Here is a 57671-nt window from a genome sequence, read left to right as displayed (position 1 = left end):
TTGTTGCCTGGTGCAGCGGCGCCACCCTTGGCCAGTGCCTTGCTGATGGCCCTGTCTGGCATGGCGTGGGGTGTTTACACATTGCTAGGCAAAGGTTCGCCCAGGCCACTGGCGGATACCGCCGGTAATTTTGCCCGCAGCCTGCCTTGCCTGGTGCTGCTGTTACCGATGCTGATGCTGGGTACTGGCCCACACCTTACCTCGCTTGGCGTGTTGTATGCCTTGGGGTCCGGCGTGCTGGCTTCGGGCGCGGGTTACGCAGTGTGGTATGGCGTGGTCAGGCAAGTCAGCGCGCAGCAGGCTGCGACCATGCAGCTCAGTGTGCCGGTGATTGCCGCACTGGGCGGTGTGGCCTTGATTGGTGAGCCTTTGTCGTTGCGCTTGCTGATCGCCTGCGTGGTGGTGCTCGGCGGTATCGCCCTGGCGCTGGTACCACGGCGTTAGAAAAAGCTGCGCTGTGCCTTGAGCGTGACCACGCTGTCGCAATAGGTGTTGAAGCCCGAATACGCATCGCAACCGCCGCCACTGAGGTTGGAGTTGCTGTAAATCAGGTTCAGGTCGATGCCAAGCCAGGGCCGCGACAGTTCCAGCGACCAATCGGAAAAGGCATTCACCTGGCTGCCATCGCCAATGGTGAACGGCGTGCCCAGCTTGTGATGGGCAAGCTTTACGGTCAGGTCGACATCGAACAGCGGCAGCTGGCCAAAGTCGGCGAACAGGGTGCTGGTGCGGTTGTCGGGGTTATCGCGTAACGCGCCGCCGAAGCGGCTGCCCAGCACCGAGATGCCCCCGTACAGGGCATAACTGTCGGGGCCTGCGATATTCGGCTGACTGTAATGGATCAAACCCACCTCGTAGCCCAGGCTGCTGTCGAAATGGTGCTTGTAGCCCAGGTAGCTGTCCAGGCGCAGGGTCGAGTTGGGGGTAACACCCATGCTGGGCGCGTACTGGCCCAGATACCAGCCACTGGGGTGGCTGAAGTCCAACCCACCATGGAAGGCGCCGACGGCACTGGGCGAGATAAGGCCTTGGGCCATGGTGCGCGAGGGCGTGGTGCCGAGCGTGAAGTCGAAGCTGCCCAGTTCGCGTTTGATCTGCTGGGCCAGTAGCACAGGGCTGAACAGCAGTGCAGCGCTCAGCAACAGAAGGGGCCTGGTCAAGGTGTGCGTCCTGCAAGGCTTGCGGTTGAGCGGTAGAGCATACCCGTGTGGGTAGAGCGAGGGAACCGCTGCCTGCGCCACTCAGCCTTTGGTCGAGCGGTCTGCGTCGGCGGCTTCGGTGACCACTGGCAGGTTGCCTGCACGCTGGATCACCCGCTGTTGCTGCTCGTAGTCGTCGAGGGAAAGGCCGCGGCGCTGCAACGCTTCCAGCTGCAGCTGACGGGTTTCCTCGGCGGTGTATGGGCGCAGTTCAGGGTGGCTGGCACAGCCGCTGATGACAGCGATGGCGAAAACGGCAAAGGTGGCGGTAAGCAGGCGGGCCAGGGTGTTCATCGGGGTTGCTCCAGGGGCCAGGGTCTTGGGCGGCGAGTTGATGGAGCTAGGTTATTCGGCCAGGGCGTCCGGCAGAAATTGCCTGCTTCGATAGTGACTATCGATGAACCGGGCAGGCTTTCGGAATCTGGCCAAAACCACCGCCATGGCTACGCTTAACCCACGCGATCTGACCTCGTGGGGACAAGCGATGCGTATGCCATTGTTTGCTTTTCTGTCGGCGCTTGTGTGCCTGCACACAGCACCCGGCCTGGCGCTGGCGCAAGACGTACCGGCGCCCGATGCCGCCCCGCCAAGCGAAGCAGCCGCGGCCAAGGATCCGGTTTTCACCCAGGAGCAATTGGACCAGATGGTGGCGCCGATTGCCTTGTATCCCGATGCGCTGCTGGCCCAGGTACTGATGGCGGCCACCTACCCGGGGCAGGTGAATGAAGCCGTGACGTGGTCCAAGGCCAACCCCAAGGCCTCGGGCGATGACGCGGTCAAACAGGTGGCGAAGCAGCCGTGGGACCCGAGCGTGCAAGCGTTGGTGGCTTTCCCGCAGCTGCTGGCGACCCTGGGCCAGGACCCGGTGTGGGTGCAGCGCCTGGGCGACGCCTTTCTGGCACAGCCCGACGATGTCATGGGCGCCGTGCAGCGCTTGCGCCACCAGGCACAGGCTGCCGGCAACCTGCAAAGCAACCAGTACCAGCACGTGACCGTGCAGGCTGCCCCGGCGACTCAGGCTGCCAGCAGCCCGCCATCCACCATCATCATCCAGCCGGCCGACCCGCAAGTGGTGTACGTGCCCAGCTATAACCCGACCACCATCTACGGTACCTGGGCCTACCCGGCCTCGCCGCCGGTTTACTATCCGCCTCCGCCAATGTACTCCGCAGGTTCCGCACTGGTGGCCGGCCTGGCCTTCGGTACCGGCGTGGCGGTCGTCGCCTCGTTGTGGGGCGACTGTGACTGGGGCCACAATGACATCGACATCGACGTCAACCGCTACAACAACATCAACGTCAACAACCGCATCACCAACAACCAGAACAAATGGCAGCACAACGCCGCCAACCGCGAAGGCGTGCCTTACCGTGATGCTCGCAGCCGCCAGCAGTATGGTCGCCAGCTGGACGGTGCCACCCAGCGCACTGCCTTCCGGGGTGACGACGCCCAGCGGGCGCAAGCACGGGACAAGGCCCGGGCCTCGATGGACCGCGCCGGTATGGAGCGGCCGGCCACCGACAACCGCCAGGCACGCCAGCAAATGCGCGAGGCACAGGCGGGCAATTCGCTGGGTAACCGCATGCAACACCGTGGCGACAGTACGGGCGCACCCGACCGTCGCCAGGAAACACGCAATGCCCAAGCCCGCCAGGTGGCCCAGAACCGCCCGGCCAACAGCGCCGGCCGGGCGCGTAACAATGCCTTCGACGGCGTGGGTTCGCCGTCGCGCACCAGCCTGCAGGCGAACCGTGGTCGTACCAGCCAGGCCTTTGCCCAGCGGCCCAATGCATCACGTGCCGCCGGGCACCAGATCTCCCGACCCAGTGCCCCAATGCGCCGGGGTGGAGGAGGCCGCCGATGAAACGTCCAGTATTTGCAGCATCGCTGTTTGCCGCAGGCTTGGCATGGACTTGCCTGGCAGCTGCCCAGGAAGCCTTCCAAACGCCAGATAAGGCCGTGGAGTCATTCGTTGCGGCGCTGGGCACGGAGAAGGCTGATGAAGCCCGCCTGGCCCAGTTGTTGGGTGATGACTGGCGCACCTACATTCCGCGTGGCGGTGTGCAACGCAGCGACGTGGACACGTTCCTGGCGCAGTACCGCGCGCAGCACAGTATCGACATGGCAGGTGAGGGCAAGGCCATCCTGGCTGTGGGTGGTGATCACTGGACCTTGCCCATACCGTTGACCAAAAGCAGCAACGGCTGGCGCTTCGACCTCAAGGCCGGCAGCGCCGAGATTCGCGCCCGGCGCATCGGCCGCGACGAACTGGGGGCCATGCAGGCATTGTTGGCCTACCACGACGCGCAGATGGACTATGCCACCCAGGACCGCAACGGCAACGGTGCGCTGGAGTATGCGCAGAAGATTTTCAGCGAGCCGGGCAAGCACGACGGCCTGTATTGGGACGATGACGGCGACGGCCAGGTCAGCCCATTGGGGCCGCTGTTCGGCCAGGATGTGGTTGGCGATGACTGGTATGGCTACCACTTCCGCATCCTCGAGGCCCAAGGCCCTTCCGCCCCTGGTGGCGCCTACAGCTACCTGATCGGCAACCAGATGAGCCGCGGTTTTGCCATGGTCGCCTGGCCGGCCAGGTATGACGACACCGGGGTAATGAGCTTCATGATCAGCCATGACGGCCAGGTGTTCGAGAAAGACCTTGGGCCGCACGGGGACAAGGCGGCCAAAGCGATGAAGCGCTTTGACCCGGATGACAGCTGGCAGGTGGTGGATGTGGCGGCGGGGGATTGAGCCCGATGAATCAACCCGGCCACAGCTTCATTGTCAGCAACTGAGTTGCACCATCTCTCAAACTACGTCAATCCCTGCAAGAACAGCTGTACTGCGAAAAGGTCGGTTGGGCTAATGACTCTTCGATAAGGTCGCCCAACATGTGCTGAAAAAGCACGTCATTCAACCCTTCCCTCACGGAAAAGAGTTCTGTGAGCTCGCGGCCGAGGCCTAGATTGATCCAGCGTTGAGGCTACGCATGAACATGCCCAAGCGCTGGGCAACATCGACAACTGGTATGCCTTTCTCACAAGGTGTAATGCTGCAAAGCAGGAAGTAGGGCGGGCAAGCGTAGCCCTATTGCCCCAACATCTGTGCCACCAACCACTGCCCCGCCGGCCCCAACGCCCGCCGGCTCGACCAGGCCACATCCATATCCACCCGGCGCGGGTAACCCGGTATCTGCAACTCCACTAGCTCGTGCCCAAACCGTGCCACCAGGGCCCTGGGCAACTCGGCCCAGCCAAACCCGCGCACGGCGAACTCCAGCAGGGTGAGGTAGTCCGGCGCCGACCAGGCCTGGCCGCGGCCCTGGTGCAGGCTGGGGGCATAGGTCTTGATGTACAGCTGCCGCGCGTTTTCCAGGTGTTGCGCTTGCACCTTTTCAAGGCCCGCCAGTGGGTGCGCGATGGCCACGTACACACCAAACTCCGCCTGTTCGGGCAAGCGCGCCACTGCAACGTCGGCGGGGTAGCGCGGCTGAGTCGCAAGAATGCCGATATGTGCCAGGCCCTGCTGGATCAACTCGATCACATCGGCATCTTCCGAAGGGCCGCAGCGCAATTCGGTATGCGGGTAGTGCTGGTCGAACCGGGCCATCACCGCGCCCTGGAAGGTGACGCTGTAGCTGTCCGACATCACTACCGAGACCAGCGGCTCGACATGTTCAGCCAGCCGAACCGCCAGGGCATCGAGCTGGGCGCTGGCCTCGAGAATTGCCTCGACATGGCTCAGTACCTGGCGGCCAGCCTCGTTCAGCGTGGGGTGGCGGCCGCCACGGTCGAACAGCGGGCAGCCTATGTCAGCCTCGAAGTTGGCGATGGCGATGCTGACAGTGGACTGGCTTTTGCGCAATTTGCGCGCCGCAGCAGAGAACGAACCCAGCGATGCGGCTTCGACAAAGGCAACCAGAGCTTCAGGTGAGTAGCGCATGTTATTGATAAAACCGATGAGGGCTATGTGGTGAGTATCGGTTTCGTCAAAGAAAACAGGAAGCACGACTTACGCAACGAATGGAATTTACAATGAAAACGGTCCGGCTGATGAAGGGACGATGGAACATCGGAAAAGCGGGTTGGCGGCATTGATCGGGTGATGCTGCCGGAGCCCGCTAAACGATAGGCTAGGAATCAGCTCTGGCTGGTTGTCTGGCGTGCGCATCTGAAGCACTGCTGGTATACCTCGAAAGGTCAAAACCTTGCGTGCGGATCGCAGAGGCCTTGCCTGCCAGCAAGTCTGCCAGCAGTCGGCCAGACCCACAGGACATGGTCCAGCCCAATGTGCCATGCCCGATGTTGAGGAAGAGGTTCTTGTACCGTGTGGCGCCGATGATGGGGGTACCGTCAGGCGTGGCCGGCCTCAGACCGGTCCAGAATGTGGCGTGCTCAAGGTCTCCACCACCAGCGAAGAGATCGTTTGTGACCATTTCCAGGGTTTCTCGGCGTAACGGGTTCAGCGATAGGTCGTGGCCCATCAGTTCAGCCATACCACCGACACGAATGCGCTTGTCGAAGCGGGTAATGGCCACTTTGAAAGTTTCGTCGAGGATGGTCGAGTTGGGCGCGCGCTCCGGCTCGATGATCGGGATGGTCAGCGAGTAGCCTTTGAGTGGGTAGATGGGCGCCTGGACGCCTAGCGGTTTGAGCATCTGCGGGCTGTAGCTGCCCAGTGCCACGACATACTTGTCCGCCGTCTCGAGCTTGCCGTTGATACGTACACCGATAATGCTGTCACCGGCGAACTCGATACACTCTATCTGCTGATTGAAGCGGAACTCGACGCCGAGGCCTTCGGCAAGCCTGGCCAGCTTGGTGGTGAACATCTGGCAATCGCCAGTCTGATCATTGGGCAAGCGCAATGCACCGCTGAGCTTATGCTTGACGTGCTCCAGTGCCGGCTCAGCCTGACCGATGCTGTCGCGGTCTAGCAGTTCATAAGGGACTCCGGAGCGTTCCAGTACCGCGATGTCCTTGGCAGCGTTATCGAACTGCGCCTGTGTACGGAACAGTTGCATGGTCCCCAGTTGACGGGATTCGTAATCGATCCCGGTGTCGATGCGCAGTTCATCCAGGCAATCGCGGCTGTATTCGGAGAGGCGAACCATGCGTTCCTTGTTAACCGCGTACCGTGCCTTCAAACCCTTCTCGGGCCAGATAGTAAGCACTGATAGTGCCGATGACGCCGCTTCCCAGAATAAGTACTCGCATTGCATTTCTCCTGCAGCTTTAAAGCTTCACCCCTGGAACGCGCTGGCGTGGCCTTCGCGCCCAGGGTTCATCCGATGGATCAGTTGGCTTCGCGCACGGCACTCAGGAATGCGCGGGTGCGCTCCTGCTGAGGGTGGGTGAACAGCTCTTCCGGAGTACCCTGTTCGTGAATCCTGCCCTGGTGGAAGAAGCAGACACGATCGGCGAACTCGCGTGCGAAGCCCATCTGGTGAGTCACCATCAACATGGTCAGGTTGTGTTCTTCCCCCAGTTCGCGAATGACGTTGAGTACTTCGCCGCACAACTCGGGGTCGAGGGCAGAGGTCACTTCGTCGAACAGCATGACCTTTGGCCGCATGGCCAATGCGCGGGCCATTGCAACCCGCTGCTGTTGGCCACCGCTGAGCTGGGAAGGGTAGTTATCCATCTTGTTACCCAGACCGACTTTTTCCAGCAGGGTGGCGGCGCGCTCCCGTGCTTCGGCTTTGGGGATGGCCAGTACCTGCACCTGCGCTTCGATTACGTTCTGGAGCGCAGACATGTGCGGAAACAGGTTGAAGCTCTGGAACACCATGCCGATCTTGCCGCGCACTTTGCGAATGTGGGCGCTGCTGGGAGCAATACGCTCGCCCCGCTTGTTGAGCATGTAGTTGAGCGGGTCTCCTTCGATGATGATCTCGCCCTCGTCAATGGTTTCGAGGGTCATCAACGCACGCAGCAAGGTCGACTTGCCTGAGCCGCTCGGCCCGATGATCGCTACTTTCTCGGCCGGCTTGACCGCCAGGTTGAGGTCATTCAGAACGGTAATATTGCCGTAGCGTTTGGTCACATTGCGCATCTCGACGATGGCTGTGGCTGGCGTGCTGACTGGTACACCACGCAGTTGCTCGCTCTGTGTCATGGCGCCGTTGCTCTTGAGGGCTGCTGAAAAATCCGACTGCTGGGAAGTCGAGCGGGAAAGATTCATTGTCATTTTTGGCTCTCCAGACGGGATTCAACGTTACGAACGCCCACCGCGAGTACGATGGAAATGATCAGGAAAAATGCGCCGACCATGGTGATGGGTTCCAGGAAACGGAAGCTTTCGGACCCCAGGTTCTTGGCTTTGAGCATGATTTCCACAACAGTGATTGCAGAGAGCACCGGCGTTTCCTTGAGCATCGCGATGAGATAATTGCCCATCGGTGGAAGGATCGGTTTGAGGGCCTGCGGAATAATGATGCGGCGGTAGGCTGCCGATGCCCTCATGTTCAGGGCGGTTACCGCTTCCCACTGCCCTCTGGGCACACTTTCCAGGCCCCCCCGGTACACCTCCGCCAAGTAGCAGGCGTAGTGGAGACCGAGACCGATCAGGCCTGCCTGCATTGCAGAAAGGTTTATCGAGAACGTCGGGAACACGTAGAAAATGAAGTAGATCTGGATGAGCAGAGGCGTGCTACGCATGAACTCGATGAACAAACTGGCCGACCACGACAGCGTCTTGATGTGGCTGCGCCTTGCCAGCGCGAGAAACAAGCCCACCACTACAGCGATGTCAAATGCGATCACCGTGATCTGCAATGTTTTCACCGAGGCCAACAACAGGTCCGGAAGAATCTCCCAGGCATAATCCCAATCGAATATTTTCATCGCAGGCTACCCCCCATACGACCAAGTTGTACACGCCTCTCGATTCTGCGCATGGTCAGGCTGATGCACTGGGCCATGATGAAGTAGAGCAGTAGCGTCAACGCGTAAACTTTCACCGTCTCGAATGTGTATTGGTCGAGTTGCTTGGCGCGGAAGGACAAGTCGGCCAAGGTGATCAATGAAAGCAACGAGGTATTTTTAAGTAATTCAATCAGCAAGTTAGTACCCGGTGGGATTGCCGCGACCATGGCTTGGGGCAAGATGATTCTGCGAAATTGTGAAAAGCGCCCGAAGTTCAATGCCGTGCAGGCTTCATATTGCCCTTTGGGAATTGCCTTGAATGCCCCTCGCATGATCTCTGCGCCATACGCACCTATATGCAAGCCCATACCAAGTACGGCGACTTGATACGGAGTCAATTCGATATTGAATGGCGGCAGGGGTAATACGAAGAACAGCCAGAATAATTGCACCAGCAGCGATGACCCTCTGAACACTTCCACGTAGCAGATGCTGAACCAACGAATCGGCTGCCATGTGGCGCGGCGTCCGAGTTCTGCAAGGATTGCGGCCGGAATGGCCAGCAAGGTGCTCAAAACCGTGATCTGGATAGTTATCCAGGCTCCCTGCATGAGCAGTGGCATAAGTTCGCCCATAGCGCTTCTCCAGGACTGCGGAAAGCCACCACAAAGAGGAGTGGCCTCCCGGGTTCAAGACGTCAGGTTCTGCTGCACACTTCGGCGGCGGTCTTGTCTGGAATATTGGTTTCATCGAAGCCGAATTGGCTCACGGTTTTGCGATGCTCTTCACTGCCTAGCCACTTTTTCAGTTCGGCGTTGACCGCGTCACGTAAGGCCGTGTCATCGGGTCGGAAGGCAAGGGCGCCATAGTTGATATGGTCTGGGCTGTCTTGGAAATCCTGGACTGCTTCGACTTTATCCCCGCCTTTGGCTGCAATCCCCTTGACCGTCAGCCGGGTACTGACGGCTGCGTCGGCGCGGCCAGCCAGAATCGCCTGCAACTGAGCTGTGGCATCTGGCACCTGGAGGATCTGATCGTCATTGATCCCGGCATCACGGGCGTACTTGGTGTAGACCGATCCGGCGAGCATGGCCAGTTTGGCGTCTGGGTTTTTCGCCACGTCTGCATAGCTGCGCAGATTTTTCGGATTGCCCGGTGCCACAAGGAAAGTGTCGGTGATCTTGGACAGCGGATCGCTGAAGATTACCTGCTTGCAGCGCGCCGGGGTGATGTACATCCCTGCAGCGATGACGTCGAAACGCTTGGCTGTGAGCCCCGGAATGAGCGCCCCCCATTCCGTCAGTACGCCAGTAGCCTCTTTGACGCCGAGCCGTTTGAAGATCGCCTTGGCGATCTCTGGCGATTCTCCGGTCACCACACCATCTGGTGTGGCGAAGGCGAAGGGAGCCTCACTGGCGTACCCCACCCTGACTGTACCTTTCTCGGTCAGCGATTCGAGTGTCGTCGCTTGGGATGTCAGGGGTGTAGCAGCAACCAGGAACGCGGTAAGGACTGCTGCAGTGATACCGTTTTTTCTTGTATTTGTACTACTCATCGCATAACTCCTTTTGTGATCCGTATACGGCATAGGAGGCAGTATTTGAGTGTCGGTAAGTGTCGACCTGCGCTGGGTCGACGATCTAAAAAGCCGGTACCAAAGGCATCGGCGGCGTTGTCCGGACGCAATTCGAGAATACCCAAACGGTTAGAAATCAGTAATGCTCTAGGGCATTAGCCGTTTGTCGGCGGCGAACAACCATAAAAAGAACGTCGAGGTGAGTTCATGCTGGAAGAGTGGCGGGCAGCGTTGCAGCATGCTGAAGAGGGTGAGTCGAAGTACAAGACCTTGGTAAGAACCATCGCCGAGGATATCGAGCAAGGACGGTTGGCGGAGCTGCAACGGTTGCCGTCGCAGCGCCAGGTAGCCCACGCCTTGGGCATCAGTGGCCAGACCGTTACCAACGCTTACCAGGAGTTGGAGCGCCTGGGGTTGCTGCGGTGCGAAGTCGGGCGCGGTAGCCATGTCTCCAAGCGCGTAACGAAGCACATCACCACCTACATCCTCGATGAAGACCAGCCCGCGATTGCCGACCTTTCGACGGCAACGCTGATGCGCACAACCGAGCATGAGCGTTGTTGGCGGGCGCTGTGCGAACGAATGAGCAAGGAGCAGGAGCAGCCCTGGTTGCGCGCCTCCCGCCCCATCGCCGGAGCCCAGGCGCATCGAGAAATTGCCAGTGCCTGGATAGGCAGCCATGGTCTGAAAGTAGAGCCGGGCAGAGTGATGATCACCAATGGCGCGACACATGCTTTGCACATCGCACTGACCTCAATTACGGGCCAAGGTGACTTGGTCGCCTGCGAGAATCTGACAGATCACGGGATCATCGGCAGTGCGCAGGTTGTGGGGTTCAGCCTGAAAGGGCTCGACACTGACGCGTACGGCATCAAGCCCGAGGACTTCGATGATTTGTGCTGTAACGACCGCGTGACGGCGCTGGTTTGCACGCCCAACCTCAACAACCCGACCAGCAGCATCATGCCTGACGCGCGACGGCGCGAGATCGCCGAGATCGCGGGCAATCATGGTGTTTTTATCATCGAGGACGATGTTTACGGCCCGTTGCTGGGTGCGGGAAGCTACGTACCCATCAGTCAGTATTTGCCGGATCTTTCGTTCTACTGCACCAGCCTGACCAAATCCGTGATGACCTCGCTTCGCGTTGGATTCCTGGTTCCTCCCAAGCGAGCTGCAGCCAGGGCTGAAACGGTATTGCGTCTGACCAGTTGGATGACCAACCCGATCATGTCGGAAGTGGCGGCACGCTGGTTACGCGACGGTACGGCCGAGGCGCTGACCAGGGTGCAGCGTCAATTGATCGAGGCGCGTCAGGCGCTGGTGAGTGCCTACCTCAAGGAATACATCCTGGCTCAGCACCCTCGTGCATTGATCGCATGGCTTCGAGTGCCCCCGTACTGGGGGATGCAGGCCTTGGTGAGCCGATTGCGCGAACTCGGTATTGCAGTGACTTCCTCCGAACCGTTTACCGTACCGGGGGGCAAGCCGCCACAGGCGATCCGAATTTCGATTGGTGCCGAGTACGACGACGATCAGATGAAGCGGACGCTCGAGCTGATCTCGGGCACGTTTGCTTCGGTTGCCTGAGCCCTGTGACAAAGCAAATTCAGCACCGATTATTCGGCGCCTGACCTGGTCAGGTGCAGCTTTGTCCGGTGTCGCATCATTATTGTGCGCGCCCCAACAACTCACGTCTGTAAAAAATGTTCTAGGGCAATGAGGGGCAATTAAACGCTCGGTAAGCTGAGCCCGTATCCAGAAATAAACCTCGCGTTGTTGAATGACACCATTGTTGCACTCGGGTTGGAGGGCGTGGGTTTAAACGACCCGAGGCAGTGTGTTGTTAATCAGCAGGCGGCGTGTAAGTGTTGTGCCTGTTATGTGTTTCTTGAGGTGACGTGATTTCCATATAAAAAAGGAGATGCGCAATGCCAGATTCAGTGATCAATTTGCCGTTTTCATTAAAGGAATATGATGAACGCTTGACCAAAGTCAGAACTTCCATGCAGCAAAAAGGTATCGAGCTGCTGGTAGTCACTGATCCTTCCAACATGGCCTGGTTGACCGGGTATGATGGTTGGTCGTTCTATACCCATCAATGCGTGCTGGTAGCTCTTGATGGCGAGCCAGTCTGGTATGGCCGGGTTCAGGATTCCAACGGCGCCAAGCGCACGGTGTACTTGCAACTCGACAACATCATTCCTTATCCGGATATCTACGTTCAAACGCCTGAGCGCCACCCGATGGACTACCTGTGCAAGGAAGTCATCATCCCGCGTGGCTGGTCGAACTTGCGCATCGGCGTGGAAATGGATAACTACTATTTCAGCGCCGCTGCTTACCAGTCGTTGATCAAGCACTTGCCCAATGCCACCTTCAGTGATGCCGAGGGACTGGTGAACTGGCAGCGCGCAGTCAAGTCTGCGCAGGAAATCGTGTACATGCGCCGCGCTGCGCGCATTGTCGAGAACATGCACAACCGCATTCTGGAGGTCGTCGAACCAGGTATCCGCAAGAACGATCTGGTGGCCGAGATCTACCACACCGCCATCGCTGGCACGCCAGAGCATGGTGGCGATTATCCCGCCATCGTGCCCATGCTGCCGACAGGCCCCGATGCCAGTGCTGCTCACCTCACTTGGGACGACACACGCTTCGAGCGAGGGGCGGGCACCTTCTTCGAGATCGCCGGTTGCCACCGCCGGTATCACTGCCCGATGTCGCGCACGATCTACCTGGGCAAGCCGCCGAAGCACTTCCTCGAAGCCGAGCAGGCCGTGGTTGAGGGTATCCATGCCGGGCTGGAAGCTGCTCGCCCAGGCAACACCACCGGGGATATCGCCCGGGCATTCTTCAAGGTGCTGGAGAAGTTCGGCATCCACAAAGACTCGCGTTGCGGCTACCCGATCGGTATCAGTTATCCGCCGGATTGGGGCGAGCGCACCATGAGCTTGCGCCCGACCGATACCAGTGTGCTCCAGCCCGGCATGACGTTCCACTTCATGCCTGGATTGTGGATGGACGACTGGGGCCTGGAGATCACCGAAAGCATCCTGATCACCGACACCGGGGTAGAAACCCTGGCCAACGTACCGCGCAAACTCTTCGTCAAAGACTGATGACCGCAGCGTCGTGGCCTCCGTGCTTTTCATTGCGGAGGCTTTGGCGATGCTTCCTAACCGTGGTTCCCGAAGGGAACAGTATCCTCTGCAGGTTATACCCATGAATCAGATGGCTTCCCACCCGATCTCCCTCGACTGGATCGAGCGCCTGGTTTCGATCGACACCGTCAGCCGCAACTCAAACCTGGGGTTGATCGAGCTGGTGCGCGACGAACTGGCCAAGCTCGGGGTGCAGTCCGTGCTCACTCACCACTCGACTGGAAGATGGGCCAACCTGTTTGCCACCATCCCCAGCGTAACCGGCCAGACTACCGGCGGAGTCGTGCTGTCCGGCCATACCGATGTGGTGCCGGTAGACGGCCAGGACTGGGCGACCGACCCTTTCAAGCCGGTAATCATCGACGGCAAGATGTATGGCCGCGGCACCTGCGACATGAAGGGCTTCATCGGCGCATCGCTGGCCCTTGTGCCGCAGATGCAGGCTGCGCAGTTGCAAAAGCCGATTCACTTGGCGCTTTCTTTTGACGAGGAGGTGACCTGCCTGGGGGCGCCGATCATGATCGAGGAACTGATGCGCCGCGGTGTGAACCCTGATGGCTGTATCGTCGGCGAGCCGACTGGCATGCGCCCGATCGTTGCCCATAAAGGCATCAATGCCTATGAATGTTGTGTTCACGGCCATGCGGCGCATTCATCGTTGACGCCTCATGGCTTGAATGCCATCGAGTACGCCGCACGGCTGATCTGTTACATCCGTGACATGGCCGATGAATTCAAGCAGCAAGGGCCGTTCGATCAGCTCTATGACGTGCCATTCACCACAGCTCAGGCCAGCACCATTGTGGGTGGCAATGCGATGAATACGGTACCGGCGCTGTGCAAGTTCCAGTTCGAATTCCGCAACCTGCCGACCATGAACCCGAAGCCGATATTTGAGCGCATCCAGCGCTATGCCAACGAAGTGCTTTTGCCGCAGATGCAGAAAGAACATGCCAGTGGCGCCATCGACTTCACCCTTATCTCCGATGCACCGGGGCTGGACGCGTCGGAGCAGGCTGCGATCACTCAGTTGGTGCGAGCACTGACCGGTGATGACGAAAAGCGCAAGGTGGCTTACGGCACCGAGGCCGGACAGTTCCAGGAGGCGGGTATTGCGAGTGTCATTTGTGGGCCGGGTGACATCATGCAGGCGCACAAGGCCAACGAGTTCGTGACGCTGGAACAGATTGGCCAGTGTGAGGCATTCATCCAGAAGGTCATTCGCAGTCTTGAGCAATAGGCCACCCACCGAGGTTAGCCCCTATGACGTCACGCAAGGTACGTGGTTTACCAAGGCCTGTGGAGACGGGTTTGCCTGCGAAGCAACCGTTGCGGCGTCAGGCTTGGCCTTTCCCCTGACAATGGTATCAGCGAGTGCGTTGGTTGCTTGCTGGCTTAGTGAAAGGTTTTTTCTGACATAACAAGATCAAATGTAAAGTAAATTACAATATCAGTTGACGTATGCGTTTTTTCGTGTGATTTTGCATTTCGTATGATCGCTGGTGTCGATGGCGTGACCGAGAGGCGGGGTGTGGCATGCCCAGCCTGCAGGCAGGTCGGCTAAGGGTCATCAAGCCCTGGTGGACGGGCCCAGCCCTGAAACCATTGACCAAGACAGGAAAGTGCTATGAACGATAAAAACTACCAAGAAATCATGGAGCAGGATCGCGCGTCGGTACTGCACCCTTTCACTCAGCTCAAAGACTTGGCCACCGGTAAGATCGACCCCACCGTGATCGTCGATGCCAAAGGCATCCGCGTGACCGACTCCACCGGCCGTGAGTACATCGACAGCTTTGCCGGCCTGTACTGCATGAACCTGGGTTATGGCCGTACCGAAATCGCCGATGCGATTTCCGAGCAGGCACACAAGCTGGGCTTCTTCCACACTTACGCCGGCCACACCACCGATCAGCTGGCTCGCCTGTCGTCGCGTCTGGTCAAGATGGCACCTGGCAAGATGAGCAAGGTGTTCTATGGCCAGTCCGGTTCGGACGCCAACGAAACCCAGGCCAAGCTGGTGTGGTACTACAACAACCTGCGCGGCAAGCCGAACAAGAAGAAGATCATTGCCCGTGAGCGCGCGTACCACGGCAGCTCGATCATCTCCGGCTCGATGACCGGCATGAGCTTCTACCACAACAACATGGACCTGCCGCTGCCGATCATCCTGCGCACTGGCGTTCCTCACTACTACTGGGGTTCCAACCCAGGCGAAACCGAAGAGCAATTCTCTGCTCGCCGTGCAGCTGAACTCGAAGAGCTGATCCTGAAAGAAGGTGCGGACACCATCGGTGCCCTGATTGGTGAGCCGGTGCTGGGCTCGGGCGGTATCGTGCCGCCTCCAAAGGGGTACTGGACCGAGATCAAGCGAGTCCTGGACAAGTACGACATCCTGCTGATTGCTGACGAAGTGGTTTGCGGCTTCGGTCGTACCGGCAAGATGTTCGGCTGCGACCACTTCGGTCTCGAGCCAGACCTGATCACTTGCGCCAAAGGCCTGACCTCTGCCTACTTCCCGCTGTCGGCCGTGATTGTCAGCGAGAAGGTGTACAAGGTCTTCGAAGACGGCGCAGACAAAGTGGGCCCGTTCTCGCACGGCTACACCTACTCGGGCCACCCGATCGGCCTGGCCACTGCCAACGCGGTGCTGGACATCATCGAGCGGGAGAACATTGCCGAGCACGCCGAGAAAGTTGGCGCCTACTTCCTGCAGAGCCTGAAGGAAACCTTCGGCAATTGCCCGATCGTGGGCGAGGTCCGCGGTATTGGCCTGCTGGCTGCACTGGAGTTCGTAGCCGACCCTGAGAAGAAGGTCCGCTTCGATGCATCGCTGAAAGTGGGTGCCCGCATTTCCCAGGCTGCCCGTGATCGCAACCTGATCGCCCGTGCAATGCCGCATGGCGATATCCTGGGCTTCTCGCCACCGCTGACTATCACCATCGACGAGGTCAACGAAATCGTCGAGCTGACCCGTCAGGCAGTCGAGCAGGTTGTTGGTGAGCTGCGTGCTGAAGGCGTGATCGCTTAAGCGGGTAGTCCGAACAAGAAGGCGCCAGGTTTGAACCCTGGCGCCTTTTTTGCGTTCAGGCCCATGCGTTAGTCATGCCTCCCGTTGTTCCTTGAGGAACTCCTCGATCTCCAGCAAAAGCCCTTCGGAGAAATTCTTCGCTGGCATTTCAGCGATCGACACTTGAGTGGCAGTCCCTTGCAGGCCGGTGACCTGCCAAACCCTGTCCATGAGGATTGCGCGCAGGTGATTGTGGTCTCGTGCCCGCAGGCGCACCAGCAGGTCTAGATCGCCGGTGACCAGCAGCACGTCCTGCACCTCGGGGATCTTCCACATCTGGCTCATCACGTCACCGATGTCGTAACCGGGGGTGGCTACCACCGACAGGAAAACAGTCAGCGGGTAACCCAATGCGGCCCAATCCACCTCGGCAGTGTAACCGCGGATGACGCCTGCCTTTTCCAGGCGGCTCATGCGCTCGCTGACAGTGGGGGCTGAGATGCCCAGGTTTCCGGCAATCTGACGCTGAGAGAGCCTGGCGTCGGTCACCAGCACCTTGAGCAGGGCCAGGTCGACCTCATCGAATGCAAAGGTAGGCGTTTCGGGAGCAGTCACCTGGCGGATGGTGGAGTGGGTGGAGGATTTTTGCACGTAGCGCTCCTGGGAGGGGGTCGGGTTTACAAATGTAAGCCTATCACACCGAATAGCAGCAAGAATTTCAAATGCAAAAGAACAAGGCTTTCAAGATCTTTCATGTGAAAGAGATATAGTTAATTGTCTTGCCGTACGAAAGGTGTTGTGTAATATTCTCTTTGCGAATGAATTTGATCGCTCGTGACCGGGACGAGCAATCAAGGCTACGCAAGACTCCGCCGCAGGACCTCAGGGCCGACAGGCTCGATTCGTTCCGGCGGACGCGCAAAGACAAGAGGCTGACTTGAGGAGCCCCTGAATGAATACGTTTGAAGCACTCGGTACCGCCGCTGGCACAGCTGGGCAGATGCCTGCTTCTCTGGAATGGGTGAAGCGGCTGGTAGCGATGAACACCGTAAGCCGTCTTTCCAATCTGGAGCTGATCGAAGACGTGCGTGGTTATCTGACCGGGCTGGGTGTTGAATGCACCCTCACGCACCACAAGAGCGGGCAGTGGGCGAACCTTTTCGCGACCATTCCGGCGAGCTCCGGCGTCACCCACGGCGGCATCGTGCTGTCCGGCCATACCGATGTAGTACCAGTGGATGGCCAGGACTGGCATAGCGATCCGTTCAAGCCTGAGGTGCGGGACGGCAAGCTGTATGGTCGTGGCACCTGTGACATGAAGGGGTTCATTGGTGCCGGCTTGCACCTGGTGCCGGAAATGCTGGGCATGCGCCTGGCCCGGCCGATTCACTTTGCCTTGTCGTTCGATGAGGAAGTGACTTGCCTGGGTGCGCCGCTGATGATCGAAGAGCTGATGAAGCGTGGCATCAACCCAGACGGTTGCATCGTCGGTGAGCCGACCAACATGCGCCCGATCATCGCGCACAAAGGTATCAATGCTTATCGCTGCTGCTTCAAAGGCCACGCTGCCCATTCGTCGCTTACACCGCACGGGCTGAATGCCATCGAATATGCCGCGCGACTGATCTGCTTCATTCGCGACACCGCGGAAGGCTTCCGTCGCAGTGGCCCGTTCGACGAGCAGTACGATATTCCGTTCACCACCGCACAGACCAGTACCATCAGCGGCGGCAACGCGATGAATACCGTGCCGGCCGAATGCAATTTCGAATTCGAGTTCCGCAATCTGCCGACCCTGGATCCTAAAGTGATCTTCAAGCAGATCGAAGCCTACGCCTTCGATGTACTGCTGCCGAAGATGAAGGCAGAACACCCCGATGCGGCCATTGCCTTCGACATGATCTCTGATGCACCGGGCCTCAACGCCAGCGAGCAGGCGGAAATCACCAAACTGGTGCGTGCGCTCACCGGTGACCAGGACAAGCGCAAGGTGGCATATGGCACCGAGGCTGGCCAATTCCAGGATGCGGGGATCCCCAGCATCATCTGCGGCCCCGGTGACATTCAGCAGGCACACAAGGCCAATGAATACCTTTCGCTGGACCAGCTGGCCCAGTGTGAAAGCTTCCTGCGCAGAGTGGTGCGCAGCGTTTCGCTCGATCAATAAGTTCAGGTCAAGCCACTGCTGCAGTGGCTTGTTCGAACCTGACATCCCCGATTTGTAATGCTCGACCTTAGTTCTGCCTTAAATAAAGTTAATAAAATCAAAGGTGAAAGGTATGCAAAAGCAACCCGTGCACGCATCGTCGGATGCGTCGGCCAGCGCCCCTGACGGTGAAGGCACATTGGTTCGCGGCTTGGCGAACCGTCATATCCAGTTGATCGCCATCGGCGGCGCTATCGGTACTGGCCTGTTCATGGGCGCCGGTAAGATGATCCATGTCTCCGGATCGTCGATTGTCCTCACCTACGCCATCATTGGCTTCTTCCTGTTCTTCGTCATGCGCGCACTCGGTGAGTTGCTGCTGTCGAACTTGAAGTTCAAGACTTTCGCGGACTTCGCGACCCATTACCTTGGGCCGTGGGCTGGCTTCTTCGTTGGCTGGTCGTACTGGATGACGCTGGTGATCGTGGGCGTGGCCGACTTCATCGTGATCGGTGGTTACTTCAAGTTCTGGTTCCCGGACTTGTCGCCCTGGATACCCGGGATGGGCACGCTGGCTTTCCTGTTCTTGCTGAACATCATGGCGGTCAAGGCTTTCGGTGAAATGGAGTTCTGGTTCGCCCTGATCAAGATCGTCGCCATTGTGTCGCTGATTGTGGCGGCCTTCGTGATGGTCGCCAGCGGGTTCGTCTCGCCCACGGGAGTAACGGCTTCGTTCAAGCATGTGATCGAGCCTGGAACGATGTTCCCTAATGGCATCATGGGTTTCTTTGCCGGTTTCCAGATCGCCATTTTCTCTTTCGCAGGCATCGAGTTGCTGGGTACCACGGCCGCTGAAGCCAAGGACCCCTACAAAACCCTGCCCAAGGCCATCAACGCTGTACCGATCCGCGTGCTGCTGTTCTACGTACTGTCGCTGTCCTGCATCATCGCCGTGTCTTCCTGGGCCATGGTTGCCCCGGACAAGAGCCCGTTCGTTCAGTTGTTCCAGATCGCCGGTCTGCCCATTGCGGCAGGTGTGATCAACTTCGTGGTGATCAGTTCGGCCATGTCGGCGGGCAACTGCGATGTCTTCTCTTCCAGCCGCATGCTGTTCGGCTTGTCTTGTGAAGTTGATGCGCCTTCGGTGTTCAAGCGCCTGTCGAAGTCGGCCGTACCTATGCCAGCGCTGATCTTCTCGTGCTTCTGCATGTTCATGGGCACTGCACTGCTGGTGTTGATTCCGGACCTGATGACGGTGTTCACCACGGTGTCGACCATCGCGGCGATCCTGTTCATTTTCACCTGGTGCATCATCCTGGGTTCGTACCTGGCCTACCGTGCCAAACGACCTGATCTGCATGAAACCTCGACGTTCAAGATGCCTGCCGGGATCTTCATGTCCTGGGCGTGCCTTGCATTCTTCGTCTTCGTTCTCGGCCTGCTCGCGCTGGAGCCCGATACGCGCCAGGCACTGGTTTTCATGCCGCTGTGGTTTGTCTATTTGTTCGTGATGTATCGCATTCAGCGCGTCAAAAAGCGCGCGATCAAGCGCGGTCTTTCAGCCGCATCTGTGCAAACAAGTGGCGCCCGCCCAGAAGCAGCGGCAGGTGTCTGAGTGGCCGAACACTCAACGTTTTACGGTAGGAGTCGGTATGAGTGAGAGTGCAAGTGGTTTTCCGTCTCTGAGGCAGTATTTCACTGTCGACGAGTACGCGGCGAGGTTGGTCCGGGTCCGGCAAATGATGCAGCAGCGCGGTGTCGAGTTGCTGATTGTGGCCGACCCGTCGAATATCGCCTGGTTGACCGGGTATGACGGTTATTCGTTCTACAACCACCAGTGTGCCGTGGTCGCAATGGAAGGGGAGCCTGTCTGGTACGGCCGAGGCCTGGACCTGAATGGGGCACGGGCAACGACTTATCTGGCCAATGACAACCTAGTGGGTTACCCGGAGGAATACGTTCAGCGCGACTTGCACCCGATGGAGCATTTCGCCCGGGAAGTGATTCAGGCGCGTGGCTGGGAACGCCGGGTTGTCGGCCTTGAAATGGACAGCTTCTATTTCTCGGCCGCCAGCTTCATGACCCTGCGTACGTTGTTGCCCAATACCACCTGGGTGGACGTCAACAACCTGGTCAACCTGGCCCGTGCCGTCAAGTCCGAGGCCGAGCTTGAGTACATGCGTATCGGTGGCCGCATTCTCGAGAAGATGTACGAGCGTGTGGTCGAAGTGGCCGAGCCGGGTGTACGCAAGGCTGATGTGGTAGCCGAGATCTATTCCACGGCCATCCGTGGTGTCGACGGGTTTGCCGGTGACTATCCATCGATCGTGCCGATCGTGCCTTCTGGCATCGAGGCCGCTACGCCTCACCTGACGTGGGATGATTCGGTTCTGGTCGCAGGTGAAGGCACGTTCTTCGAGATTGCTGGCGTATACCGCCGTTATCACTGCCCGGTTTCACGTACGGTGTTTTTGGGCACGCCGCCGAAGAAGTTCCTCGATGCGGAAAAAGCAGTGGTCGAGGGGATCGAGGCAGGGCTTGAGGTCGCGCGGCCAGGCAACACTTGCGAAGACATTGCCCGCGCATTCTTCGATGTCATGGCCAAGCATGGTATCAAGAAGGCAGGGCGTGTCGGCTACCCGGTCGGTCTCAGCTATCCACCTGACTGGGGCGAAAGAACCACCAGCTTGCGCATTGGGGACCAGACGGTCCTGCAACCTGGCATGACGTTCCATTTCATGCCGGGCCTGTGGTTCGACGATTGGGGTATCGAGATCACCGAAACCATTGCGATCACTTCCACTGGGGTGAGTTGCCTGAGCAACGTCCCTCGGAAGATGTTCGTCAAGGAGTAAGTGCTTCCAGGCACAGGGTAAGTCGGACTGTTCTGACGACTGCCGTACTTGCCCGACGCGTGGATGAAAGGGGAGCTAGAGTGTTACAGACCCCCCGCTTGGCGCTGGCTTCCCGAACTTACGCAAACCTCCGCATCCGCGGAGGTTTGTTTTTTTCGACACACATTCTTGATTGAAGAATCAAGCAGGGGTAATTTTCTCTTTATGAGAAATATGGACCTTGAAGATTTGCATATCTTCCGCGCTGTGGTTCAGCACGGGGGAATCGCCCATGCCGCCCGGCAGCTGAATCGCGTGCCGTCCAATGTGACGACGCGAATCAAGCAGTTGGAAGAGCGCTTGAGCGTGGCGCTGTTCCGGCGACAGGGGCGGCATCTGGTGCTTACTGACAATGGGCATACATTGCTCAGGCATGCGCAGCGGTTGCTACAGATGGCCGATTTGGCCGAGCAAGAGCTGCAAACGGGCATCGCAGCGGGTGTGCTGCGCCTGGGCTCCCTGGAGAGCACCGCGGGTGCCCGGCTGCCACCCTATCTTTCGGCTTATCATCAGCACTTCCCGGAAGTCAGCATCGAATTGCAGACCGGCATCACTGATGTGTTGCTGCAAAAGCTTGCGCAATATGAACTGGACGCAGCATTCGTCGCCGAGCCGTTCGAGCTTGGGCGGTTTTCCAGTGTGCCCGTCTTCGACGATGTTTTGACCCTGATCACTGCCAAGGGGGAGGCCACAATCAGTCAGGCAGCCGATTTGCAAGGGAGGACGGTGGTGGTGTTCCCGCATGGTTGCTCTTATCGGCGGCGCCTGGTGGAGTGGCTGGCCGAAGAAGGCGTCTCACCCGGTAAGCTTCTCGAGTTTGGCTCTTATCACGCAATCGTGGCCTGTGTGGCAGCAGGGATGGGAGTCGGTGTCATCTCCCAGGCGGTGCTCGATCATGCTGTGCTGGGTGCCAGCGTTCAGTGTCATCCGTTGCCGGCTGCATTGGCGAGCAATCGAACGCATCTGGTATGGCAGGGTGAGATGACTGCGCCTGTGGCAGCTTTCATGCATCTTTTGCAGTCTCCCGAAGCCGCAGTTGAGTGTATGCGGCCAAGGGCTGGTAGCGAAGCTCAGCCAGCCCTGGTGAAGTGATGCTGCAGCTTTACTTTCACTCGCCAAGGGCGAAGGCGACCGCGGCATCGACATGAATGGCAGTTGAATCGAAGCCTGGTAGCGGGAGCTTGTCCGTTTCCAGAATCATGCAGATCTCGGTACAGCCGAAAATAACCGAGTCAGCGCCTTGGGCCTTGGCTGTTTCGATGATACTGATCAGCAGGTCACGCGAACCATCGAGCACTTTACCGATGCTCAGTTCGTCAAAAATGATGCTATGGATCTGCTCGCGAGCTTCGGCATCTGGAACCATGACGTCGATGCCCGCTGCTTTCATCCGGGCCGGATAGAAGCCGTTCTCCATGGTGTATCGCGTAGCGATCAGCAGTGGCTTGCGTTTGTTGGCAGCGATCAGGCGCTGGCCAACCGCGTCGACGATATGGATGAAGGGCAGGGGCGTGGCTTGGGAAACTGCGTCAGCTACCAGGTGCATGGTAACTGCGCAGATCATGATGCAATCGGCTCCGCCCGCTTCCAGGCTGCGCGCCACCGCGGCAAGGTGGTCACCCGCATCGTTCCAGCGGTTGGTTTTCTGCATGTCTACGATGGTCTGAAAGTCGACAGAGTGCAAAAGCACCTGTGCAGAGTGCAGGCCGCCCAGGCGCTGGTTGATCGCCTCGTTGATCCGGCGATAGTACACGGCAGAGCCCTCGAAGCTCATACCGCCAATCAGGCCTATTTTACGCAGGGACATGGTGACTCTCCATTGGGCTGGAAACGGTTCGACGACTGTGTTGAATAAAGCTGGGCAACAGACGCCTTGCGCTGGCGGTGTCTTGAAGGTCTGACAGCAGTTGCGCTGGGTCTAGTCCTTGCGATGCGAGTGTTGCCTCACGCCGACGTATGCAGGCCGCTGCCAAGGGCTATGGTGGGTGACTGGCAGCTGATCCTAGCGGGCTTTTTAAATCATGAATACTGAATAGTCATGACCGATATTTCTCATTTTGAGAAATATGGATGAGGGCTGTGACTTGCATGCGCTCGGGTGATTGAGGACGCAGGCGGCGGGGCGTGCACCCCGCCACTGGCCGGATCAGATGATGTTGTCCTTGGTAAGTTGGTCGATCTGGCCCACGCTATAGCCCAGCTCCGCCAGAATTGAAGACGAATGCTGCCCAACAGCTGGTACTGCGCCCATGCGCGGCTCGAAAGCGGAACTGCGTCCTGGGGGCAGCAGTGCGGGTATAGCGCCCGCCGGGCTTCCCACTTCACGCCAGCGATCGCGCGCCTTGAGCTGTGGATGCTGCCATACGCCGGCCATCTCGTTGACTCTTGCATTGGCGATCTGTGCTTCATCCAGGCGCTGCACCACGGCGTCGGCGCTGAGGCTGGAGAACAGGTCGAGAATGATCTGCCGCAGCTCCACCCGGTTGGCCGAGCGCAGTGGGTTGGTGGCAAAGCGCGGGTCATCGGCAAGCTCGGGCAGTTGCAATACGCTCTCGCAAAACGACTGCCACTCGCGCTCGTTCTGCAACCCCAGCATGACCACGCCACCGTCGCCCGCATTGAAAGGACCGTAGGGGTAGATGGTGGAGTGCGAGGCGCCGGCCCGTGGCGGTGGTGGCGCGTCGTTGTAGGCGTAGTACAGCGGATAGCCCATCCACTCCACCAGGCTCTCGAGCATGGAGATGTCGACGCGGCTGCCGACGCCGGTCTTCTCGCGCAGCAGCAGCGCACTGAGAATGTTGGTGTAGGCGTACATGCCGGCGGCAATATCGGCAATCGAGCAGCCGGCCTTGGCCAACTGGTCTTCGCCCTGGCCTCCGGTCACCGACAGAAAACCGCCTTCGCTCTGGATGAGCAGGTCATAGGCTTTCTTTTTCTCGTACGGGCCGCCGACGCCATATCCAGAGATGTCGCAGACGATCAGGCGCGGAAAGCGCTCCTTCAGGGCCTCGTAGTCGAGCCCCATGCGCGCTGCCGCACCTGGCGCCAGGTTCTGGATCAGCACGTCGGCGTCTTCCAGCAACTTGAGCAGGATTTCCTTGCCTTCGGCAGCCTTGAGATCCAGGCCCAGGCTCTCTTTCGAGCGGTTGGTCCAGACGAAGTGGGAGGATAGGCCATTGACTCGAGTATCGTAGCCGCGGGCGAAATCACCGCTGCCTGGGCGTTCTACCTTGATAACTCGGGCGCCGAGATCTGCAAGTTGACGGGTGCAGAAGGGGGCCGCGATTGCGTGCTCCAGGCTGATGACTTTGACGCCGTCCAGCGGCCGGACAGTGTGTGCATTGTTCATTGATAGTCTCCCGTTGCAACGCCAGCCGTCTGGCGGCTGGCCGGACAGTCAGTTGAGAGTGGCATGCGCTGCCTGAGCGAGAATTTGCTCGGCACGCAGCACCACCGGGCGATCGATCATCTGGCCGTCGATCGTGGCCACGTTGCTGTCTGACGCGCGCTGGACAATTGCGGTGGCCCAGGCGATCTCGTCTTCGGTAGGCAGGTAGGCGCGTCGTACCGGGGCGACTTGGCGAGGGTGAACGCAGAGCTTGCCGGTGAAGCCCAGGGAGCGGGCATATTCAGCTGCATGCAAGGTCACTGACTCATCGAGGATATTGGTCGTAACCCCGTCGATGGGGCCGGCGATCTGGCTTGCAGCGCAAGCCAACACCAGTTGAGAGCGTGCGAACAGTTGTGCCTGGTTGTCGTCAGACTTGATCTGCACGTCTGCAGCAAAATCGACATTGCCGAAGGCCAGACGGGCAACGCGGGGAGAGGCGGCGATCTGTGGCGCGTTGAGGACACCCTTTGCGGTTTCAATCAGGGCCACGATCAGAATTCCGTCGCCGAGTGTGGCAACGGTTTCGGCAATGTCCTCAGCGGTTTCGGCCTTGGGCAGCATGACTGCACGCGCAAGCCCGGCAAGGGCGTGCACGTCTTCCTCGAAAGCCGAGGTCGTGCGTGGGTTGATGCGTACGACCGTCGGCAGGGTCGGGTTGCTCAGGAGCCAGGTCCGCACGTTTGCTCGCGCTTGCGCTTTCTCGGCTGTTGCGACGGCATCCTCAAGGTCGATGATGACGATATCGGTGCCTGACTCATGGGCCTTCTGGAAGCGTTCAGGACGGTTGCCTGGTACGAACAGGAACGAAGTGGCGCCATTGATGACGGTGTGCAGCGACATGATTCTTATCCTCTGAGGCGACGCAGGCGCCGCCCCGTGCATCAGTGGTCAGGAGCGCTCGATAAGGCTGGCGATCCGCAGAGCGCGGTTCATCTCGTTAAAGACAATGTTGTAACCCTCGTCGAAGCCCATGCCGGGCTTGGCCAGCATCTGGCTCACGCCGGTTGCCACGCCGATATGGGCGGTGGTACGCGCCGACTGGTCCGTCTCTGCGCAGGTGCCGCCGAGTACTGGGCCGATACCGTATTTGTGGCAGCCGAGGATGGCGTCGATGGAGTTGTGAATCGAGCCCAGGTCCGGGGTCTTGATTTGCACCATGTCGGTGGCCCCGGCGGCTGCGAACAGGTGGACATCCTCGGCCGTGTTGGCCCATTCATCGGCAATGATCGATACCTTGCTGCCACGCGATTTCAGCGTTTGTCGCAGATTCCCCATGGCTTCGATCTGAGCGTCACGGTTACCGGCATCAAGTGGGTGTTCGATGCGCAGTTCGTGGTCGCCTGCAGCACGTTCCAGCTTCTGGATGATGTTGGCGGTGTGCTCGATCGAGCCTTGTGCCACGCTGCCGATCAGGCCATACACGTCGATGTGGAGGATGGGTTTGTAGCTTTCGCTGACGCGCAGTTGGCCGATGCGTGCGCGCAGCCAGCCGATGTACTCTTCCAGCGCGACGCCGTCGGTGCCTACCAGGCTTGGTGTGTTGATCAAGCCATGGGGAAGGACCGGGACGCTCTTGAGGATCATCTTGTCGACGGTGGTATAGCGTTCATCGCCGCACTGGCCGTAGATCGGTACCGCAGCCAGTGGGCGACTGATGTCCCATTCGTCCTTGATCACCTGAGCCATCAAGTGGTGGCCAGCGGCATGCGCAGCAGCATTGAGCAGTGCCTGTGAAACGCCGTAGGCAGCGGCCCGCTTGCTGTCGAACAGTTCATCGACCAGGCGTTCGGTGGCGATCGCGGCTTCCCGGAAGCCATTCACCGGCATACCCACCAGGCGAGGCCCCAGTTCCTGTTCGATCTGTTGGGCGAGGGCGGCAGCGTGGAAGCGTGGCTCACGGCCGCCCACGCCGGTGTACTGCACGCTCGCGCAGTCGCCGTGGGCGATGTAACCGTCGCTCAGCACCAACATCACCGAGACGGCTTCGGAGGGCTCGCGAACCGCTTTGAAGCCAGGGGTCACAGGGACGCCCAGGTAAGCCGAGCCATCCCTTACTGCACCCGCCTTGATCGCGGCTTGGTCATCGAAAAAGAACGAACCTACGCCAGGGGACGCAATTACCTTGGCGATTGTAAGCGGAGTAGCCATTTCAACCTCTTCGAGATGTCGCGAATCATCGCGTCCATTGATACTTGGCAAGGGGCGCTCCCGATCCAGGGCCGGTGAGCGCCAGTTCGTCATGTTGCGAGTCAGAGCGCAGACTGGTTGATCAGCTTGAGTTGGGTGTAAGCGAGCACGCCTTCGCTGCCGCCTTCGTAGCCGTAACCACTGTTACCCAAGCCACCCAGCGCAACGTCGGGCAGGGACGGGGCTGTCTGGTTGATGCCCAGGTTAGAAGCGTTCAGCTTCGCCACGACCTCGTTGCGTACTCGCAGCGAATCGCTGAACAGGTACGCAGCGAATGCATAAGGTGCTGCGTTGGCATGCTCGAGGGCTTGCTCAAGCGAGGCGACTTTCTGCACGGTGGCAATCGGGCCAAAAGGTTCTTCGAAGAGGATCTTGGCGTCGCTAGGTACATTGCTGAGAATGGTTGGCTTGAAGAAGAAGCCGGGGCGGTCGACTTGGTAGCCACCCGTCTCGATCACTGCACCTTTGCTGACCGCATCCTCGATCAGTGCCTTGAATTCGGCGATACGACCTGCATGGGCAACAGGGCCGAGGGTGGTGCCGTCTTCGAGGCCGTGGCCGAGCTGATAGGACTCGGCCTTCGCCACGAGACCCTGAACGATCTTGTCATGCAGGCTTTCATGAACCAGGTAGCGAGTCGGCGCGACGCAGGACTGACCGGCGGTGCCGAACTTGGCGGGTGCCGTGACCTGGATGACGCGCTCTGGATCGGCGTCCTCCCAAACGATCACCGGGGCATGGCCACCCAGCTCAAAGACACAGCGTGTGAGATTGCGCGCCGCTTGGGCGGCCAAGAGCTTGCCGACATGGGTGGAGCCAGTGAACGAGACGATCTTGACCTCAGGTGCGGCAAGCAGTTGCTCACTCACTGCGGCAGGGTCGCCGTACACCAGGTTCACAACCCCGGCCGGGATTCCCGCATCGACGATGGCACGAATGATCACTGTGGCACTGTATGGCGTGAATTCAGACGCTTTGAGCACTGCCGTGCAACCGGCGGCCAGTGCAGCACCCAGCTTGCGGGCAATCAGCACGGCCGGGAAGTTCCACGGGGTGATCGCTGCTGCCACTCCCAGTGCGGTGGGTACTGAAAGACGCGTGCTACCTTCGACGATGCCAGTGTGGACTTTGCCGAAGACGCGCGAAGCCTCTTCGCCGTTCCAGCCGAATGCCTCGATTGCGCGCCCGGCTTCGCCGTAGGCATCTGCCTTGGTCTTGCCACCTTCCAGCAGCAAGGCATTGGCAAGCTCGTCGACGCGTTCCGCCAGCAGGGCCGAAACCTTCTTCAGCAGCAGCCCGCGGTGGACGGCAGGGGTTCGGCTCCACGCCGGGAATGCTGCGTCGGCCGCTTTGATTGCTGCATCGACCTGACTTGCGCTGGCCAGGCTGACAATGCCAAGGATATCGCCATTGCCAGGGTCCACGTTGTCGCGTTTGCCCGCGCTGCCCTCCTGCCATTGGCCATTGATGAAGAGATGTGCATCCAGGTTCTTAGCGGGCATAGCGGACTCCGAAGTATCAATCGATGGGCATCAGCGCCAGGGCTCGGCGGTTGTTTTTGGATATCATGCCGAAAATTTCATTCGCATGATTGATTCTACACAATGCCTTTCGAATGACAACAGCTAGCTTGTAAATCCTTTCTTATGAAAGATATTGATTCAATGTTGTTTTTGTATGTAGAGTCGACCTGGGCTTTCGCTTTAGGAGCCCTCAGGCCTCTTCGTTAAGCCTTGGCCGCTGCAGCTTTGCTACAGCGGTCTTTTTTATCCGGCTGTGTACGGCTTCAGGCGTCGGCGCGCAGCAAAATGCGTTCGCTCCAGTACTGCGGGCCGGTTTGATGCACCGAAGTGCCTTGACTGTCGACCGCCACGGTAACGGGCATGTCCTTGACCTCGAACTCGTAGATGGCTTCCATGCCAAGGTCCTCGAAGGCCAGCACGGTCGACTTGCGGATCGCTTGCGCCACCAGATAGGCGGCGCCGCCGACGGCCATCAGATACACCGCTCGGTTATCCTTGATGGCCTCGATTGCCGCAGGGCCGCGTTCGGATTTGCCAATCATGCCAAGCAGGCCGGTCTGTTCCAGAATTTGCCGGGTGAACTTGTCCATGCGAGTGGCAGTTGTGGGCCCGGCAGGGCCGACGACTTCGTCACCTACCGGATCGACGGGGCCGACGTAGTAGATGAATCGGCCTTTCAGGTCGACGGGAAGGGGCTCACCCCGGTTCAACATTTCCACCATGCGCTTGTGCGCCGCATCGCGCCCGGTCAGCATCTTTCCGTTGAGTAGCAGTGTCTCGCCCGGTTGCCAGCTGGCAGTGTCCTCCGGGGACAGGCTGTCCAGGTCAATGCGGCGTGCGCTCGGGCCAGCCTCCCAGACAATTTCAGGATAGGTATCGAGCGAAGGTGCTTGCAGCTCGGCGGGACCGGAGCCATCAAGCACGAAGTGAACATGCCGAGTTGCCGCGCAGTTGGGGATCATGCAGATTGGCAAAGATGCTGCGTGGGTGGGGTAATCGAGGATCTTTACATCCAGAACCGTGGTGAGTCCGCCTAGGCCCTGTGCACCAATCCCCAGTTGATTGACCTTCTCGAACAGCTCCAGGCGTAACTCCTCGATCCGGTTCGCGGGGCCACGGGCCTTGAGCTGGTGAATATCGATTGCCCCCATCAGGCTTTCCTTGGCCATCACAGCAGCTTTTTCCGCAGTACCGCCTATGCCAATGCCGAGCATGCCGGGAGGGCACCATCCGGCACCCATTGTTGGCACCGTCTTCAACACCCAGTCAACGATCGAGTCGGAGGGGTTGAGCATGGCCATCTTTGACTTGTTCTCCGATCCGCCGCCTTTGGCAGCGATGTCGATTTCGATAGTCGCGCCCGGTACCAGCGAGTAGTGAATGATTGCCGGCGTATTGTCGCGTGTATTGGGGCGTCGGCCTGCGGGGTCGCTGACTATCGATGCGCGCAGCACATTCTCTGGCAATTGGTAGGCGCGGCGTACACCCTCATTGACCATTTCGTCGACACTCAGGCCAGAATTCTCCCAGCGGACTTGCATGCCAACGCGTACGAATACCGTGACGATCCCGGTGTCCTGGCAGATAGGCCGGCGCCCGGTCGCACACATGCGTGAGTTGATCAGTATCTGCGCCATTGCATCTTTGGCAGAGGTTGACTCTTCGCGCAGGTAGGCGCCATGCAAGGCTTCGATGAAATCGGTGGGGTGGTAGTAGGAGATGTACTGCAGAGCGTCCGCCACGCTCTGGATCAGGTCTTCGCTTCGGATGACAGCTGCATTGCTGGGGGGGCTTTTGGCGTTATCGTCGGAACGCATAGAAGGATCTCGAATCTCGATTGTGGTCATTTGATTTGTTTTTCTCTGATAAATCTTTCCTTCGCAATATATATTGCACAAAATAATTTCAGATGAGAATATTTTGTGATTTTTCTATATTTTTGCGTTTTATGGAAGCTGACGTATGACGCCACGGAGCTGGACTTCGGAGGGGATAGCTCGGTTTGATTGCTGCGATTACGGTTTACAGCGCCGGTGGTTGCTGCAAGGGGCCGTGCGACAATGATGCGGTTGACAATCGTGACAGAAACAAATTGTTACCACATAGGTAGCCTGCTACCATTTGTCATCCGTGAGATACGATGTCTGTCATGTGTATGACTAGTTGAGTTCGCTGCATTCAATGCAGCGTTCTGGAAGGTCGACAAGAGCAGGGCTTGAGCCTGCCGATGAGCACGTTTCACGGGTCTGAGTGATTAGTCATAGGTAGACCTGCATGTTGCTAGCCAAACAAACCTCGCGAAGGAAGTTCCTGCTTTCGTCGCTGATCGCCTTGCCCGCGATGGGCATTACCGTCAACGGCCTGAGTGCCGCGCTGGCGGCAGAAATGGCGGCGCCGAACCTCGACAGCTACACCCCGTGTTTCTTCACCCCGGCCGAATGGACCTTCATCCTCGCCGCCTGCGATCGCCTGATCCCCGCCGACGGCCGTGGCCCCGGTGCGCTGGAAACCAACGTGCCGATCTTCATCGACCAGCAACTGGCCGGTGACCTGGGCAGCGAGATCTACCTGGAGGGCCCGTTCGACCTGAATGCCCCGGCCACCCTGGGCTACCAGCTGCCGTACACCCCGCAGCAGATCTACCGCAAAGGTATCGCCGCGCTGGAAAGCTGGTGCCAGGCCACCCACGGCCAGCACTTCGCCCTGCTCGAACTGGACAAGCGCGATGACGTACTGAAGAAGCTGCAGGCCGGCCAGGTCGACTTCGCCGCCCATGGCGAAAGCGTGCTCAAGGCCAAGCTGTTCTTCGGCGAACTGCTCAACCACAGCCGTCAGGGCTGGCTGGCCGACCCCATCTACGGCGGCAACAAGGGCATGAAGGCGTGGATTGCCATCGGCTTCCCCGGTGCCCGGGCCAGCTACCTGGAATGGGTCGCCCAGCACAACGTCCCGTACCCCCTCGGCCCGGTCAGCCTGACCGGCCAACGCGGTTGATCCCTTCGCTTCGAGTTACAGCATTCAAGGTTTTTTATGGCACACATTACCAATGATGAAGTCGACGTCGCCGTCGTCGGCCTGGGTTGGGCCGGCTCGCTGATGAGCATCGAGCTTGCCCAGGCAGGCTTGAAAGTGCGCGCCTTCGAGCGCGGTGAAGACCGCACCAACGCCGATTTCGCTTACCCTAAGCCGGCTGACCAGTACGCCTACGGCGTGCGCAACAAGATCATGGTCACGCCCAAGGACGGCGCGCTCACCGTGCGCCACAACCTCAACGGCACCGCCTTGCCGACCCGCCAGTGGGGCGCCTTCGTGCCCGGCACCGGCGTCGGTGGCTCGGGCCTGCACTGGACCGGCGTGCTGATCCGCCCGACGCCGACCGACATCAAGCTCAAGACCTACGCCGACCAGGCCTATGCCCCCGGCATCCTGCAAAGCGACATGACCATCGGCGACTTCCCGTTCACCTGGGACGAGATCGAGCCGTACCTCGACAAGTTCGACAAGATCTGCGGCCTGTCGGGCAACACCGGCAACCTCAACGGCCAGATCCTGGTGGGCGGCGACCCGTTCGAAGGGCCGCGTTCCAACCCGTACCCGCTGCCAGCGCTGGAAGATACGCTGAACAATAAAATGTTCGCCGACGCCGCGCGCAAGCTGGGTTACCACCCGTTCCCCAACCCCTCGGCCAACGTGTCGCGGGCCTGGAAGAACCCCTACGGCAACCAGATCGCGCCGTGCAACTACTGTGGCTACTGCAGCAAGTACCCGTGCCTGAACTATTCCAAGGCCTCGCCGCAGACGGCGGTGATGGACGCGCTCAAGCGCATGGACAACTTCGACTACCGGGTCAACGCCAACGTCCTGCGCGTGGAACTGCACCCGGACGGCAAGACCGCCAAGGGCATCACCTACGTCGACGCCCAGGGCAACGAGGTGTTCCAGCCGGCCAGGATCGTCGTGCTGGCGGCGTTCCAGTTCGTCAACGTGCGCCTGATGCTGCTGTCGGGCATCGGCCAGCCGTACAACCCGGTCACCCGCAAGGGCACCATCGGCCGTAACTACGCGTTCCTCAGCAACGGCGGCGCCACGCTGTTCTTCAAGGACAAGCACTTCAACCCGTTCGCCACCGCCGGTGCCACCGGGCAGATGTTCAACGACGTTTCCCCGGGCAACTTCGACGGCCCGTCCCTGGGCTTCATCGGCGGTGCCAAGATCCACAGCTCGCAAGCCACGGGTACGCCGATCGGCACCGCGCTGCCCTCCGGCACGCCGGAGTGGGGCCAGGGCTGGAAGGAAGGCATGCAGGACTGGTACGGCCATTCGATGAAGATCAGCATCTCCACCGGCTGCATGTCGTACCGCGACCACTACGTCGACCTCGACCCGACCTACAAGGACCCGTGGGGCCAGCCGCTGCTGCGCATCACCTTCGACTGGAAGGAGAACGAGCTCAAGCTGCAGCAGCACCTGCGCAAGATCGTGCTGGACATCACCAAGGAACTGAACCCAGACAGCTACAGCGAAAGCTTCCTGGGCATGGACTCGCACTGGGATATCACCAAGTACGTGTCCACCCACAACGTCGGTGGCGCAATCATGGGTGACTCGCCGGAAACCAGCGCGCTCAACCGCTACCTGCAGAGCTGGGACGTGCATAACGTGTTCGTGCCGGGCGGCAACGCCTTCCCGCAGAACTTCCAGGCCAACCCGACTTCCATGATCGGCGCCCTGACCTTGTTCGCGGCCCAGGCCATCAAGGACCAGTACCTGAAGAACCCTGGCCCGCTGGTGCAGGCGTGAGGAGCGAGAACATGACAATCAAATCCCGTTCCATCCTGTCGATCGTGCTGGGTGTCGCCGTACTGGCCGCCGTGCTGGCGTGGATCGTCGCCGGCCTGCTCAACCGGTCCGGTGACGCCTCCGCGCAGTTGACCCAGGCCGTGACCCCGGCGCTGATCGAGAAAGGCGCCTACCTGGCCCGTGCTGGTGACTGCGTGGCCTGCCACACCAGCCATGATGGCGGTAAGCCGTTCGCCGGCGGGCTGGGCATCGCCTCGCCGATCGGCACCATCTACTCCACCAACATCACGCCGGACAAGAACACCGGCATCGGCAACTGGACCTATGGCGAGTTCGAGCGCGCGGTACGTCGTGGTATTGGCCATGACGGCAGCGCGCTGTACCCGGCGATGCCGTTCCCGTCCTATGCAAAGGTCAGTGATGAAGACACCCAGGCGCTCTATGCCTACTTCATGCAGGGCGTAGCGGCAGTCGAGCAACCGAACAAGGCCAACGACATTCCGTGGCCGCTGTCGCTTCGCATGCCGCTGGCCTACTGGCGCGCGCTGTTCTCGCCGGCGCCCGAGGCAACTGCTGCGGTCGTTGGCGGTGATGCTCAGATCAGCCGTGGTGCTTACCTCGTCCAAGGCTTGGGCCACTGCGGCTCGTGCCACACCCCTCGCGCTCTGACCATGCAGGAGAAGGGCCTGGACGATTCGGCCAGCGGCTACCTTACCGGTGCCGAGCTGAACGGCTGGAACGTCCCGGCCCTGCGCGGCATGCCGCACTGGAGTGAGGAAGAGCTGGTCGAGTACCTGGGCAGCGGCCGTAACGCCAAGGCCTCGGTGGCTGGCGAGATGACCGACGTGATCGCCAACAGCACCTCGCACATGAGCGATGCAGACCTGCAGGCCATGGCCGCTTACCTGAAATCGCTGACACCGGCCAATGGCCCTGCGTACCAACAGCAGGCCGACCGCAGCGCGGCGACCACCGCCAAGCTGACCGCGGCCAAGGGCCTGACCCTGGGGGAGCGGCTGTACATCGACAACTGCGGTGCTTGCCACTTCGTTTCCGGTCAGGGTGCAGAGCGCGTATTCCCGCGTCTGGACGGCGCTTCGGTGGTCAACGCGGCCAATGCCGATGCCTTGTTGCACGTGATCCTCGCCGGCGCAGCGACGCCGTCGACCGAGCGTGCGCCTTCGGTGCTGCCGATGCCCGGCTTTGCCGAGCGCATGGACGATGCCGAAGTGGCCGAACTGGCAACCTTCCTGCGCCAGGGCTGGTCGAACCAGGCCTCGACAGTGACGGCGGAGCAAGTGCGCAACGTGCGTGCTGGGTTGCACGCTCACCCTTAGTGCCGAGGCACAGTTGCAAGTAACCTCGGCTTTCTTTGCCAAGGATGGTGCTTGAAGCCTGAGGGGTGTGAGTAGCGCATTCTATTGATGAAACCGATGGTAGCTATGTGGTGAGTATCGGTTTCGTCAAAGAAAATAGGGGCACGACTTACGCAACGGATGGGATTTGCAATGAAAACGGTCTCCTTCACCGAACGCCTGGTACACGCCGTGGGCTACGAACTGTTCGCCGTGCTGCTGTGCGCACCGCTGTTGTCCTGGGTGATGGGCAAGTCGCTGGCGACGGCAGGCGCATTGGCAGTGACCTTGTCGGTAATCGCCATGCTGTGGAACATGGCCTACAACGCGCTGGTCGATCGCTGGGTGCGGACCGAACGCATCCACTGGAAAGCCAGTGCGCGTTTTGTGCACGGTTTGGGCTTTGAGGCCGGGCTGGTGGTGTGGTGCCTGCCGGTGGCGGCGTGGATGCTGGATATTTCGCTGCTGCAGGCGTTCATGGTGGAGCTGGGCTTCTTCGTGGTCATCCTGCCCTACACCGTGCTGTACAACTGGGCTTTCGACAAAGCCCGGCACTGCGTGATGCAGCGCCGCCTTGCCTGAATCGCGTGGGCGACGCGGTCCCCGTAGGAGCGGCCTTGTGTCGCGAAAGGGCCGCGCAGCGGCCCCGGCAATCTACGCGGCGAAGCTGAAAACCGGGGCCGCTGCGCGGCCCTTTCGCGACACAAGGCCGCTCCTACAAGGGATTGCGCAACTTTCATAAAGGCAAAAAAAGGGGCATGCCATTACTGGCATGCCCCGCTTTCATTGCGCCAAGGCGCCTCAGGCGACCTTGACGATCCAGCCTGCCGGTGCTTCGACATCGCCGCTCTGGATGCCGGTCAGCTCGTTATAGAGCTTCTGGGTAACCGGGCCGACCTTTTCCAGGTCGTGGAACACGTGCAGCTTGCCGTTGTACTCGATACCGCCGATCGGGGTGATCACCGCCGCGGTACCGCAAGCGCCTGCTTCAATGAAGCGGTCCAGCTTGTTGATTTCCACGTCGCCTTCGATCACGGTCAGGCCCAGGCGCGATTGCGCCAGTTCCATCAGCGACAGGCGGGTGATGCCTGGCAGTACCGAGGCCGATTTCGGGGTGACGAACTCGTTGTTGGCGGTGATGCCGAAGAAGTTGGCCGAGCCGACTTCCTCGATCTTGGTGTGGGTCAGCGGGTCGAGGTAGATGGCGTCGGCGAAGTTGGCTTTCTTCGCTTCAGCGCCCGGCTGCAGGCTGGCGGCGTAGTTGCCACCGACCTTGGCCGCGCCGGTGCCTTGTGGGGCGGCACGGTCGAAGCTGGAGATCTGGAAGTTGTGCGGCTTCATGCCGCCCTTGAAGTACGAGCCAACCGGGATGGCGAATACCGAGAAGATGAACTCGGGGGCGGTGCGCACGCCAATGTTGTCACCGGTGCCGATCACGAACGGGCGCAGGTAGAGGGCGCCTTTGCCGTGCGGTGGCACGAACTTTTCGTTGGCCTTGACCACTTGCTTGCACGCTTCGATGAACACATCGGTCGGCACCTGCGGCATCAGCAGGCGGGCGCAGCTGCGTGCCATGCGGGCAGCGTTCTGGTCCGGGCGGAACAGGTTGATCGAACCGTCCTTGCAGCGGTAGGCCTTCAGGCCCTCGAAGCACTGCTGGCCATAGTGCAGGGCAGTGGAGCCTTCACTGATGTGCAGGACGTTGTCTTCGGTCAGGGTGCCCTTGTCCCACTCGCCATTGCGCCATACGGACAGGTAGCGTTTGTCGGTCTTGATGTAGTCGAAACCCAGCTTGTCCCAGTTAATGCTTTCGTTGCTCATGACACCCTCATTGTCTTGCAAGTGCCCGATCGCTCGGGCTGCTGTTATATGCGCACCACGCCACCATAATACATCCGTGGCAGATCGGGAACGGCCAGTCACGAATTGATAGCCTGCAATGCATTGCTTGCGGACTGGCGGAGGTACTGCGGGGGGGGCTGCGAGAGGTTTGGCGAAAGATTTGCAGCGCCAAGCCCCTAAGCTCAGCGCCCCTTCAAACGCTTGGCCCAGTCCCCGCCGTGGCTCTGCTGGCAGGCTTCTTCACTGTCGAACCGCACATGCCAGGCCGGGTGGTCCAGTTGTATGCCAGCCTGCTCCAGCGCCACTTCGGTCAGTGCCAGCATGCGCACCTTGGCGTCACCCGCCACCGCAGCCGCCTTGTCGGCTTCTTGCTCGAACACCCAGGTGATGCGCAGGCTGGCCGGAAAATCCTCAGGATCAAGCCGATGGGTCAGCCAACTGAACCCGACGATCTCTGCCTTGGCGGTTTCGCAGGCTTCGGTCAGGCATGCGACCAGCTCTCGCTCCAGCCTGGCCATTTCGCGTTTGCCCATGGCCTTCAAGGATTGGCCCCGTCATCGATCTGCTGGCAAAAGCGCAAGCGGTTGCCGAACGGGTCGTACACCTGCATCTGCAATCCCCAGTCCAGGCGCTCGGCCTCGGGCCGGGCATAGCCGTACTGTTTATCCTGCAGCTCACGTTCCAGCGCGCGCAGGTCGTCGATGCGGGCGAACACGGTGGAGCCGGGGCAGGCATCACCGTGGTGCTCGGAAAGGTGCAGTATCAGCCCGTCGCGATGAATCTGTACGTACAGGGGCAGGTCCGGGCTGAAACGGTGCTCCCAGTCGATGCTGAAACCGAGGAAGTCGAGGTAGAACTCGCGGGCCTTGTCGACCGAGAAAATGCGCAGTACGGGTATGGCAGGGGCGAGGTGCATGGGGGCGTCCGTGGCCGTGGGTGAGGGTGCCACTGTAGCGCAGTTGCGCGCCTTGTGGTCAGACAGCCAACCGCAACGGTTGACCACCCGCCAGCCACTGCGTAGCCTTGCCACTTCGAGGTTCTTCGGCCAGGCCGAAGCTAAGACGGGAACGCGGTACAAGCCGCGGCTGCCCCCGCAACTGTAAGCACCGACAACGGATCGACACAGCCACTGCGCACGCGCGCGGGAAGGCGTCATCCCGCCACAGCCTGCTTTATAAAGGGCAAATGGAACGGTGCAAGCCAGGAGACCTGCCTCGCAACGTCTTCGACTTTCAACCGGGCGGGGTGATCCGGTGGCGAACAAGCCCGGCCGGCCTGGCCCGCGGCTGTCGTCCTGCATGCCCGCGCCATACTGCCAAGGGCAATGCGACATGAAAACACTGGCCAAGCTACCCGTCACCATCGTCACCGGCTTCCTCGGCTCGGGCAAGACCACCTTGCTGCGCCACATGCTCGACAACGCCCAGGGCCGCCGCATTGCGGTCATCGTCAACGAATTCGGCGAACTGGGTATCGATGGCGAAATCCTCAAACAGTGCAGCATCGGTTGCACAGAAGAAGAGGCCAGTGGCCGCGTCTACGAGCTGGCCAATGGCTGCCTGTGCTGCACCGTGCAGGAAGAGTTCTTCCCGGTCATGCGTGAGTTAGTGGCACGCCGTGGCGACCTGGACCATATCCTGATCGAAACCAGCGGCCTGGCGCTGCCCAAGCCTCTGGTGCAAGCCTTCCAGTGGCCGGAAATCCGCAACGCCTGCACCGTCGACGCAGTGATCACCGTGGTCGACAGCCCGGCCGTGGCCGCTGGCACCTTTGCCGCCTACCCGGACCAGGTCGATGCCCAGCGCAAGCTGGACCCTAACCTGGACCATGAATCGCCACTGCACGAACTGTTCGCCGACCAACTGGCCAGCGCCGATCTGGTGGTGCTGAACAAGGCCGACCTGATCGACGCCGAAGGCCTGGCCAAGGTCCGCGCCGAAGTGGCCGAGGAACTGCCGCCAGCGGTGAAAGTGATCGAGGCCAGCAGCGGCAAGCTGCCACTGGAAGTGCTGCTGGGCGTGGGCGCCGAGTCCGAGGCGCATATTGATGGCCGCCGTACCCATCACGACTCGCACCACGACGGCGACGACCATGACGACCATGACCACGACGCCTTCGATTCCATCTCCATCGACCTGCCAGAGGCCGACGAAAGCCTGCTGCTCGACGCCCTGACGCAGCTGGTGGTGGAGTTCGGCGTGCTGCGCGCCAAAGGTTTCGCCGCCATCCCGGGCAAGCCGATGCGCCTGCTGGTACAAGGCGTGGGTACCCGTTTCGACAAGCACTTCGACCGCGCCTGGCGCGCCGACGAGCCGCGCATTACCCGCCTGGTCCTGATCGGCCAGGACCTGGATGCTGCTCAGCTGGAAGCGCGCCTGCGCCAGGCACTGGGCGCCTGACCCATGCACCTGCTGCGGACCCAGCCCGGCGGCTTTGTGCCGGATGACAGCATTGCCGACCTCGGCCAGACACCCGCCGAGCTGGTGATTCTCTGCAGTGGCGATTCACACCTGGCATTGCTCGCCGACACCGCCGAGCAATTGCCCGAAGGCTACCCCAGCCTGCGCCTGGCCAACCCGATGCAGGTGCAGAACCACGCCTCGGTCGACTTGTATGTCGACCAGGTGCTGCGCCATGCCAAGGTCATCCTGGTGTCGCTGCACGGTGGCGTTGGCTACTGGCGCTATGGCGTCGAGCAGCTGGTCGAGCTGGCCGCCCGTGGCGTGCAACTGATCCTGGTGCCGGGCGATGACCGCCCGGACCCGGAACTGACCAGCCTGGGCAGCGTCACCGGCGAGCAGGCCGAGCGCCTCTGGCATTATTTGCGCCAGGGCGGCAAGGCCAACGCCATCAACCTGTTCAACTGCCTGGCCAACCAGTGGCTGGGCCGCGACTATGCCTGGGACGAGCCGCAACCGCTGCCGCGCACCGCCGTGTATCACCCGGCCAAGGGCAGTGCCGTGCTGGAAGACTGGTACCCGCACTGGCACCCCGAACACCCGGTGGCGCCGTTGCTGTTCTACCGCTCGCACTTGCAGGCGGCCAATACCGCGTTCATCGATGTGTTTTGCCAGCGCCTCCAGGCTGCCGGGCTGAACCCGCTGCCGATTGCCGTGGCCAGCCTTAAGGAAAGCGCTTGCCTGGAGCAGGTCGAAGCCTGGCTGGACGAGGTCGGTGCCGAGGTGCTGGTCAATACCACCGGTTTTGCCTTGTCCAGCCCCGAGCGGCCCAACCTGCGCCCGTTCCGTCGTGACATCCCTGTGCTACAGGCCATTTGCGCGCAAGACAACCAGCCCGGCTGGGAAGCCAGCGAGCAGGGGCTGGGGGCACGCGACCTGGCCATGCACATTGCCTTGCCTGAACTGGACGGGCGCATCATCACCCGGCCTGTCAGTTTCAAGGACATGGCCTGGCGCAGCGAACGCAGCCAGTCTGATGTGGTGTGCTACCGCGCCCACCCAGAACGCATGGACTTCGTTGCCGAACTGGCCCGCCGCTGGGTCGAGCTGGCGCGCCTGCCCAATGCCCAGAAGCGTGTGGCCCTGGTGCTGGCCAACTACCCGACCCGCGATGGCCGCATTGGCAATGGCGTTGGCCTGGACACGCCTGCTGCCGCCCTGAACATCCTCAAGGCGCTTCAGGCCGAGGGCTATCCGCTGGCGAGTCTGCCGGGCAGTGGCACGCAACTGATCCACCAGTTGTTTGGTGGCGTTACCAACGACCTCGACCAACTCGACCTGCGCCCCTGCGCCCAGAGCCTGAGCCTGGCGGACTATCAGGCCGCGTTCGAGCGCCTGCCGCAGGCCAACCGCCAGGCCGTGCTGGAACGCTGGGGGCCACCCGAGCAGGACCCGATGTACCGCGGCGGCAGGCTGATGGTCGCCGGCCTGCGCTATGGCCTGACCTTCGTCGGCATACAACCGGCCCGGGGTTATCAGGTAGACCCCAGCGCGGTGTACCACGACCCAGACCTGGTGCCACCGCACGGCTACCTGGCGTTTCACTTCTGGCTGCGCCATGCCTTTGCCGCCGATGCGGTGATCCATGTGGGCAAGCACGGCAACCTCGAATGGCTGCCCGGCAAGGGTGTCGGCCTGTCGGCACAGTGCTGGCCGGACGCTTTGCTCGGCCCGCTGCCGAACATCTACCCGTTCATCGTCAACGACCCGGGCGAGGGCGCTCAGGCCAAGCGTCGCACCCAGGCAGTGATCATCGACCACCTGATGCCGCCCCTGACCCGCGCCGAAACCTATGGCCCGCTGCGTCACCTGGAACAGCTGGCCGACGAGTTCTACGAGGCGCAGATGCTCGACCCGCGGCGAGCCCGTGAGTTGCAGCGCGACATCCTGGAACTGGTCAAGGCCAACCACATCGACCGTGAGCTGCAACTGGAAGGCCAACTGGACGATGCTGCCGTGTGGCTGCCGCGCCTGGACACCTACCTGTGCGACCTGAAGGAATCACAGATTCGCGATGGCCTGCACGTGTTCGGCCAGTCGCCTGAAGGCCGCTTGCGCCTGGATACCTTGCTGGCGCTGCTGCGGGTTGAGCGTGGCGACGGTCGCGGCGGTAATGCCAGCCTGCTGCGGGCATTGGCCAAGGCGCTGGTGCCAGGTTTCGACCCGCTCGATTGTGAACTGGGGCAACCGTGGCAGGGCGCACGCCCAGAGCAGTTGCAGGCCATGAGCAGCGAGCCCTGGCGCACCTGTGGGGATACCCGCGAGCGCCTTGAACTGCTGGCGCTGCACGTGATCGGGCAGGCGCTGGAAGGCAACGCACAGTTACCCGCGCTGAGCGAATGGCATCCGGTGCACGACGTGGTCAAGGCCTTGCGCGACGCAGTCGCTCCCAGCCTGGATGCCTGCGGCAGCGCCGAAATGAACGGCTTGCTGGCAGCGCTGGCCGGCCGCTTCGTGCCTGCCGGCCCCAGCGGTGCGCCCAGCCGTGGGCGCCTCGACGTGCTGCCCACCGGGCGCAACTTCTATACCGTGGACGTGCGCAACCTACCCACCACCACGGCCTGGCGCCTGGGCTTTGCCTCGGCCAACCTGATCCTCGAACGCCACCTGCAGGACCACGGCGACCACCTGCGCCAGCTCGGCCTGTCGGTGTGGGGCACGGCGACCATGCGCACCGGCGGCGACGACATCGCTCAGGCCATGGCGCTAATGGGCGTGCGGCCGGTGTGGGCCACCGGCAGCCAGCGCGTCGACGACTTTGAAATCCTGCCGCTGAGCCTGCTCGACCGCCCCCGGGTGGATGTGACCTTGCGTGTTTCCGGCTTTTTCCGTGACGCCTTCGGCAACCTTATTCGGCTGTTCGATGCAGCCGTGCAGGCAGTCGCAGCACTGGACGAGCCCGACGACCTCAACCCCCTGGCCGCGCGGGTACGCAGCGAACGTGCGGCGCTGCAAGCGCAGGGCGTGGACGCCGAGCAGGCCGCCCGCCAGGCGGGCTGGCGGGTGTTCGGTGCCAAGCCCGGTGCTTATGGTGCCGGGGTTCAGAACGCCATCGACGGGCGCCTGTGGCACAGCCGTGATGACCTGGCCGAGGTCTACCTCAACCATGGTGGTTACGCCTACGGCGCCAGTGACGAAGGCACCCCGGCCCGCGCACAGTTCGCCCAGCGCCTGGCCAAGGTACAGGCGGTGCTGCAGAACCAGGACAACCACGAGCACGACCTGCTCGATTCCAACGATTACTACCAGTTCCAGGGCGGCATGCTGGCCGCGTCGGAAACCTTGTCCGGTGCAGCAGTGGCCAGTTACCACGGCGACCACAGCCAGGCCGACCGGCCACGCATCCGCACCCTCAAGGAGGAGCTGAACCGGGTCATCCGTGCCCGTGCGCTCAACCCCAAGTGGATCGACGGGGTCAAGCGCCATGGCTACAAGGGTGCTTTCGAGATGGCGGCGACGGTCGACAACCTGTTTGCCTTTGACGCCACCACGCACCTGATCGACGACCATCATTACCAGGGGCTGGCCGATGCCTATGTGCTCGACCCGGCCACCCGCGACTTCATGCGCGAGCACAACCCCGAGGCCCTGCGCGACCTTACCGAGCGCCTGCTGGAGGCCCAGCAGCGTGGCCTTTGGCAAGCGCCGGGCGACTACCGCGAGGCCCTTGAGGCGCAACTGCTCGACGGCGAGGAACAGGCTTGAAATGAGTGAACCCGTACAATTCCCGCTGGCCGCAGTGGTCGGTGCCGACGACCTGAAACTGGCGCTGTGCCTGACCGCCATCGACCCCAGGATCGGCGGCGTGCTGATCGAAGGGCCACGCGGCATGGCCAAGAGCACCCTGGCCCGTGGCCTGGCGGATCTGCTGGGTGAAGGGCCCTTCGTCACCCTGCCACTGGGTGCCAGTGAAGAGCGCCTGGTCGGCACCCTGGATCTGGATGCCGCGCTGGGGCAGGGCAAGGCACAATTTTCACCAGGCGTGCTGGCCCAGGCCGACGGGGGCGTGTTGTATGTGGATGAGGTCAACCTGCTGCCCGATACCTTGGTGGACCTGTTGCTCGACGTGGCGGCCAGTGGCACCAACCGTATCGAGCGCGATGGCATCTCGCATCGGCACAGTGCCCGCTTCGTGCTGATCGGCACCATGAACCCGGAAGAGGGTGAACTGCGCCCGCAGTTGCTTGACCGGTTTGGCCTGAACGTCGCCCTCGAAGGCCTGCCCGAGCCTGAAGCCCGACAGCAGATCATTCGCCGTCGCCTGGCCTTCGACAGCGACCCGCAGGCCTTCTGCGCGCAATGGGCTGCGGCCCAGGCGCAACTGCGCGAACGCTGCCAGGCGGCGCGCCATGCCTTGACTGGCATCGCCCTGGATGATCAGGCGCTGGCCTGGATCACCGAGCGCTGCTACGCCGCGGGTGTCGACGGCCTGCGCGCCGACCTGGTCTGGCTGCGGGCCGCGCGCGCCCATTGCGCCTGGCGCGGTGGTGCGGCCATCGAGGAAGCCGATGTTGATGCCGTGGCCGAGTTTGCCTTGCGCCATCGCCGGCGCGTCATGCCCCAGGCCAACCCGCCGTCGGCACCGCAACAGCCCGAACAGCAGGGTGCAAGCAACCCCGGCGAACAGGGCGGGCAGGGTGACTGGGGGGCATTGCCGGCACAGCCGGTCGCCAGCGGCGCGCGGCGTGAGGTGCCGAACTGGGCAAAAAAGCCCTGAGCATTCGCCAGCCACCTGCCAAAGGGGCGGATGCCAGACCAGGCGCGGGCAAGCAGGCCGGGGCCAGCCGTGGCCGGGCGCGCAGTGCAGCGGCTGGGCGAGTGGCCTGGCTGCCGACCTTGCTCAAAGGGCGACCACGCCTGCGCCAGGACCTGTGCTGGCAACTGCGCCAGGCCAAACCCGCAGAGCTGTGGCTGGTGATTGTCGATGCTTCGGCCTCGACCCGTCGCCACCAGGCGCTGGCGCAGACCAAAGGGCTGCTGGCGGCCCTGTTCGACCAGGCCTATCGCCAGCGCGCCCGGCTGGCCCTGCTGACCGCCAGCGGGCGCACGCCACAATGGCAGCGCCACGGCCTGAAGGCCTCGGCGGCCCTGCAGCCCTGGCTGCAAGCCTTGGGGGCAGGTGGCGGTACGCCGCTGATCGCAGCACTGGAACAGGCACGGCACTGGCTGCAGGCACGCCAGCGTGCCCACCCGGATGAAGCGGTGCGTTGCCTGGTGTTTACCGATGGTCGCCTGCAGCATTGCAACGCCGTACAGCCCATGCCCTGCGCAACGTTATTGGTGGATATGGAACTGGCGCCCGTTCGCCTTGGGCGCGCACAGCGCCTGGCTGAGCAATTGCAGGCCGATTACCAGCACTTGCAGCAATTCAAAATCCTGGACTGAATCGTATTGGCGCGACACTATGTCGCAATATAAAAAGTTGCCAGGGCAGCAACTTTGCATTTGAACAAGTGCGTGGCGTTGCACGCACTTGGTTTGCCGGGTGCTATTACTTCGGCATCGACCAGGGTTGCAGGTCGTAACCTTTTTCGCACAGTTCGGCGCGCACTTCCTCAATCAGGCTGGCCCATTGGGCAGGGTCGGAATAGATACGCGAAGACACCTGCTTGCTGCCGATGCGGGTGCTGGTCCGGTCGATCACTGCCAGGCTCAGCTCACCAGTACCGTTGGGTGCATCCCAGGCTACGCACTGGAAAGGTTCGAAGGCGTGGTCGGCAATCAGCAGTGCTTCGTTGACACGGAGCGGGGCATTCATGGTTCGGTCTCTCTATGGTCCCAAACATCGAAGTTAAGTCCGCGTTGCTTCAAAGTCGCCTCATTCATCGCGAAGTGCAGCGCGGGGTTATGTGTACTGATGCTCGTTGTCCGGGGGCAAGTCACACATTAGGTGTAAATTTTTTGTCAGGGTCGAATCCGTTGTTGCCTGCGCCGCCATGTGATGTCGATAAAACGCGAAAATTCCCGTGGCACTTTGTAAAAAAATGCGTCGGCAGACAGACGGTACTGGGAACTGTCAACTTCGTTGCTACTGTTTAACAGGCGCCACAACTTGCTGTTTTACTTCATAAAACCAAAAAATGGCGCCAAGGATCGGTCATGCTACAGCTCGCCGCTCAACGCCGTCTGCTCATCGTCGACCCCTGCGACGACTGCCACCGTTTGTTGCCTGGCCTGCGAAACGCAGGTTGGGATGTAGACAGCTGCATGCTCGGCGCGGCGCTGGATCATCCTTGTGATGTGGGCTTGTTGCGCTTGCAGGCTTCGCACCTGAGGCAACCGGATGCGGTCAAGGACATGATCAAGCGCAGTAACACCGAATGGATCGCCGTGCTCAGCGCCGAACAGTTACGGATGCCGGCATTCGGCGATTTCGTCTGCGAATGGTTCTTCGATTTCCACACCTTGCCGTTCGATGTCTCCCGTGTGCAGGTTACCCTGGGCCGGGCCTTCGGCATGGCGCGCCTGCGTGGCAAAGGGGCCGCCAAGGTGGATGAGTCCACCCACGAACTACTGGGCGAAAGCCGCCCGATTCGAGAGCTGCGCAAGCTGCTGGGCAAACTGGCGCCCACCGAGTCGCCCGTGCTGATCCGTGGTGAAAGCGGTACCGGCAAGGAACTGGTGGCCCGTACCCTGCACCGGCAGTCGCAACGCAGCGAGCAGCCGTTCATCGCCATCAACTGCGGCGCCATTCCCGAACACCTTATCCAGTCGGAACTGTTCGGCCATGAGAAAGGCGCCTTTACCGGGGCTCACCAACGCAAGACCGGGCGCATCGAGGCGGCCCATGGCGGCACCCTGTTTCTTGATGAAATCGGTGATCTGCCACTGGAGTTGCAAGCCAACCTGCTGCGCTTCTTGCAGGAGAAGCATATCGAGCGGGTGGGCGGCAGCCAGCCGATCCCGGTGGATGCACGCGTGCTGGCCGCGACCCATGTGGACCTGGAAAGGGCCATCGAGCAAGGGCGTTTCCGTGAAGACCTGTATTACCGGCTGAATGTGTTGCAAGTGGTGACCGCGCCGCTGCGTGACCGGCATGGTGACTTGTCGATGCTGGCCAGCCATTTTGCCCATTTCTACAGCCTGGAAACCGGGCGTCGGCCACGTTCGTTCAGCGACCATGCCCTGGCGGCCATGGGCAGGCATGACTGGCCGGGCAACGTGCGAGAACTGGCCAACCGCGTACGACGCGGCCTGGTGTTGGCCGAAGGCCGACAGATCGAGGCGCAGGACCTGGGCCTGCTGACAATCGACCAGGGGCAACAGCCGCTGGGTACGCTGGAAGAATACAAGCAACGGGCCGAGCGCCAGGCGTTGTGCGACGTGCTCAACCGGCACAGCGATAACATGAGCGTGGCGGCCAAGGTGCTGGGAATATCGCGGCCAACCTTTTACCGGTTGCTGCACAAGCACCAGATCCGCTGAGCTTTGCGATTCCTGTAGGAGCGGCCTTGTGTCGCGATCGGGCGCGAAGCGGCCGCCAAACCTGCATCCCGTAACTGTCTGACAAACGGCGGCGCCTGAATTTCGGCCGCTTCGCGCCCGATCGCGACACAAGGCCGCTCCTACAGAGATCGCATGAGTTCCTGGTTTCACAATTATTAACAAAGTATCAAATGAGACAAAATTGACTCATTTTGCGCTCATGCCTATCATCCGAGCCGTTTTTCCATTTAAAGCTCGGGTGAATCATGAGCAACTTGCGTGCAATAGGAATGGCCAGTTGCCTGGCGGCGGCCGTCGTCCTGGCTGGCTGCGGCGCGGCTGAAGCGCCGCCGACCGAGGCGCAGAACGCCTTTCCAGTCCAGACCGTAACGGTCGCCAGCGAACCCCTGACCCTGGCGGCAACCCTGCCCGGCCGGGTCGAACCCATGCGCGTGGCCGAGGTGCGTGCCCGGGTGGCAGGCATCGTCCTGCACAAGGGGTTTGAAGAGGGCGCCGACGTCAAGGCCGGCGACGTGCTGTTCCAGATCGACCCGGCACCGTTCAAGGCTGCACTGGCCCGCGCCGAAGCCGACCTGGCCCGGGCCCAGTCGGTGATGTTCGAAGCCCAGGCGCGGGTGCAGCGCTACCAGCCGTTGGTGAAGATACAGGCCGTCAGCCAGCAGGATTTCGACACTGCCAGCGCCAACCTGCGCAGTGGCCAGGCCGCCGTGCGTTCGGCCCAGGCTGATGTCGAGACGGCACGCCTGAACCTGGGCTACGCCACGGTCAAGGCGCCGATTTCCGGGCGCATTGGCCGGGCGCTGGTCACCGAAGGTGCGCTGGTGGGGCAGGGCGACGCCACGCTGATGGCGCGCGTGCAGCAACTGGACCCGATCTACGTCGATTTCACCCAGTCCGCCGCCGACGCCCTGCGCCTGCGCCAGGCGCTGAAGGACGGTGCACTGGCCGCCGGCGACCAGCAGGCCCTGACGGCCCGGGTAGAAGGCACCGACTACGAGCGCCAGGGCGCGCTGATGTTCACGGATATCGCGGTGGACCGCGGCACCGGCCAGGTCACCCTTCGCGGTCGCTTCGACAATGCTGATGGCATCTTGCTGCCGGGCATGTATGTGCGCGTGCGCACCCCCCAAGGCACCGACAACCAGGCCATCCTGGTACCGCAGCGCGCCATTCAGCGCGGTGGCGACGGCGAGGCCCGGGTAATGCTGGTGGGCATCGGCGGGGTTGCCGAGGCGCGCAGTGTGCGCACAGGTGTCATGCACGGCGCCCGCTGGCAGGTCACCGAAGGCCTGCGGCCAGGTGACCAGGTGATCGTCGGCAGCCCTGCCGGCCTGGCCCCGGGCATGCCGGTAACACCGGCCCCGGCGCAACAAGCCGCCGTGCGTTAAGGCGAGGGTAACGCAATGTCCAAGTTCTTCATCAAACGGCCGAATTTTGCCTGGGTCGTGGCGCTGTTCATTTCCCTGGCCGGGCTGCTGGTAATCCCCACCCTGCCGGTGGCCCAGTACCCCAACGTGGCGCCACCCCAGATCACCATCACCGCCACCTACCCGGGCGCTTCGGCCAAGGTACTGGTGGACTCGGTCACCAGCATCATCGAGGAGTCGCTCAACGGCGCCAAGAACCTGCTGTACTTCGAGTCCACCAACAACTCCAACGGCATGGCCGAAGTGGTGGTCACCTTCGAGCCGGGTACCGACCCGGAGCTGGCCCAGGTCGATGTGCAAAACCGCCTTAAAAAGGCCGAAGCACGCATGCCGCAGGCGGTGATCACCCAGGGTATCCAGGTTGAGCAGACCAGCGCCGGCTTCTTGCTGATCTACGCCCTCAGTTACAAGGACGGCGCTGGCAAAGCCGACACCACGGCGTTGGGCGACTACGCGGCGCGCAACATCAACAATGAGCTACGCCGGGTACCGGGCGTGGGCAAGTTGCAGTTCTTCTCGTCGGAAGCGGCCATGCGCGTCTGGGTCGACCCGCAGAAGCTGGTGGGCTACGGGCTGTCGATCGATGACGTGAGCAACGCCATTCGCGGGCAGAACGTGCAGGTGCCTGCCGGCAGCTTCGGCAGCGCGCCGGGCAGTAGCCAGCAGGAGCTGACCGCCACCCTGGCCGTGCAAGGCACCCTGGACGACCCACAGGCGTTTGGCCGTGTGGTGCTGCGCGCCAACCCGGACGGTTCGTTGGTGCGCCTGGCCGACGTCGCCCGCCTGGAAGTAGGCATGGAAAGCTACAACTTTGCTTCGCGCCTGAACGGCAAGCCCGCCGTGGCTGGTGCGGTGCAGCTGGCGCCGGGCGCCAATGCGTTGAAAACCGCCGAGCTGGTCAAGGATCGCCTGGCCGAGCTGAGCGCGTTCTTCCCCGAGGGGGTCGAATACTCGGTGCCGTATGACACCTCGCGCTTTGTCGACGTGGCCATTGAAAAGGTCATTCACACCCTGCTCGAAGCCATGGTCCTGGTGTTTTTGGTGATGTTCCTGTTCCTGCAGAACATCCGCTACACCTTGATCCCGTCGATCGTGGTGCCCGTGTGCCTGCTGGGTACGTTGATGGTGATGAAACTGCTGGGCTTCTCGGTGAACATGATGACCATGTTCGGCATGGTGCTGGCCATCGGCATCCTGGTCGACGACGCCATCGTGGTGGTAGAGAACGTCGAGCGCATCATGGCCGAGGAAGGGCTGTCGCCGGTTGACGCCACCATCAAGGCGATGGGCCAGGTGTCTGGCGCGATCATCGGCATCACCCTGGTGCTGTCGGCGGTGTTCATGCCGCTGGCGTTCATGTCAGGCTCGGTGGGGGTGATCTACCAGCAGTTCTCGCTGTCGTTGGCGGTGTCGATCCTGTTCTCGGGCTTTCTGGCGCTCACCTTCACCCCGGCCCTGTGCGCCACGCTGCTCAAGCCGGTGGCCCCCGGGCACCATGAGAAGCGCGGGTTCTTCGGCGCCTTCAACCGTGGCTTCGCCCGGCTGACCGAGCGCTATTCGGTCATGAACACAACCCTGGTACGGCGTGCCGGCCGCTACATGCTGGTGTATGTCGGCATCCTGGCGATGCTCGGCTACTTCTACCTGCGTTTGCCGGAGTCCTTCGTGCCGGTTGAAGACCAAGGCTACGCGATTGTCGACGTGCAGTTGCCGCCGGGGGCCAGCCGTGTGCGCACCGACGCGACCGGGCAGGCCCTCGAGCAGTTCCTGATGTCGCGTGAGGCACTGGCGTCGGCGTTCATGGTCAGCGGTTTCAGCTTCTCGGGCATGGGCGAGAACGCCGCGCTGGCGTTCCCTACCTACAAAGACTGGTCGGTACGTGGCGCCGGGCAATCGGTGGACGCCGAAACCCAGGCGATCAATGCGCAGTTTGCCGGTTACGGCGATGGCACGATCATGGCGGTCAACCCGCCACCCATCGATGGCCTGGGCAACGCCGGTGGTTTTGCCCTGCGCCTGCTCGACCGTGGCGGCCTTGGCCGTGAAGCGTTGCTGGCGGCCCGTGACAAGATCCTTGGCGAAGCCAACGGCAACCCGGTCATTTTGTACGCAATGATGGAAGGCCTGGCCGAGGCGCCGCAACTGCGCGTCGATATCGACCGGGAAAAGGCCCGCGCCCTGGGTGTGGCCTTCGAGACCATCAACAGCACCCTGGCCACTGCGTTTGGCTCGGCGGTGATCAACGACTTCACCAACGCCGGCCGGCAACAGCGTGTGGTGGTGCAGGCAGAGCAGGGCGAACGCATGACGCCGGAAAGCGTATTGCGCCTGTACGCGCCGAACGCCGATGGCCAGCAAGTGCCGTTCAGCAGCTTTGTCACCACCCGTTGGGAAGAGGGGCCGGTGCAGATCGTGCGTTACAACGGCTACCCGTCAATCCGCATTTCCGGGGATGCCGCACCGGGCTACAGCACCGGGCAGGCCATGGCCGAAATGGAACGCCTGGTCAGCGAGTTGCCGCCGGGTATCGGCTATGCCTGGACTGGCCTGTCCTACCAGGAAAAGGTTTCCAGCGGCCAGGCCAGCAGCCTGTTCGCCCTGGCCATTGTGGTGGTGTTCCTGCTGCTGGTGGCGTTGTACGAAAGCTGGGCGATCCCGCTGACGGTGATGCTCATCGTGCCGATCGGCGCGCTGGGGGCGGTACTGGCGGTGATGGTTACCGGCATGCCCAACGATGTGTATTTCAAAGTTGGCCTGATCACCATCATTGGCCTGGCAGCTAAGAACGCCATTCTGATCGTCGAGTTTGCCAAGGAGCTGTGGGAGAAGGGCTACAGCCTGCGTGACGCCGCCATCGAGGCTGCGCGCCTGCGCTTCCGGCCCATTGTGATGACCTCGATGGCCTTCATTCTTGGCGTGGTGCCCCTGGCCATCGCCAGCGGTGCCGGTGCTGCCAGCCAGAGGGCGATTGGCACCGGGGTAATTGGCGGCATGCTTAGTGCCACCCTGCTGGGTGTGGTGTTCGTGCCAATCTGCTTTGTCTGGGTGCTGTCGCTGCTCAAGCGCAAACCGGCGCCGCAGGCCCAGCGCGTCGAGGTGTTGGAATAAAGGCTCCTTTGGTTGGATGACTCAACCGTTTTGGCCCCCGGGACTTGTGCCCGGGGGCCTTTTTTTGTCAGTACCGAAGCCAGTACGCGTTACAACCCACCACGTGCACGTTATATGGCCGAAGTGGAAAATGTATTTGTAGGAAAGTTCTGGATTTGCATCAGCGGGTTGATATTGATCGGGATTTATGCACTGGTTTGAAGGCGTCCCTTTGATCTCATTTATTGACTTGGATCAGTACAGGCTCATTAATAAGAATTGTCGCTAGTTGAAGTGGCTCTGTAGGGCAGGTAACGAAAAAGACCGCCATCTCTTGTTTTTACAATTCTTGTAGGACGCTTCCGAAGTTGCGCGTGAACAGTGGCGAAAAATCGAGGTTTAGTTCATGTTTTTGCGAGGAAATAGTTAGGGGCGCCGTTCTGCATGAAGCACGAGCAGCAGTTCACGACGGTTTTGCCCTTTTCTAGCGAATACGATGCAGCAACGCTGACTGCCAAGAGGGCCCAGGTATGGCGCAGGCGATAAACCCCTTCACCCACAACCACTACACGCTTGAAATCGATGAACTGGATGCCGTCGAGCTTGATGTACTGTCGTTCAAAGGCGAGGAATGGCTGAGCCAGCCGTTCACGTACACGGTGGCCTTCACCTCTACGACGCAGGACATCGATGCTGCCACGGTCCTTGGCAAGGGCGCCAGTTTTCAGATGGGGTCGTCAGGGCTGGCGCAGCAATATGTGATACCGCAGGCCACATCGCGCACGCTGCATGGGGTGATCACCGGTTTCAAGCGCGTCTCCGGTTCCAGGGACGAAGCCCGTTATGAGGTAACCCTGCAGGCGCGGTTGGCACTGCTCAGCCGTGGCAAACAGTACCGGATCTACCAGCATCAGTCGGTACCGGAAATCGTCGAAAGCATCTTGCGCAATCGCCATCAGTTCGAAGCGTATTACTTCCTGTTCGACCTGCTCCGCGAATACCCCAGGCGTGAGCAGGTCATGCAATACGGTGAAAGCGATCTGGCTTTCATCAGCCGTTTGTTGGCAGAAGTCGGTATCTGGTATCGCTTCACCCACAACGACAAGCTGTTCATCGACGTTGTCGAGTTTCACGATCACCAACGCCATTATCAGTTCGACATCAGCCTGCCGCATCGGCCGTTGTCGGGCCTGGCCAGCAGTGGGCAGGATGGCGTCTGGGCGCTGCAGGTTTGCCACGAGGTGGTGGAGCAGCACATCAACGTTCGCGCCTATCACCACCGCGATGCTACCGCTTTTCTGGAAGGCGAGGTTGATCACAGCCGGGGCGCAGCGGGCACCTATGGCGAGGGTTACCACTATGGCGAACCCTATACCGCGCTGGGTGATGCAATTGCCCGGGATGAAGACCTGCTCAGCGAAAGCGGTTACTTCTATGCGCGCCTGAACCATGAACGCTTTCTCAACGGCCAGACCCGCTGCAGCGGCATCAGCAGCAGCGTGACACTTGCCCCAGGGCAAGTAGTGACGGTTACGGATGGCGCGCCGCAGGCCTTCGAGCCTGGGGTCGTCACGACCCATGTGACCGTCGAAGCGGCACGGGACCGCAGCCTGGAGGTCACATTCGAGGCGATTCCCTACTCAGAGTTGATCTGTTTTCGACCGCCCTTGGCGAAAAAGCCGCAGATCGCTGGCACGGTACCGGCGCGGGTCACCAGCAACCGCAAGAACGACCCCTATGGCCATATCGATATGGAGGGGCGCTACCGGGTGAACTTCCTGTTCGACCGGGACACATGGAGCGCGGGTGAGGAGAGTGCCTGGTTGCGGCTGGCGCGACCGTACGCCGGCGACACCCATGGCCTGCACCTGCCGTTGATCTGCGGCACTGAAGTGGCGGTGGCGTTCGAGCAGGGCGACCCTGACCGCCCCTACATCGCGCATGCCCTGCACGACAGCCAGCACCCCGACCACGTCACGCTGCGCAACTACAAACGTAACGTGCTGCGCACGCCCGCGAACAACAAGTTGCGCATGGACGATACGCGTGGGCAGGAGCACATCAAGCTCAGCACCGAGCACAGTGGCAAGAGCCAGCTGAACCTTGGGCACCTGGTGGATGTAGAAAAGCACAAACGTGGTGAAGGCTTCGAACTGCGAACCGATGATTGGGGAGCGATTCGGGCGGGCAAAGGGTTGTTCATCAGTGCCGACAAACAGGAGCAGGCGCTGGGTACTCAGTTGACGATGACTGAAGCCATCGAGCAACTGAGAAGTGCACTTTCGCTGGCCCAATCACTGGCACAAGCTGCAACGAACGCCAACGCTACACCGAACGATTCCGACAGCCAGGATCGTCTAGTGGAAGCCCTGACAGGGCTGGCGCAGCCAGGCGTTGTGATGCATGCACCCGCAGGCATAGGAATAGTCAGTCCTGAGCCTATATGCGTGTCATCGGGGGGCGAGAGCGTTGGCATTATGGCTGGCCACAATGTTGATCTCTGCGCCGGGGGGGAAATCACCGCCACTGCTGAGGCAGGCATAAGCGTGCTTGCCCAGGAGGGCGACTTGCAGATGATGGCTGCCCACGGCCGCATTCAAGTCCAGGCCCAAAAAAGCGATCTGCATGCCCTGGCAAAAACCGACATGAAGCTCGAAAGCCTGCAAGGGAACGTAGAGATCCATGCCCAGCAGGCGCTGGTGCTCAGTTGTGGTGGTGCTTACATACGGTTGAGCGGTGGCGAGATCGAACTCGGGGCGCCTGGCAACATATACCTTAAAGCCGCTCATGTGGACAAGCTGGACAGTGAAAGCCTTACCACTGTCGCAGAGCAGATGCCGACCGGTTATTCGGGCACCTATGTACTCAAGGACGAATCTGGTGCGCCTTTGCCCCATACTCGCTACCAGGTTACCACTGCGTCAGGGGCGTTGTTCAAAGGGGCGACCGATAAAGAAGGCAGGACAATAAGCGTTCATACACTGGTGCCGGGTGACCTGAAAATTGAGTTTCCCGAGTCATTCGCTGGCTATGACGAAAAACTTCGCTTGAGCAGTGATAGCGGGCAGCTTGCAAGCAACCTGAAATACCGGGTCGTGCTGGCAGATGGTCGCTGTTTCGACGGTGTTACCGATGCGCAGGGTTGTACCCAGCGATTCGAAACAGACGTACCAATCCAGATCAAGACACTAATGCTGTACCCGCCTGAGTCTATTGAGGAGGGCTGTCGCCCTGCCCGAATGGCAGAAGACCCCTTGGAGATTGATCTGAGCTCCAGTGATATTTCTACTACAAATCAGGATTTCGGCAATTCTACCAGGGACATTCCTTTACCCAAAGGCAAGAAGCGCCCGCTGACCGCTGGTGAAATTGCCATGGCTGGCACGGTTTTCAAAGATGCGGTCGATTATTCAAAGGTTAAAATTCATCATAAAGGCTGGTGGCTGTTTCTGGGGTTCCAGAATACGGCAGTGACACCTAATGGTGAGATGTACTTTCCGGAAAAAACGGGCTACTACCGGGATGATTACTCGTCAACGCCAGACCCTCAAGACAAGGCGCTGTTCATTCATGAGATGACACATGTGTGGCAGTACCAGTTGGGCTATTCCGTAAAGAGGCATGGCCTGACGGTTACGAGCAAAGGCGACATAGCGTACGAGTACAGCCTTACTAAGGATGGAGACCTGTCGGATTACAATATGGAGCAACAGGGAGAGATTGTTTCGGATTACTACATGATTTGTATCGAAGGCAACCCCAAAGGTGTTTGGAATCCTGCTAATTCCAGTAAAGATCCAGTGTTGCTTGCGGGGACTGTAGAGCGGTTTCTCAGGGATCCATTCAATAAGTCCAACCTTCCAAGGTAGGGGTGGCTATGTCTATCAGAATTCTACTGGCTATGCTGTGTGGTTGCGTGCCCTTGCAGGCAGTTAATGCTACGCCTATCGGGTCAGTTAAATATGCAGATTTAGCATCGATAAATGGTATGCCGGCCTTATGCCTGCCTAAGAGTGAAACAGCGCCTTTTGCGGTGGGGTGGGCCACGCTGTACGACAGTTACGCGAAAGATGTCGATGCTTGGCAAGTGGTGCTAAAAGAACAAGCTGCGCCAGTGGTGCTTAAGCCTGGTGAGTGTTTCGCATATGGGACAGTGCCAGAGGGTTACATGCTTGAAAAGGGAACGGCAGGCAAGAAGCCCTTACAGTTGGAAGTAGGTAAGACCTACGCTTTTAGACTAAATAGTGCCTCTCGCTCGGTCGATGCTTATTTCGTTGTTTTTTGCATAACGAGTGAGGGTGAGGGGCGGTTCGTAAAGTATCCGCCGCTGTCAAGCGGTGAGGCCGTCCCATCCTGCGATGGGCGGAATGGAAATCGTATTTCCAGATAAATTGAATGCTGATACAGCCTTTTCCTTGGGGTATATGAGTTTGTGCAGGAGAGCAAGGGCCTAAATACATTAAATGTCCAGCGCCCATAGGCGAATAGCTCCATCTTGTGGGTCAAGTAGTACGGCTGGTTCAATTTCCCAGAGATAGTCATCTTGTTTTCAGAAGGGTTGCATGCTTATGAATGACGTACTGCACCGAACCGATACACTCAACCCAATTAAAGAGGTTATTTGCGGCAAGCAAAAGCAGCATTGGGTCGAATTTCAGCTGCTGGACGAGTTGGGCGAACCGCTCGCGAACTTGCCCTTCCGCGCTGAAAACGACGCCACGCGTTCGGGGTGTGCGGCTGTGCTTACAGGCCAGAGTGATGAGTCTGGAGTGATCCGATTGGAGGGGCTGCATCCATTGGACATTTGTTTGAAACTGGTTGCCGATCCGCTGGCCGAAGAGCTCTCAACCCGGAGGCTCAGGGCTGAGAGACCCGAGCCTCCAAGGCCCGGAGTAGGTGATCCTACTCCGCTATATGGGCCGCAGCGGTCCGGGTTTTCACCGATTGAAAAGCAAGCGCATGCTGAAGGTAATTTATATCATTACTTACGGATTGGTCAGTTGTGTGATCAATTACCTAGTCTTGGAAATGAAGAGGACTTGCAGGTTCTGCCAGAGTTTCATTTTCCAGATCCAGAATTTAATGGTTTTACGGTGGTGTATGAACAACTGAGCATGCGGCATGTGGTCGAAGTGTGTCCGTTCCGAGCTTGGTCACTGGTCTTGCACCACCAGCAGCATTATAGTTTGGCAAATGCTTACAATTTAGGGTTAATGAGCATCCTGTCTTACAGTGATGAGTTGCCTGATGTATACGGCTCGGTATCATTCTTCTTTGCGCACCAGTGTATGGATCTATCTCGGACTCCGCGGGTGGATAGTAAAGGCCAAGCGTGGCCATGCTTGGTTGTGGATGTGCCATTCAAGAATCGTTATACATCTGCCGAGCTCATGGATACAAACAAAGCAAAGCCGCCCCAGGGACATACTCAATTTTTTTATGCGTTAAGTAAAACGCAGTGGCTGGTGGTTTGGCGTGGTACCGAACCAACTAAAATCAAAGATATTGTTACAGATGTCTCTTTCAGGCCGGTAAGGCCGTCGAATGAATATAATTGTGATTTCAGAGTGCCTTGTCCTGATTTGGTGGCGCAAGGGAGTGTACATACGGGATTTTTTCAGGCATTCAAGGTGGCACGAGAAGTGTATTCAGAAACATTTAAAAGATATTTCCCTCAGAGGGCCGAGGGTAGAGATTTGTTTGTTTGTGGACATAGTTTAGGCGGGGCGCTGGCTTTGATTCATGCAGCCTCACTTAAAGAGCGAGATCCACTAGTGTATACGTACGGAATGCCGCGAACGTTTACACTTGATGCTGTTAAGGGTTTAAGTTGGTTGCGTCATTTTAGACATGTGAATGACTCTGATTTTGTTCCTCAAGTTCCTCCTGAAGCAGACCTGGATAGTCACTTCTACAAACTCTACGGTCCGTTGGGGACCAGCTTGGGGCTAAAGTGGTCAATGGCTAAGATGGCGGCAAGTATCTTTTTCGAGTTTGGCGATCCGTTTAGTCATCATGGTGAAATTGTATTGTTCTTGATGACTGAGCAGCACGTCGAACGGAAAAGCAAGCCGTTTCCCGCATACCGTGGCGGAAGGAGCGGGCCGGCGTATCCTATAAAGATCCTTTACCGGCTACCCGAGAGAACCAAGCTTTTTCTAGTGCCTAGCTTGGATGAATCGGACGATTTGGAGGCAGAGAAAGCTCAGAAGCGATTGGTTAACTCTTTAGCTGCGGAGGATAGGAATAAGTTTTTCAAGCCTTACAAAAATCCCGACTTGGGCGGTCGTTTGAGTGCCGGGAATCATTCCATGGATGAGTATCAGCCCTATATTCACAATCAGCTCCTGGAGTCGATCAGCCCTGAGCGCATACAAGCCCGGCAAATTCAGAGGAGCAAATTTGAACAACAGATGATGAGTAACAGCGAACGCATCCCTGAAAGTGAATTTCAAAGAAATCGCATGTTTTTAGATTTGCAAAATCGTTTGGGTAAGGCCTTGGTAGTGACGCGACAGATTGACGGTGGATCGGATGCGTTGCGCAGGTTTGAGGCCGCGACGGGGCCGAAAGTATATTGTGAAAAAACGTACTGTTAACAAATTATTTGCTTCAGGGTGCATTATGAGAATTAGGGTGCTGCCAGTGTTGTTCCTATGTTCAACGTTAGGGCTTGAGGTTTCTGCCAAGGGCGATGAGGTACTGCCATATGTTGAGGGTGAAAAGGTAATCCTAAGGGTCAAGGTACCCAGTGAATTGGCGGCGCGCGAAGTGGAGGCGCTTTACCGCTCAACCGTGTGTACCTCTGTTGCTTATGATATGGATGGAGACCCATATAAGCGGGATGGGTATAGGCGACTGGATGTGCAGTCTGTGCGTGAAGGCGATACTAATGTCTTGCGCACTGAACTGCCTGTTGACCGGGGGGGGCGTTGTCGATGGAGGCTGAGCAACGTCACATTTGGCATCAGATATGAGGGAACGAGCCAGTTTGGTGAAAGCGTCGCCCACGGCGAGGGTGGCGGCGTTATTGTGCTGTTTGATCGAAGCAATTCCCCAGGTAGTGGTGCGGCTATTAAAGTTGAGGGCGATGTGGATGTCAGGCCAGATTATTATCCATGGCTAAGTGAGAGATTTATTGGGGGGTATATAAAGGCGGCAAATCTGGCTACGAGTCGTAGCCCTTATATTAGGTATCAAGCGCTGAGTGCTCGACGTGTAAATTTTGAACCTGTCTTTCACTCCGGCTATTTAGTGCGTTCTGTTGGGCCGAAAATTCAACGCAAAGGTGACTTT

The 57671-nt window shown here is 60.1% G+C and carries 43 protein-coding genes, 2 pseudogenes and 1 riboswitch (1 of these 46 cut by a window edge); of the genes and pseudogenes, 26 read left to right on the top strand and 19 right to left on the bottom strand.

The annotated features are described in order from the left end of the window. Positions 1-444, top strand: the 3' portion of a protein-coding gene (locus ACQKPZ_RS13805; RefSeq protein WP_427538882.1) for a DMT family transporter. 429 nt of this gene lie to the left of the window's left edge; the window shows 444 of its 873 coding nt (coding positions 430-873); its start codon lies off the left edge, out of view; its stop codon occupies positions 442-444. Here the strand turns inward: ACQKPZ_RS13805 and ACQKPZ_RS13800 are convergent. Then, positions 441-1160, bottom strand: coding sequence for a TorF family putative porin (locus tag ACQKPZ_RS13800; RefSeq protein ID WP_427538879.1), 720 nt, complete (start codon positions 1158-1160; stop codon positions 441-443). The genes ACQKPZ_RS13805 and ACQKPZ_RS13800 overlap by 4 nt on opposite strands. Before the next feature lie 81 nt (positions 1161-1241). Further along, positions 1242-1493 (bottom strand): hypothetical protein, encoded by a 252-nt coding sequence (locus tag ACQKPZ_RS13795; protein WP_427538876.1) that lies wholly within the window; start codon positions 1491-1493, stop codon positions 1242-1244. A 190-nt stretch (positions 1494-1683) separates the two neighbouring features. On the opposite strand from ACQKPZ_RS13795, the gene ACQKPZ_RS13790 reads away from it, so the two are divergent. Both ACQKPZ_RS13790 and ACQKPZ_RS13785 read left to right on the top strand, forming a co-directional pair. Next, positions 1684-3063 carry a DUF3300 domain-containing protein gene (locus ACQKPZ_RS13790; RefSeq protein WP_427538873.1) on the top strand — a complete coding sequence of 460 codons (1380 nt, stop codon included), beginning with the start codon at positions 1684-1686 and terminating at the stop codon, positions 3061-3063. Next, positions 3060-3953 carry a DUF2950 domain-containing protein gene (locus ACQKPZ_RS13785; protein ID WP_427538870.1) on the top strand — a complete coding sequence of 298 codons (894 nt, stop codon included), beginning with the start codon at positions 3060-3062 and terminating at the stop codon, positions 3951-3953. The genes ACQKPZ_RS13790 and ACQKPZ_RS13785 overlap by 4 nt, the downstream gene beginning before the upstream one ends. A gap of 336 nt (positions 3954-4289) precedes the next feature. On the opposite strand, the gene ACQKPZ_RS13780 is transcribed toward ACQKPZ_RS13785, so the two are convergent. The 6 genes and pseudogenes from ACQKPZ_RS13780 to ehuB form a co-directional block, all read right to left on the bottom strand. Beyond that, positions 4290-5144, bottom strand: a complete 855-nt coding sequence (locus ACQKPZ_RS13780) for a LysR family transcriptional regulator (RefSeq protein ID WP_427538867.1) — start codon at positions 5142-5144, stop codon at positions 4290-4292. A 190-nt stretch (positions 5145-5334) separates the two neighbouring features. Beyond that, a pseudogene (locus tag ACQKPZ_RS13775) lies at positions 5335-6418 on the bottom strand (D-amino acid dehydrogenase). Positions 6419-6497: 79 nt separating this feature from the next. After that, the gene (gene ehuA, locus ACQKPZ_RS13770) at positions 6498-7256 is read right to left on the bottom strand and encodes an ectoine/hydroxyectoine ABC transporter ATP-binding protein EhuA (protein ID WP_391129197.1); all 759 of its coding nucleotides are present in this window, start codon (positions 7254-7256) and stop codon (positions 6498-6500) included. 131 nt (positions 7257-7387) lie between these two features. After that, positions 7388-8047, bottom strand: coding sequence for an ectoine/hydroxyectoine ABC transporter permease subunit EhuD (ehuD, locus tag ACQKPZ_RS13765; protein ID WP_427538864.1), 660 nt, complete (start codon positions 8045-8047; stop codon positions 7388-7390). Beyond that, complete coding sequence (gene ehuC, locus ACQKPZ_RS13760; RefSeq protein ID WP_427538861.1) at positions 8044-8703, bottom strand: ectoine/hydroxyectoine ABC transporter permease subunit EhuC; 660 nt, start codon at positions 8701-8703, stop codon at positions 8044-8046. The genes ehuD and ehuC overlap by 4 nt, the downstream gene beginning before the upstream one ends. Positions 8704-8765: 62 nt before the next feature. After that, positions 8766-9623 carry an ectoine/hydroxyectoine ABC transporter substrate-binding protein EhuB gene (gene ehuB, locus ACQKPZ_RS13755; protein WP_427538858.1) on the bottom strand — a complete coding sequence of 286 codons (858 nt, stop codon included), beginning with the start codon at positions 9621-9623 and terminating at the stop codon, positions 8766-8768. A 228-nt stretch (positions 9624-9851) separates the two neighbouring features. Between ehuB and ACQKPZ_RS13750 the strand changes: the two genes are divergently transcribed. The 4 genes from ACQKPZ_RS13750 (at position 9852) to ACQKPZ_RS13735 (ending at position 15839) form a co-directional block, all read left to right on the top strand. Then, complete coding sequence (locus tag ACQKPZ_RS13750; protein ID WP_427538855.1) at positions 9852-11234, top strand: PLP-dependent aminotransferase family protein; 1383 nt, start codon at positions 9852-9854, stop codon at positions 11232-11234. A 341-nt stretch (positions 11235-11575) separates the two neighbouring features. Further along, positions 11576-12766, top strand: coding sequence for an ectoine hydrolase DoeA (doeA, locus tag ACQKPZ_RS13745; RefSeq protein ID WP_427538853.1), 1191 nt, complete (start codon positions 11576-11578; stop codon positions 12764-12766). Positions 12767-12869: 103 nt separating this feature from the next. Further along, positions 12870-14048, top strand: coding sequence for an acetylornithine deacetylase (argE, locus tag ACQKPZ_RS13740; protein ID WP_427538850.1), 1179 nt, complete (start codon positions 12870-12872; stop codon positions 14046-14048). Between the two features lie 387 nt (positions 14049-14435). Continuing rightward, a complete protein-coding gene (locus ACQKPZ_RS13735) occupies positions 14436-15839 on the top strand; it encodes an aminotransferase (protein ID WP_427538847.1) in 1404 nt (467 codons plus the stop codon). Between the two features lie 72 nt (positions 15840-15911). Here ACQKPZ_RS13735 and ACQKPZ_RS13730 read toward each other — a convergent pair whose 3' ends face one another. Then, positions 15912-16469: an Lrp/AsnC family transcriptional regulator gene (locus ACQKPZ_RS13730; RefSeq protein WP_427538845.1), complete on the bottom strand. Its 558-nt coding sequence runs from the start codon at positions 16467-16469 to the stop codon at positions 15912-15914. A 301-nt stretch (positions 16470-16770) separates the two neighbouring features. Here ACQKPZ_RS13730 and argE (ACQKPZ_RS13725) point away from each other — a divergent pair, with 301 nt between their 5' ends. The 4 genes from argE (ACQKPZ_RS13725) (at position 16771) to ACQKPZ_RS13710 (ending at position 21950) form a co-directional block, all read left to right on the top strand. Beyond that, entirely contained in the window at positions 16771-17985 is a 1215-nt protein-coding gene (gene argE / locus ACQKPZ_RS13725; RefSeq protein WP_427538842.1) for an acetylornithine deacetylase, read from the top strand. Positions 17986-18097: 112 nt separating this feature from the next. After that, positions 18098-19579: an amino acid permease gene (locus ACQKPZ_RS13720; RefSeq protein WP_427538839.1), complete on the top strand. Its 1482-nt coding sequence runs from the start codon at positions 18098-18100 to the stop codon at positions 19577-19579. 37 nt (positions 19580-19616) lie between these two features. After that, positions 19617-20819, top strand: a complete 1203-nt coding sequence (gene doeA, locus ACQKPZ_RS13715; protein WP_427538836.1) for an ectoine hydrolase DoeA — start codon at positions 19617-19619, stop codon at positions 20817-20819. Positions 20820-20987: 168 nt separating this feature from the next. Then, positions 20988-21950, top strand: coding sequence for a LysR substrate-binding domain-containing protein (locus tag ACQKPZ_RS13710; protein ID WP_427538833.1), 963 nt, complete (start codon positions 20988-20990; stop codon positions 21948-21950). A gap of 16 nt (positions 21951-21966) precedes the next feature. On the opposite strand, the gene ACQKPZ_RS13705 is transcribed toward ACQKPZ_RS13710, so the two are convergent. The 6 genes from ACQKPZ_RS13705 to ACQKPZ_RS13680 all read right to left on the bottom strand — a co-directional run bounded on the left by ACQKPZ_RS13705 (position 21967) and on the right by ACQKPZ_RS13680 (position 29776). Next, on the bottom strand, positions 21967-22665 hold the full coding sequence (locus tag ACQKPZ_RS13705) for an aspartate/glutamate racemase family protein (RefSeq protein WP_427538830.1): 699 nt from the start codon (positions 22663-22665) through the stop codon (positions 21967-21969). 339 nt (positions 22666-23004) lie between these two features. Next, on the bottom strand, positions 23005-24207 hold the full coding sequence (locus ACQKPZ_RS13700) for a CaiB/BaiF CoA transferase family protein (RefSeq protein ID WP_427538828.1): 1203 nt from the start codon (positions 24205-24207) through the stop codon (positions 23005-23007). Between the two features lie 48 nt (positions 24208-24255). After that, positions 24256-25089: an HpcH/HpaI aldolase/citrate lyase family protein gene (locus ACQKPZ_RS13695; RefSeq protein ID WP_427538825.1), complete on the bottom strand. Its 834-nt coding sequence runs from the start codon at positions 25087-25089 to the stop codon at positions 24256-24258. Positions 25090-25137: 48 nt separating this feature from the next. Beyond that, positions 25138-26397: a methylaspartate ammonia-lyase gene (locus ACQKPZ_RS13690; RefSeq protein ID WP_427538822.1), complete on the bottom strand. Its 1260-nt coding sequence runs from the start codon at positions 26395-26397 to the stop codon at positions 25138-25140. Between the two features lie 101 nt (positions 26398-26498). Next, entirely contained in the window at positions 26499-27938 is a 1440-nt protein-coding gene (locus ACQKPZ_RS13685) for an aldehyde dehydrogenase family protein (RefSeq protein WP_427538819.1), read from the bottom strand. 284 nt (positions 27939-28222) lie between these two features. Next, positions 28223-29776 (bottom strand): fumarate hydratase, encoded by a 1554-nt coding sequence (locus tag ACQKPZ_RS13680; protein WP_427538816.1) that lies wholly within the window; start codon positions 29774-29776, stop codon positions 28223-28225. 457 nt (positions 29777-30233) lie between these two features. Here ACQKPZ_RS13680 and ACQKPZ_RS13675 point away from each other — a divergent pair, with 457 nt between their 5' ends. The 4 genes from ACQKPZ_RS13675 to ACQKPZ_RS13660 all read left to right on the top strand — a co-directional run bounded on the left by ACQKPZ_RS13675 (position 30234) and on the right by ACQKPZ_RS13660 (position 34696). After that, entirely contained in the window at positions 30234-30953 is a 720-nt protein-coding gene (locus ACQKPZ_RS13675; RefSeq protein WP_391137694.1) for a gluconate 2-dehydrogenase subunit 3 family protein, read from the top strand. 36 nt (positions 30954-30989) lie between these two features. Then, positions 30990-32759, top strand: a complete 1770-nt coding sequence (locus ACQKPZ_RS13670) for a GMC family oxidoreductase (protein ID WP_427538813.1) — start codon at positions 30990-30992, stop codon at positions 32757-32759. Positions 32760-32770: 11 nt separating this feature from the next. Continuing rightward, positions 32771-34096 carry a c-type cytochrome gene (locus tag ACQKPZ_RS13665; RefSeq protein WP_427538810.1) on the top strand — a complete coding sequence of 442 codons (1326 nt, stop codon included), beginning with the start codon at positions 32771-32773 and terminating at the stop codon, positions 34094-34096. 171 nt (positions 34097-34267) lie between these two features. Beyond that, positions 34268-34696: a multidrug/biocide efflux PACE transporter gene (locus ACQKPZ_RS13660; RefSeq protein WP_427538807.1), complete on the top strand. Its 429-nt coding sequence runs from the start codon at positions 34268-34270 to the stop codon at positions 34694-34696. Between the two features lie 219 nt (positions 34697-34915). Here the strand turns inward: ACQKPZ_RS13660 and ACQKPZ_RS13655 are convergent, their stop codons facing one another. The 3 genes from ACQKPZ_RS13655 to ACQKPZ_RS13645 form a co-directional block, all read right to left on the bottom strand. After that, positions 34916-35935, bottom strand: coding sequence for a branched-chain amino acid aminotransferase (locus ACQKPZ_RS13655; protein ID WP_027916771.1), 1020 nt, complete (start codon positions 35933-35935; stop codon positions 34916-34918). A gap of 203 nt (positions 35936-36138) precedes the next feature. After that, on the bottom strand, positions 36139-36498 hold the full coding sequence (locus ACQKPZ_RS13650; protein ID WP_427538804.1) for a hypothetical protein: 360 nt from the start codon (positions 36496-36498) through the stop codon (positions 36139-36141). Continuing rightward, entirely contained in the window at positions 36495-36872 is a 378-nt protein-coding gene (locus ACQKPZ_RS13645; RefSeq protein ID WP_427538801.1) for a glyoxalase superfamily protein, read from the bottom strand. Before ACQKPZ_RS13645 ends, ACQKPZ_RS13650 begins: the two co-directional genes overlap by 4 nt. A 101-nt stretch (positions 36873-36973) precedes the next feature. After that, positions 36974-37187, top strand: a riboswitch (cobalamin riboswitch). 100 nt (positions 37188-37287) lie between these two features. On the opposite strand from ACQKPZ_RS13645, the gene cobW reads away from it, so the two are divergent. The 4 genes from cobW to ACQKPZ_RS13625 all read left to right on the top strand — a co-directional run bounded on the left by cobW (position 37288) and on the right by ACQKPZ_RS13625 (position 43800). Continuing rightward, complete coding sequence (gene cobW, locus ACQKPZ_RS13640) at positions 37288-38355, top strand: cobalamin biosynthesis protein CobW (protein ID WP_403195973.1); 1068 nt, start codon at positions 37288-37290, stop codon at positions 38353-38355. Between the two features lie 3 nt (positions 38356-38358). Continuing rightward, positions 38359-42120 carry a cobaltochelatase subunit CobN gene (gene cobN, locus ACQKPZ_RS13635; protein ID WP_427538798.1) on the top strand — a complete coding sequence of 1254 codons (3762 nt, stop codon included), beginning with the start codon at positions 38359-38361 and terminating at the stop codon, positions 42118-42120. A gap of 1 nt (position 42121) precedes the next feature. After that, positions 42122-43132, top strand: a complete 1011-nt coding sequence (locus ACQKPZ_RS13630) for an ATP-binding protein (RefSeq protein ID WP_427538795.1) — start codon at positions 42122-42124, stop codon at positions 43130-43132. Positions 43133-43233: 101 nt separating this feature from the next. Then, positions 43234-43800, top strand: a complete 567-nt coding sequence (locus ACQKPZ_RS13625; protein ID WP_427538792.1) for a vWA domain-containing protein — start codon at positions 43234-43236, stop codon at positions 43798-43800. 106 nt (positions 43801-43906) lie between these two features. Here ACQKPZ_RS13625 and ACQKPZ_RS13620 read toward each other — a convergent pair whose 3' ends face one another. Beyond that, positions 43907-44173 (bottom strand): hypothetical protein, encoded by a 267-nt coding sequence (locus ACQKPZ_RS13620; RefSeq protein WP_013972506.1) that lies wholly within the window; start codon positions 44171-44173, stop codon positions 43907-43909. Positions 44174-44514: 341 nt separating this feature from the next. Between ACQKPZ_RS13620 and ACQKPZ_RS13615 the strand changes: the two genes are divergently transcribed. The 7 genes and pseudogenes from ACQKPZ_RS13615 to ACQKPZ_RS13585 all read left to right on the top strand — a co-directional run. Continuing rightward, a complete protein-coding gene (locus ACQKPZ_RS13615; RefSeq protein WP_391133605.1) occupies positions 44515-45840 on the top strand; it encodes a sigma-54 dependent transcriptional regulator in 1326 nt (441 codons plus the stop codon). A 266-nt stretch (positions 45841-46106) separates the two neighbouring features. Then, positions 46107-47249 (top strand): MexC family multidrug efflux RND transporter periplasmic adaptor subunit, encoded by a 1143-nt coding sequence (locus ACQKPZ_RS13610; protein WP_427538789.1) that lies wholly within the window; start codon positions 46107-46109, stop codon positions 47247-47249. Positions 47250-47264: 15 nt separating this feature from the next. Then, complete coding sequence (locus ACQKPZ_RS13605) at positions 47265-50396, top strand: multidrug efflux RND transporter permease subunit (protein ID WP_427538786.1); 3132 nt, start codon at positions 47265-47267, stop codon at positions 50394-50396. Between the two features lie 509 nt (positions 50397-50905). After that, positions 50906-53164 (top strand): annotated as a pseudogene (locus ACQKPZ_RS13600) (type VI secretion system Vgr family protein); the annotation flags it as partial. Between the two features lie 1088 nt (positions 53165-54252). Beyond that, entirely contained in the window at positions 54253-54765 is a 513-nt protein-coding gene (locus ACQKPZ_RS13595; RefSeq protein WP_427538783.1) for a hypothetical protein, read from the top strand. 178 nt (positions 54766-54943) lie between these two features. Then, the gene (locus ACQKPZ_RS13590) at positions 54944-56974 is read left to right on the top strand and encodes a lipase family protein (RefSeq protein WP_427538780.1); all 2031 of its coding nucleotides are present in this window, start codon (positions 54944-54946) and stop codon (positions 56972-56974) included. Next, a partial coding sequence (locus ACQKPZ_RS13585) for a hypothetical protein (protein WP_427538777.1) occupies positions 56955-57671 on the top strand: 717 nt, incomplete at its 3' end. The genes ACQKPZ_RS13590 and ACQKPZ_RS13585, both read left to right, overlap by 20 nt.

Source organism: Pseudomonas sp. NPDC089547, from assembly GCF_050280665.1.
Taxonomy (GTDB): Bacteria; Pseudomonadota; Gammaproteobacteria; order Pseudomonadales; family Pseudomonadaceae; genus Aquipseudomonas.
Note: the sequence above shows the minus strand (reverse complement) of the source record. Positions and strands in the feature narration are given on the sequence as shown.

Bases quoted from the DNA above. Each gene is read 5' to 3' on its own strand.
- ACQKPZ_RS13665 (WP_427538810.1), top strand. From the start codon at position 32,771: ATGACAATCAAATCCCGTTCCATCCTGTCGATCGTGCTGGGTGTCGCC.
- ACQKPZ_RS13655 (WP_027916771.1), bottom strand. From the start codon at position 35,935: ATGAGCAACGAAAGCATTAACTGGGACAAGCTGGGTTTCGACTACATC.
- ACQKPZ_RS13750 (WP_427538855.1), top strand. From the start codon at position 9,852: ATGCTGGAAGAGTGGCGGGCAGCGTTGCAGCATGCTGAAGAGGGTGAG.
- ACQKPZ_RS13685 (WP_427538819.1), bottom strand. From the start codon at position 27,938: ATGCCCGCTAAGAACCTGGATGCACATCTCTTCATCAATGGCCAATGG.
- ACQKPZ_RS13785 (WP_427538870.1), top strand. From the start codon at position 3,060: ATGAAACGTCCAGTATTTGCAGCATCGCTGTTTGCCGCAGGCTTGGCA.
- ACQKPZ_RS13630 (WP_427538795.1), top strand. From the start codon at position 42,122: ATGAGTGAACCCGTACAATTCCCGCTGGCCGCAGTGGTCGGTGCCGAC.
- argE (WP_427538850.1), top strand. From the start codon at position 12,870: ATGAATCAGATGGCTTCCCACCCGATCTCCCTCGACTGGATCGAGCGC.
- ACQKPZ_RS13675 (WP_391137694.1), top strand. From the start codon at position 30,234: ATGTTGCTAGCCAAACAAACCTCGCGAAGGAAGTTCCTGCTTTCGTCG.
- ACQKPZ_RS13735 (WP_427538847.1), top strand. From the start codon at position 14,436: ATGAACGATAAAAACTACCAAGAAATCATGGAGCAGGATCGCGCGTCG.
- ACQKPZ_RS13590 (WP_427538780.1), top strand. From the start codon at position 54,944: ATGAATGACGTACTGCACCGAACCGATACACTCAACCCAATTAAAGAG.
- ACQKPZ_RS13690 (WP_427538822.1), bottom strand. From the start codon at position 26,397: ATGGCTACTCCGCTTACAATCGCCAAGGTAATTGCGTCCCCTGGCGTA.
- ACQKPZ_RS13695 (WP_427538825.1), bottom strand. From the start codon at position 25,089: ATGTCGCTGCACACCGTCATCAATGGCGCCACTTCGTTCCTGTTCGTA.
- ACQKPZ_RS13720 (WP_427538839.1), top strand. From the start codon at position 18,098: ATGCAAAAGCAACCCGTGCACGCATCGTCGGATGCGTCGGCCAGCGCC.
- doeA (WP_427538853.1), top strand. From the start codon at position 11,576: ATGCCAGATTCAGTGATCAATTTGCCGTTTTCATTAAAGGAATATGAT.
- ACQKPZ_RS13595 (WP_427538783.1), top strand. From the start codon at position 54,253: ATGTCTATCAGAATTCTACTGGCTATGCTGTGTGGTTGCGTGCCCTTG.
- ehuA (WP_391129197.1), bottom strand. From the start codon at position 7,256: ATGCGCAATGTGACCAAACGCTACGGCAATATTACCGTTCTGAATGAC.
- ACQKPZ_RS13645 (WP_427538801.1), bottom strand. From the start codon at position 36,872: ATGCACCTCGCCCCTGCCATACCCGTACTGCGCATTTTCTCGGTCGAC.
- ACQKPZ_RS13670 (WP_427538813.1), top strand. From the start codon at position 30,990: ATGGCACACATTACCAATGATGAAGTCGACGTCGCCGTCGTCGGCCTG.
- ehuB (WP_427538858.1), bottom strand. From the start codon at position 9,623: ATGAGTAGTACAAATACAAGAAAAAACGGTATCACTGCAGCAGTCCTT.
- ACQKPZ_RS13610 (WP_427538789.1), top strand. From the start codon at position 46,107: ATGAGCAACTTGCGTGCAATAGGAATGGCCAGTTGCCTGGCGGCGGCC.
- ACQKPZ_RS13660 (WP_427538807.1), top strand. From the start codon at position 34,268: ATGAAAACGGTCTCCTTCACCGAACGCCTGGTACACGCCGTGGGCTAC.
- ehuD (WP_427538864.1), bottom strand. From the start codon at position 8,047: ATGAAAATATTCGATTGGGATTATGCCTGGGAGATTCTTCCGGACCTG.
- ACQKPZ_RS13620 (WP_013972506.1), bottom strand. From the start codon at position 44,173: ATGAATGCCCCGCTCCGTGTCAACGAAGCACTGCTGATTGCCGACCAC.
- ACQKPZ_RS13680 (WP_427538816.1), bottom strand. From the start codon at position 29,776: ATGCGTTCCGACGATAACGCCAAAAGCCCCCCCAGCAATGCAGCTGTC.
- ACQKPZ_RS13795 (WP_427538876.1), bottom strand. From the start codon at position 1,493: ATGAACACCCTGGCCCGCCTGCTTACCGCCACCTTTGCCGTTTTCGCC.
- cobW (WP_403195973.1), top strand. From the start codon at position 37,288: ATGAAAACACTGGCCAAGCTACCCGTCACCATCGTCACCGGCTTCCTC.
- ACQKPZ_RS13605 (WP_427538786.1), top strand. From the start codon at position 47,265: ATGTCCAAGTTCTTCATCAAACGGCCGAATTTTGCCTGGGTCGTGGCG.
- ACQKPZ_RS13705 (WP_427538830.1), bottom strand. From the start codon at position 22,665: ATGTCCCTGCGTAAAATAGGCCTGATTGGCGGTATGAGCTTCGAGGGC.
- ACQKPZ_RS13700 (WP_427538828.1), bottom strand. From the start codon at position 24,207: ATGAACAATGCACACACTGTCCGGCCGCTGGACGGCGTCAAAGTCATC.
- argE (WP_427538842.1), top strand. From the start codon at position 16,771: ATGAATACGTTTGAAGCACTCGGTACCGCCGCTGGCACAGCTGGGCAG.
- doeA (WP_427538836.1), top strand. From the start codon at position 19,617: ATGAGTGAGAGTGCAAGTGGTTTTCCGTCTCTGAGGCAGTATTTCACT.
- ACQKPZ_RS13615 (WP_391133605.1), top strand. From the start codon at position 44,515: ATGCTACAGCTCGCCGCTCAACGCCGTCTGCTCATCGTCGACCCCTGC.
- cobN (WP_427538798.1), top strand. From the start codon at position 38,359: ATGCACCTGCTGCGGACCCAGCCCGGCGGCTTTGTGCCGGATGACAGC.
- ACQKPZ_RS13790 (WP_427538873.1), top strand. From the start codon at position 1,684: ATGCGTATGCCATTGTTTGCTTTTCTGTCGGCGCTTGTGTGCCTGCAC.
- ehuC (WP_427538861.1), bottom strand. From the start codon at position 8,703: ATGGGCGAACTTATGCCACTGCTCATGCAGGGAGCCTGGATAACTATC.
- ACQKPZ_RS13780 (WP_427538867.1), bottom strand. From the start codon at position 5,144: ATGCGCTACTCACCTGAAGCTCTGGTTGCCTTTGTCGAAGCCGCATCG.